This window comes from Microcystis aeruginosa NIES-4325 (genome assembly GCF_008974145.1).
In the GTDB taxonomy this organism is placed as follows: domain Bacteria; phylum Cyanobacteriota; class Cyanobacteriia; order Cyanobacteriales; family Microcystaceae; genus Microcystis; species Microcystis aeruginosa_G.
Genome location: NZ_BJKP01000012.1, coordinates 57,672 through 115,342, shown reverse-complemented (window position 1 = coordinate 115,342; position 57,671 = coordinate 57,672). Strand labels below are relative to the sequence as shown.

Genomic DNA, 57,671 nt, shown 5'->3' with positions numbered 1-57,671 from the left:
AAGAATTAAGGGAGGTAATCCCTTTTTTCGTCCCCAAATTGGTCAACAAAAAGCTATAATAACTATTGGTAACCCTATTTCCGTATCTGATCGCTATGCTGATTATAAAAGCGATCGACGCTCGGCCGTAGCCCAATTAACCCAAGATTTACAAACCAGTTTAGAAAGTTTAATTATTCATCAGTAGATAATTAGAGTTTGCTGAATAAGTTTGTAGGTGGAGTCAGTTATCAGTTATAATTCCCCATCTCCCTGCTCCCTCCTCCCCACTTCCCACTTCCCCGCTAAAAACCTTTTCACCTAGCTCTAGTATAGGAGATAGTACGGAAATCTGGAAAAACTCAATACCGAAAACCCTACCCCAGTCAGAGAGTCTTTTGTCTATCCTAAAGGTGTAGAGATAAACCAACATCTCTAGCGTTAAGAAAACTTCGGAGGTGACTTATATGGCACTTATACGTTGGGAACCTTTCAGAGAAGTAGAAAGCCTACAGAAAGAAATGAATCGCTTGTTTGACCGTCTTGTGCCGACTGATGTGGGCGATGGCGAAAAAATGGGGTTATCCTTCATCCCAGCGGCGGAAATGACCGAAACGCCAGAGGCAGTTCAGCTTAAACTGGAAATACCTGGTATGGAAGCCAAAGACCTCAACGTGGAAGTAACAGCCGATAGTCTGACCATTAATGGTGAAAGAAAATCGGAAATTAAAACCGAAGAAGAAGGATTTACCCGCACTGAATTCCGTTATGGTAAATTCCATCGGGTTATTCCTCTACCGGTTCAGGTTGATAACACTAACGTGACTGCTGAATACAAAGATGGTATTCTCAATCTCACCCTCCCGAAAGCGGAAGAAGAAAAAAATAAAGTGGTGAAAGTGTCCATCAATCCAGCCATTGCTCAATAGTGTAGCAATCACTGTCTGGTCTTGAGCGAAATGGTTAACCTAGTGTGATTAAACCGAAGCGGGAGTATGAAACTATACTCCCGCTTTTAGCTTCTTAACCCTTTAAAACTTCTAACACTGCTTGGGGTGATAATTTATCTTTAAACCAGATAACCTGAGCGGGTAGGTTTTGAAATTTAACTCCAGCTTTTTCTAGATTTAACCGTTCCGATACGGCTAAAATTAGATTGTTTGCTTGGGCTGATTTGACCTGTAAGAATTTCTTTTGTAGGTATTCTGGTCGCCAATAACCAACAATTTCGAGGAGAAAAACGCGACCATCGGGATGCACTAAACGGAAATCGGGAATCATCACTCCTCCAGGTAAAGGCACTAAATCCACTTCCCTTTCTAACTGCCATTCAGTTTTTAACTGTAACCAACGTTTAGCGAAAGATTCCTCTAACATACTATCGTAGGGTTTACCTGGAGAATAGTGGGACACCAGACCACAGTTATCCTCTAAATTAAACTGTTGTTTTTTAATAGTTCCCGTATAGGAATCTTTGTACTGTAATTGTGCCTTCAGATTCCAGTGAGTAACATGGAGTAAGGCAGGAATTAATTTAGCGATTTCAATGCCATAACGACTGTTAGCTTTAAATAAACTGGTGGGACCATCGATAGTAATAGTAAATCCCGTGTCAGCATCCCCTTCGATATAAGTCATTAAACGAAATAGTTTTAGATAGCGAAAGAGATATTTATATTCACCGGGATCGTTGCGGTGGACGTTGATAATTAAATAACTGGCTCGATAAAAAATACCTTGAATTTGTGAGAGGTTAAAACGATGAATTAATTTTTCGGGGGTGGGAGCATCAAATTGAGTGAGAATTTTATTTTCTGCTAAATCAGCATAGAGTCCTTTTTCTAGAGCTACTGGAAAAATTTCTTGATTTAATTCTTGGCTGAGTTGCTGGGCAATTTTCTCTAGAATTAGCGATCGATTTTGGGGAATAGGAACAAAGTTAGCCGCTTGTTCAAAAACTCTTTTTCTTAATTCCTGCGGCTCTAAGGGACTAATAATCTCAAAGGTGGCAAAATGATTGGTTAATAGGTGAGCAAATCCCCGTTTAATTTTATAATCGGGACTGTCTCCCTCCAAGATTAGGAGTTTTTGGCTTAATTCTCCCTTAGTTTCACCGATACTTTCCTGAAAACAGGTGATTTGTTCTTTAGCGATCGCCAGATAATCAGGAGCGATCGGTAAGCGTTTGGGAATAATTGTCTCGCCATTTTGACGGGAAATCAATAAATCGGTCGGCAACATGGCAAGCTAGAGAAGAATAATCAGACGGGGAAAGGTGGGACGACAAGGAAAGGTCGAAACCGAAAAAATCCCCCGATTCTAACTATTTTGGTCGAGATAACGCTCTAAATCTTCGATCACACGGGTTAATTCTGCTTCTGTGGTTAAGCGCAGGCGATCATCGCGAACCGTTAACAAAACTTTAGCAGAAAAAGGACTCGGATAAATATTGGGATTACAAAACACTTCCAGAAACACATCACCAGTGTGCTGATATTCCAGCGGTTTTTGGGGTTGGGGTTTACCCCCACTAGAGGCATTACTGGCGATCGCTTTCAGGCGATCAAGTAAAATATTAATTTCCCTTTGCAAATCTAGGGCAGCACTGGGACTGAAACGAAAAGTAACGGAACCTTGCAAGAGATTAAGAGTTAAAGGAATCATGGAAAAATTTGGTCTGAAACCCCGCCGTTTTAGGTTGGCTTTACTGTTAAATAGTAGCACATTGACACGATATCTGCTAGAATGAGAGCAGAGCTTACGCAAATATCACTCTAACACAGAACAAAATCAGCCTCATTTAAGTGGAAGCAAGTGTAGAGTTTTAACTCAGATTTAAAGGTTAACATCCTTGATTAAACCTCTTGCATAATTAATTTTCGAGGGTTCAAAAACGGCAAAAATAAGGATTAAATTGCCGAAAATATGTTCAAGATACCATTTAATTAATTATTATTCATTCTTAATTATCCTGACTACTGACTACTGGCTACTGACTCCTAACCCTAACAACAATTTTTGATTTTTACCAGAGGTCTATACTTTTAACTCTTTTTCTAACTATCTCTGGTAATTCGATAATCATTATTATCTCCTATTAACCCGAATAGCAATTATCTAAAATCCTTATTCATCCCCTAAATAAGCTTCAATCACCGCAGGATTCTCCCTGACTGTAGCTGGCTCTCCCAAGGCGATTAATTTACCGAAATCTAATACTGCTATACGATCGCATAATCCCATCACTAAAGGCACATGATGTTCGATTAACAGGACGGTTAAAGCTAAATTATCGCGTATTTGTCGAATTAGCTGACTTAATGACCCCTTTTCGCTAGGATTCATCCCGGCTGCCGGTTCATCGAGGAGTAATAACTGAGGTTGCAAAGCTAAAGCGCGGGCAATTTCCAAACGTCTTTGATCACCATAAGCTAAATTACAAGCTTTTCGATTACTTTGGTCGGTTAATCCGACTAAATCTAATAATTCCCCCGCTCTTTTATAGGTTTTTTCCTCCTCCCTTCTCGAAACTGGTAAACCCAAAATTCCTGTCCAAAGATTGGATCTATTGTGAAAATGACCAGCGATCGCCACATTTTCTAGGGCTGTTAATTCCCCAAATAAGCGCAAATTCTGGAAGGTACGGGCAATTCCTGCCTGAGCGATCTGGTGAGGGGCGAATTTCGCCAGACTGTTGCCTTGATAAATTAAATCACCACTCGATAGGGGGATTAAACCAGTGATCAGATTAAATAAGGTCGTTTTTCCCGCCCCATTGGGTCCAATTAAGCCAAATATCTCGCTTTTTTGTACCTGAAAGGAGACTCCATCGACAGCGACTAATCCCCCAAATCGACGGGTTGCCTCCCGCACTTCTAATAAATTTGCTTGCATCCTTGTTAATAGTTTAAATTACTCGATTCTACTCGATCAAGACTACTGGAAGTGAGCATTGCACTGGCCAAAAAAAGATATTTGTCAGCAGAGAAGATCAGTTAAAGGTTGATAAGCTGTTAAGCATTTAAATTGCTTGTTGAGACGAGGCAATAGGCAATAGGCTTCGGCCGTGAGCTTTTGCCGAACGGCAATAGGCAAAAGGGAAGAAAAATAGGTGTACCTCACTAGCTTAGGAAACGCTATAATTAACAATCGTCCTCGAAAAGCCTTGACTATCGTACCCCGAATGAGGTATCAATCAGCCCCAGCAGTGATGCAATATTGCCATTTGGCATTGTCCCACCTATCTTAGAACAGAGTTTCGTTAAAAATAACCTAATTTGGTATCGACTTTTGACTACAGCCTTAGCCACTCTGGAGAACTGGCAGCAATGTCTAACTTTTCTACCAGAAAAACAGTTATCACCAATCCCCCCCCCGTAAAATTACCCGATGGTAGTCCCCCCAAATCCTCCGTCCACAAAACCTGATGAATTATCTTAGTATTATCATTCCGACCCTGAACGAAGAGTCAAGGATTGCAGCAACATTAAAACAAATAGGCGCAGGAGTAGAAATTATTGTTGTCGATGGAGGAAGTACCGATAAAACCAGAGAAATAGCCGAACAATTGGGAGCGAAAGTAATTATTTCTTCTAGTAAAGGTCGTGCATTTCAGATGAATTTAGGAGCCAAAATAGCGAAAGGAGATATTTTGTTATTTCTGCACGGAGATACTTTACTTCCCCATGAATTTCAAGAACAAATTATCAATACTTTATCCCAATCTGGGATAGTAGCGGGGGCCTTTGAATTAAAAATTGATGGAGAGGAAAAACCCCTGCGTTTAGTGGAAAAATTAGTTAATTGGCGTTCTCGCTGGCTTTCCTTTCCCTACGGAGATCAAGGAATATTTTTAAAAGCCTCAATATTAGCCGATTTAGGCGGTTTTCCTGAGTTGCCAATTATGGAAGATTTTGAATTAATACAAAGATTGAAAAAAAGGGGTAAAATAGCCATAGTTGCTGCTGCGGTGATTACCTCGGCAAGACGTTGGCAAAAATTAGGAGTTGGCAAAACCACCTTAGTTAATCAATTAGTTATTATTGGTTATTATCTAAAAATTTCGCCGCATTTGTTGAAAAGTTTTTATCGTTTATGGTAATAAAATAAAGGCTGGTTTAAAAAGTATTTTAGGTCATTGTGCAATGTGGGGGCGCAACGCTTGCGCCCATAATGTGACATTGTGAACATTTTTCAGCCAATATCCAAGAGAGGCAAACACAATTATACAATTGAAGAAACCCTACCAAAGAAGAGGTTTCCATGGCCAAAACATTAACAAAAATTATCAAAAATGCGGGGGGGGGGTAACCATTGCTTATTGGTAGCAGGCAATACCAGTCTTTTGAAAAATACAATTATATAATCGAAGGAAACTTACCAAGGAAGAGTTTTCCATGACCAAAACATTAACAAAAATTATCAAAAATGCGGGGGGGGTAAGCATTGCTTATTGGTAGCGGGGGCAACTCTAGCCATCCTAACCCCTTTCCAAGCCGCCCAAGCTAGTGTTATCTTTAGCCAAGCTGCTAACTTCCCCGCTGGCGCCCCGTTCGCATCCCAAAATGATACTAATTTTTTCGGTTTAGGTAATTTTGCCACTGTTTACGACAACTTTAGTTTCTCCAGTGACAATTTAGTTGATGGTGTTGACTGGGTGGGGGGTTATTTTAGTGGTAGTCCTGCAGCCATCTCCTCCTTTGCCCTCTCTATTTTCGGTAATAACGCTGGTCAGCCGGGTTCTTTGCTTTTCTCGGAAACGATAACGGGGAATGCGGGGGAAACTTTTATCGGCACAGACAACAATGGCACTCCCACCTATAGCTATAGTGCGAACTTGACCAATACTTTCCTCGCCCAAGCGGGTGCAACCTATTGGCTGGCCATTGTTCCTAGTCTTGGTTTTCCGCCCCAGTGGGGATGGTACACCAGCAGTCAGGGCGATGGTGTTTCTTATGTAGACTTTTTCGGGAGCCGCATTCAACTTGGAACGGATTTTGCCTTTAGTCTGACCGGCCAACAGGTTCCCGAACCTTCGGCAATTTTAGGATTATTAGGTTTAGGACTTTTGGGCATCGGTTCTCAATTCAAACAAAAACGATAAATTGACAAGTGTGGGGATGGGATTTTTTCCATCTCCACTTGAGAAAAAACGCGCTCTAGAAACCTTCCAAATTTAACTCTTAATTTTAGGTAAACAAATTTTTTTAAATTCCCCGGCAATTACTCAAAAAATTTGACATCTTATAGCGGACAGGTAAAAATTAAAACTTTTCTCTGCCAAGGCACCGATCGATAGGATAATTAATAATCGGAACATCTGCTCTGAGAATATGTCTCTCGATCGCCGTCAATTTATCTATCTTTTAGGTGCTACCCTTGGCACAGCCACTCTTGCTGGTTTGAAGCCTGTCGCTTTTGCTGCTACTGGTCCATATAGTCTCATTGCCCTACCCTATAGCTATGATGCCCTAGAACCTTATATTGATAAGGAAACGATGCAATTTCATCATGATAAACACCATGCTGCCTACGTTAATAATCTCAACACGGCAGTGGCAAAATATCCAGAATTGCAGAAAAAAACAGTAGTAGAATTAATTAAAAATCTTGATTCTTTACCCGCCGATATTCGCACCACTATCCGCAATAATGGCGGCGGCGATCTTAATCATACGATGTTTTGGCAGATTATGTCCCCCGATGGCGGTGGCGAACCAAAAGGAGAAATAGGGGCGGCAATAATCGCTAAATTTGGCAGTTTCGAGGAATTTAAAAACGCTTTCAACCAAGCTGGTACTAAACTTTTTGGTAGTGGTTGGACATGGTTGGTTTTAAATAAGTCAGGAGAACTGGAAATTATCAGCACTCCTAACCAAGATAGCCCCCTAATGATGGGATTACAGCCAATTATGGGCAATGATGTCTGGGAACACGCCTATTACTTAAAATATCGTAATCAACGGGCTGAGTATTTAAAACAGTGGTGGAATGTGGTTAACTGGGAGGAGGTAAATCGCCGCTATCTTCAGGCAAAAGCTTAACCATGTCAACTTTTACGGTAACAGTTCCCGCTACCACTGCTAATATTGGGCCCGGCTTCGATTGTCTCGGAGCGGCCTTAACCCTATATAATCAGTTTACTTTTACCCTGCTGCCGGCAACGACAGCTAACCCTGTCAGCATTAGTGTCAAGGGAACTGAATCAGCTAAAGTTAGCCAAGGTGCTGATAATTTAATCTACACTTCTTTTTTGCAAGTTTATCAAAAAATAGGACAGAATCCGCCCCCGATCGCCATCGAGATCGGTTTAGGGGTTCCTCTGGCTAGAGGTTTAGGTAGTTCTGCCACTGCTATTATCGGTGGGTTAGTGGCTGCCAATCAATGCGCCGGAAATCCCTTATCTATGGGGGAAATCGAAGCATTAGCGATCGCCTTGGAGGGCCATCCAGATAATGTGGTGCCAGCTTTGCGGGGCAACTGTCAGCTATCGGCAGGAGATAGCACAAATTGGGCTATTTGTCAAGTATTTTGGCAAAAAAATCTCATTCCCGTCCTAGCGATTCCCGATTTTGAACTGGCTACGGAAAAAGCTAGGGCGGTTTTACCGGAAAAAATTAGCCGTCAGGAGGCTATTTTCAATATTTCCCGCTTGGGTTTATTATTGCGGGGATTAGAGACGGGTAACGGCGATTGGCTGAGAATTGCCCTAGAGGATAAACTGCATCAACCCTATCGGCAATCTTTGATCCCGGGTTACGAAAAGGTGAAAAAAGCCGCCATTAACGCGGGTGCTTACGGGATGGTAATTAGTGGCGCAGGTCCGAGCCTATTGGCTTTAACTAACCCCGACAATGCCCAAAAAACAGCCACAGAGATGACAAATGCTTGGGAGGAAGTGGGGATTAACTCCAGTGCCAAAATTTTGGCTTTAGATACCCTAGGGGCCCAGGTAAACTGTTAAGCCTCAAATTTACCAGTTAAGAGTCCCTGGCAGAAGGGAGAGGGGAGCATAAATAAAAATAATCTCCTAACTCCTGCCGACAGCCTCCTGACTGCTAAAACCGTTAGGATAAAAATGAATATAAATAATTATTAAGAAAATGACGCGAATTACCGTTATTGGTGCAGGGATTGGCGGACTAACGGCGGCGGCATTATTGGCGCGTCGAGGTTATCAAGTCACAGTATATGATCAGGCGCTCGTCCCCGGAGGTTGTGCCTCGACTTTTTCCCGTCGGGGTTTTACTTTTGACGTGGGGGCAACTCAAGTGGCAGGATTAGAAGTAGGTGGCATTCATCAGCGCATTTTTGCCGAATTAGGGATAGATTTACCCGATTCTGTCCCCTGCGATCCCGCTTGTGCCGTTTTTCTGCCGGGGGAAACCACTGCGATTAATGTCTGGCGCGATCGGCAAAAGTGGCAAGAGGAAAGACAAAAACAATTTCCGGGCAGCGAACCTTTTTGGCAATTATTACAAAAACTCTTTCAAGCAAGTTGGCGTTTTCAAAGTCGCGATCCAGTTTTACCCCCACGCAACTGGTGGGATTTAGGGCAATTAATCGCCGCTTTGCGTTTAGATACTGCCATTACCTTCCCCTTTACTTTGATGACTGTGGGCGATGCTCTGCGATTATACGGCTTAGAGACAGATAAACGCCTAAAAACCTTCCTTGATCTCCAGTTAAAGCTTTATTCCCAAGTTACTGCCGATGAAACCGCTTTACTTTATGCCGCCACCGCTTTAGCAGTTTCTCAGTCTCCCCAAGGTTTATCCCACCTTCAGGGTAGTATGCAGGTATTAAGCGATCGCCTAGTAGCAGCTTTGGAAAAATACGGCGGTAAATTGCAAATGCGCCACACAGTAGAAAAAATACTGACAGAAAAGGGAAAAGCCACGGGAATTATCGTCAGAAATCAAAAAAATGGTCAAATATATCCAGAAATGGCCGATGAGATTGTGGCTAATATCCCGATCCAAAATTTACCACAATTAATCGATCGCGAAGCCATTCCCAGTCTTTATCACCGGAGAATTGAAAAACTTCCCCCCGCATCCGGCGCTTTTGTGGTTTACTTAGGAGTCGATCGCGCTGCTATTCCCCCCGATTGTCCCCCCCATTTACAATTTCTCTACGATTACGATGGCATAATCGGCGAAAATAACTCTTTATTTGTTTCCGTGAGTAAAGAAGGGGATGGCCGCGCTCCAGTGGGAAAAGCGACGATTATTGCTTCTTCCTTCACCGATACCAGTCTTTGGTGGCGAAAAGGAGAAGATAATTATCAGCAATTAAAAGCAGCATACACCCAAGAGGCGATTGATCGTCTCGGTAATTATTTCCATCTTAGTCCTGATCACATCGTTCACATCGAATCAGCTACACCTCGTACTTTTGAGCGGTTTACGGGGCGAAATCAGGGCATTGTCGGCGGTATTGGTCAAAGATTGTCCACTTTTGGCCCTTTTGGAGTAGCGACGCGCACTCCGATCCCCCATCTTTGGTTAGTGGGAGATTCTACCCATCCGGGTGAAGGCACTGCCGGAGTCAGCTATTCGGCACTAACGGTAGTTAGACAGATTGAAAATAAATTAAGTAGTCGTGCAAAATAAATTTCCTAGTGAAGATAGGCAATAGGCAATAGGCAATAGGCAAAAGCTTTATCGAAATATGTAATTAATTTTGCTTAGGTACTTAGCTTCTAGTTAGCCGTAATTATGAATTATGAATTATGAATTGGGAAGAATAAATAAAAGCAATCTTCTGAATACTGATAACTGATAACTGATCACTGATAACTGTTAACTTACCCACTGATAACTGATAACTGATCACTGATAACTGTTATAAAGCGCCAGCTGCCGTGCGATCGAGTATTCCCGATCCCAGATGAGAGGTAATATTAACTGCTTGCAGGACCGGTTGAGAGTCAACTCCTTTGGGATAATCGATAACACTAACCGCGCCATTTCCCTGTTTAATATTCCAGAAATTGGCGGGTTTTAAACCAAATAAATAACAAAGAATCACCTTATTAATAGCATCGTGAGCTACTACCATAATTGTCTTAGGACTATCGCTATTACTATAGGTTTTAACGATTTGCCGCCAACAAGCGATCGCTCGATCCCAAACTTCCTGTAAATTCTCCCCTTCCGGCATTTGCACGGTTTCTGGGGCATTTTTCCAGTCTTCTAACATCCCGGGGAAACTTGCTTCAATTTCCTCCTCTAATTTACCTTCCCAAAGTCCGTGACAGATTTCCGTCAGATCCGCTTGGGTGTCTAAGGTGACATCGGGGTGATATTGCAGGATAATTTGGGCAGTTTCCTTGGGACGGGATAAAGGACTGGTGACAGCGTGATCGATCGCCGTTTCTCGCAGAAATTCGGCGGCTTTCTCTGCTTGGGCCTTGCCATTATCATTGAGAGGAATATCGCGCACACCTTGAAAACGTTTATCCCGATTCCATTGGGTTTCTCCGTGACGCACAAGCAGCAGCCTAGAACCTTGGAAAGGAGGACGCGGTGGGGGTAAAGCTATCCCTAGGTGTGCTGTTTGATTGAGGGATTCCACCTGGACAGGATCACCAAAATCACCCGTAAAATTGAGAACATTAACGCAACAGTTAGATTGTTGCAGGGAATGGTATAAGGAAACCGGAATACCGATGGCACTGAGGATTAAACAGCGATTAATGCCGTTATGGGCAACAATGAGGATAGTTTGGCCCTCGTGTTGGGGAATAATTTCTCGCCAAAAATCCTGCGCTTGTTGGTAGAGGGAGAGAACGGGATAATGTTCTTGACCATCGGGCAGTATCATCTTAAATTCATGCGGTTTTTGGTGCCAATCCCGATATTCTTGGGGGTATTGAGCTTTTACCTCCTCTTTGACCATATTTTCCCAGATAGGCAGATCGATTTCTAGTAACTGCGGAGTGGGTTGAATGAGGGGAGAGTTATTTAAACGAGACTGAATCACCTCAGCAGTAGATTTGGCTCTTTGAAGAGGACTACAGTAAAAAGCGGCGATATCGATTTGACTGAGGGCATTTCCTACTTTTTCCGCGTCCAGATGGCCTTTTTCCGTCAAAACCGAGCCATCACTGCGACCTTGTATTTTCTGCTCTGCGTTATAACTGCTTTGTCCATGACGAACAATAATCACACGAGTAGCCAAGCGGTTCAGTCTCCTTAACTAAAAGTCTCAATATCAGATTACAGGCGATCGGGATCGGAGTACAAATCAGTGATCAGTAATCAGTAATCAGTAATCAGTAATCAGTAATCAGTAATCAGTGTAGTGCATTTGTACTAAAATATCGCCTACAATTTCAAGGCAGCACAGCATATCAAAACTTCCTGATATAACAATCTCTTTGGGATCAAGGGTTTGGCGGTTTTATCAAGAAATCATGACAATGTACTTGGTCAAAATCGGAATCTTACTGTTTAATAGGTATTTATAACAAGCGATTCCCTTGATCCCCATCGAGTGGATTTCTCGTTCACAAAGCAATCGATGAGTAGTTAGAAGGATTACCCAGATCACTGCTTTTGCAAATGCCCAAAAACATTTGCCGTCGTAACTAATCGGAGAGTGTCAACTCATGGTCCCAGAATACCCCCCCTTAGATGAGATGACCTTGCGGCAACTACGACGAGTTGCCAGTCAATACAGCATCTCTCGTTACAGTCGGATGCGGAAGACGCAATTAATCGAGGCAATTACCCAAGCTATGGGAGTAAGCGGCAATTTTAAATCTACTATTAAAGAGGAAAAACCAGTGGAAGCAGCAAAATTTGAATTAGGTCAAGCTAACCCGATCGAAGATATCCTAGGTTCAGTGGATGATGGTTTAGGAGATCTGCCCGGGGGCTACGGTGAAAATCGCATTACCCTCCTACCTCGCGATCCTCAGTGGGCCTATGCTTACTGGGATATCCCCAACGAATCGAAAGAAGATCTACGTCGTCAAGGGGGACAACAGTTAGCCCTACGTCTTTATGATGTCACCGATATAGATCTCAATAGCCAAGGCGCGCATAGCGTCCAAGAATATCTCTGTGATGAATTAGCCCGGGAATGGTATTTACCGATTCCGGTCAGCGATCGAGATTATGTTATCGATATCGGTTATCGTTGTGCTGATGGTCGTTGGTTAGTTTTGGCCCGTTCTCCCTTAGTACGGATTCCTCCCGTCTATCCTTCCGACTGGATTGAAGATGTTTTTGTCACCGTTAACTGGGAAGAAGAACTGGTGGGCAAAACTGTTTACGAACTCGTTCCCCCCAGCAAACGCTACGGCAGCAGTGCCGGAAGCACGGGAACTAGCCCCATCTACGACCAAATTTTCGAGAGTGTCGGCGATATGGAGGCCCTACGGGTGGCCGGTTCCTTGTTTGGTTCCATGCAGCACGTCGCCGGTTCCGTACCGATGTCGGAAGTGATCAGTTCTTATGTATTCCCCTCTGGGGTTGGTATGTGGGCGGTTCCCACGGTATCGGGACTAACTGCGTCCGGTATCGGCATGACTGCGTCCGGTATCGGTATGGGTGCGTCGGAAACCCTACAACGTCCGCGCAAATTCTGGTTAGTAGCCGATGCCGAATTAATCGTCTATGGTGCCACCGAACCCGATGCCACGGTAACTATCGGTGGTCGTCCGATTAAACTCAATCCCGATGGAACTTTCCGCTATCAGATGTCCTTCCAAGATGGTTTAATCGATTATCCAATTATGGCCGTAGCCGCCGATGGGGAACAAAATCGTTCTATCCACATGAAATTTACCCGGGAAACCCCCTCTCGCAATACCAACACTAAAGATGAGGCGGTTCTAGAATGGTTGTTCTAGATCGGGTTTTCTAACGTTACCAAAGCCAAACCAATTACTTCCCCCTAACTAAATCTCAGTTAGGGGATTTTTTTTGAGAAGATAACGGCTTCTATTCCCAAATCTGACAGCTTAAATCGCCCGATTTTTGGGAAAGACGCAGATTTTCACCGTAATCGACGGGAACATCGATCACCGTAGGCACCTCTTGCTGGAAAGCCTCCTCTAGGATCGGGATCAAATCCTGGGCAGATTCCACCCGATAGCCTTTTAATCCCATACTTTCAGCAAATTTAACAAAATCGGGATTACCAAACTTAATAAAAGAAGATGTCCCAAAATAGTTAAACTGCTTCCATTCGATTAAACCGTAACCGCCATCATTAAAGATGAGAGTGACGAAGGGAGTCCCCACCCGCAAAGCTGTCTCCAATTCCTGACAATTCATCATAAAACCGCCGTCCCCCGTCACCGCCACAACGCGCTTATCGGGATGAACTAACTTAGCGGCGATCGCACCAGGGATAGCAATACCCATAGCGGCGAAACCGTTAGAAATAATGCAAGTATTGGGACAATCGGAGTGATACTGACGCGCCATCCACATTTTATGAGCGCCCACGTCAGAAATGACAATATCTTCTGGCCCCATCACCTGACGCAGATCGTAGATCAATTTTTGTGGCTTGATCGGAAAACCCGTATCATTGGCATAGGTTTCGTAATCGGCCCGAATTTCCGTCTTTAATCCTGCGGTGACAGGAGTTGGTTTATTCTGGCGATCGGCCCGTTTGAGGATATCGATGAGAGAATCGGTGATATCACCCACCACTTCCACCACCGGGGCATAACTGCTGTCAATTTCCGCCGGAGTCATGCCGATGTGAATAATCGGTAATTTCCCCTCTGGATTCCATTTTTTCGGGGAATACTCGATTAAATCGTAACCGACAGCGATAATTAAATCACTGCGATCGAAGGCACAACTAATCAAATCCCGTTGCTGTAATCCTACCGCCCAAAGAGCCAGAGGATGGGTATAGGGAATCACCCCCTTACCCATAAAAGTGTTAGCCACAGGGATATTCAAGGCCGTGGCGAATTCCGTTAAAGCCTCACTAGCATTAGCGCGAATTGCCCCATTTCCCGCCAAAATCAAGGGATTTTTCGCTTTAGAAATCACCGCCGCCGCCATATTCAAAGTCCGATAGGAAGCGTAAACTTTTTCCTGACTATCGAGGGGCAAAGGATGACCATCGGCAGGCATAGCGGCGATATTTTCGGGAAGATCGATATGAACTGCCCCCGGTTTCTCACTTTGGGCGGTTTTAAAGGCTCTCCGTACCACTTCCGGGGTGATACCTGGCCGGACGATCTGTTTATTCCATTTCGTCACTGGGGCGAACATGGCCACCAGATCCAGATATTGATGGGATTCAATGTGCATCCGGTCGGTTCCCACCTGGCCGGTGATGGCCACCAAGGGCGCCCCATCCAGGTTAGCATCGGCTACCCCTGTCATTAGGTTAGTCGCCCCCGGTCCTAAGGTGGAGAGACAAACCCCCGCTTTTCCCGTCAAGCGTCCATAGACATCGGCCATAAAAGCGGCGCCCTGTTCGTGACGGGTGGTGATAAATTTGATCGAGGAGTTTTTTAGGGCTTCCAAAACATCGAGGTTTTCTTCCCCGGGTAGCCCAAAAATATACTCGACCCCTTCATTCTCTAGACATTTAACTAGAAGTTCGGCTGTGTTTAATTCCCCCATAATTCCCTCCTGTAGAGCTTACTTCATCAGTAAAGTCTCTAGAGATAGTTCATCCCGGCGGATTGAGGTTGTTGCGCTCAACTCGTCGGGATGATATCAGTAGATTATATATACCAATGCAGCTGACTAAAATTTTGTTTAAGTCTATCCATATATCATTGTGACTTAGATCTTGACCCTTGGCAGATTATTTATTCGCACAATGGGGGAGAATTTTTTTTAGGCCGTTAATTCTTCGGCGGCGTGGGCCAGTTGGGCGGCGACTTTGGCTAAATAGGGACGACTTAACCACCAGATGAAGGGGGACAGCCAACCGCGCAGGGTGACAGAATAGGAAATATAACTACCACAGAGGGTTGATTCCACTTGGTAGGTCATTTTCTGTTCCATGCCGGGGATAGCGAGAACTCTGAGGCTGAGGAGTTCCCCGGGGCGGACATTTTCCACGAAAACCCGGATAGGAATGGGAGTCAGACGGGTGACAGCTTGATAGATTAACCCTGGTTTAGCGATTAAACCCAAGGGAACATCAGCCTTGGCAATCAAAGGATGCCAAGAGACATCGGCCACATTGATTAATTTTTGCCAGAGGACATCGACGGGGGCGCTACTGACCACCCGATAGGTTTTGTAGAGTGAAAACTTACAGAATAGTCTGCCTTTGGCCGCTACAATCCTTAAGGAAAAATTGAGAATCACCGATTGCCTCCCGCAAAAATAATCTAGGGAATCTTCTATTGTAAGGGCTGCATCCCCCATTTGCGGAAATACTGACAATCAGCAATTATCAGCGACTCTTAAATTGGTACAAAAAATCTGAACAATCGCGTGTAAGCATCTGAGAGTTAATCTAATGCGCGCTGGCGTTTGGGGGAGGAGAACCCTCAAAAAGTATGGATTGAGTGATAAAATCGCAAGTAACGCCCAATTTTAGCCGAGATTTTCCTCTTAAAAATCCCAACTTAGTAGATTGACAAAAATTAGATGCAGCCTTCGGTAAGTAAAACGACGAATGACTTGACGGGTTATAAAAATCTTCAGAGTTCATACTTTGATGGGCTAGTTCCTAATTGATGTTGGCTATGGTTTTGTTACTCATCTAACAGCGAAAGACATCCGATAAGGGTTTACTCTCGGCAGTCACGGTTAATTTGATTGAACTGAATAATCCCTATCCTCATCTGCGGTGAGGATGTCAATGTAGCTCATGATTGCAACCAACGCTATATACTAGACTGAAGGTAATCTTCAATTGAGCCACCTGGCACTATTTTTTATTTGCAAAAGATAATAATGATTAATACTTACCCCATAAAAAAAGAAACAGCTAGTTTGATTACCAGAGATGGAATTAGTTTAGCTGCTGATATTTATCGTCCCGATAGTAGAGAATCTTTTCCGATTTTACTCATGCGACAACCCTACGGAAAAGAGATCGCTTCTACGGTGGTTTATGCCCATCCCAGTTGGTATGCACGTCAGGGTTATATTGTGGTAATTCAGGATGTGCGGGGACGGGGAAACTCGACGGGAAATTTTAATTTATTTGCCCATGAAATTAGCGACGGATTAGAAACCATTGAATGGGTTTTAACTATTCCTAATAATACGGGTGTGGTGGGAATGTATGGTTTTTCTTATCAGGGAATGACTCAATTATACGCAGCTGCTAATGGTCATGCTGCTTTAAAAACTATTTGCCCAGCGATGATTGCTCACGATTTATATCGAGACTGGGGCTATGAAAATGAAGCATTTAATTTACAATATAATCTCGCTTGGGCAATACAATTATCGGCGGAAACAGCAAGATTAAAAGGGGACGAAACTGCCTATCAAAAACTCTGGTTAGCTTCTCGAAATTTACCCCTTTTTGATCCTATTGCAGCCTCTCCCCAAATTTTACAGGATTTAGCCGCCGATTCTTTTTATCACGATTGGATTACTCGTTATCTTCCCGATGACTACTGGCAAAATTTATCACCGCAACACCTTTTAAAAAATATCGATTTACCGATGTTACATATCGGAGGTTGGTTCGATCCTCATCTCCGGGGAACTTTGAGTTTATACCAAGAAATGCAAGCGCGTTCTATCTATCCCCAACAGCTAATTATTGGTGCTTGGACTCATCTACCCTGGGGGAGAAAAGTAGGAGAGATAGATTATGGTCAACAGGCAATTAGTCCTGTGGATAAAATGCAGCTGCAATGGTTTGATTATTTCTTAAAAGGTCAGGAAACGGAGTTATTTGAAAATCCTCCCCTGTATCTATTTCAAATGGGGTCTAACCAATGGCAATATCTGGATAAATTTCCAACAGAAAATCAGCAAATTTATTATCTTGCTAGTCAAGGTTTAGCCAATCTGCGCGAGGATGAGGGGAAATTAAGCGCGATTTTGTTAGAACCTGCGATCGAGGATACCATCGTTCACGATCCTTGGCGACCGGTCCCATCTTTAGGAGGTCATAGCGCCCTACCGGGCGGAATATTCGATCGCACCATGGTAGACTGTCGTAGTGATGTGATTACCTACACTTCTCCCCCCCTAGAGAAAGATTTAACGATTTTGGGTAGTCCCCGTCTGGATTGTTATTGTCAAGCAGACGCGGTTAGTTTCGATATCTGCGCGGTGGTTTCTCAAGTTACCCCCGCTGGTCGAGTTTTTAATATCACTCAGGGTTATAAACGGGTAAATAATCCCGAATTGCCCCTAAATATTGCCATGCAGGCCACTTTTATCACTATTCCTCAAGGTCATAGTTTGCGTTTAAGTCTTAGTGCCTCTTGCTTTCCCGCACATCCCGTCAACCCAGGGACTGGCAGCTATCCTCACCAGAGTCGAGCGATCGATTTTTCTACTATCACAATTAAGGTTTTTTGTCAAGGAAATTTTCCTGCAAAATTGCTATTACCTTTAGTCGGGGAAAGCTAAACCGCTGCGGGGATCGCGAATGTATAAACCTAGGACCAGCGAGGAGATAACCGTATCCCAGACAGGGGTGAATTTGTCCGCATCATCGACCCAATAATCCATAGTAATTAAACATTGAACCCCGGAACCGATGCCCACGGCAATGCGCGAATAAGCTGGCCGATTTTCTTGGGGGTCGATGAATTGAATTTGCACCCAAACAATGCGTGCGGTTTGGCGTTTTTCTTGGATAACTTCGCCGATTTCGTGAGGGATGCGGCTATCTTCACGAGCTAATTTTTTGACCATTCCTTTCAGGGGTAATTCTTTCCAATCTCCGGGAGGAAGTAAATTATAGGAAACCTCTAAACGACAATCATCATCGGGGGGTTTTCTATCCAAAAAACGAAAGGAATTATCATCGGGTTCAAAATGCCAATCTTGAGGAACTTCAAAGCGAACTGCACCGCGACCAGCTACAAAAATACTGTTACCCGGACTAGATTTCCAGTTATGATCTGGATTTAAATCGAGGGTTTCTTTGATCCATTGCAGATTGTGTTTTTTGGACTTAGCCATAGGTATAATCCTGCGGTAAGAATCGAACTATAGCTATCATTATACAGGCTTTTTCCTGAGAATTAAATAGGGTGCATCTAACTTTTGTCAATCTACTAAGTTGGGATTTTTAAGGAAAAATCTCGGCTAAAATCGGGCGTTACTCCCGATTTTATCACCCAATCTCAGCTTTCGGGGAGTAGAACCCGCCAACGCCACTTATAGATAGAAAAAAAGCCAAGTTTTATCGGGGATTTGCCAGAAATTGACCGGTAGATAATTCGGCATTAACTAAAGACTTCAACGGGATTAATTTGACAGCACAAGCTTTTAATTCTGGTTGCAGGGAAATCGGACAAGCGGCTGGATGGGTGAGACTATTAGCCTCAGCATTTTCTGCCCATAAAGCTCCCCAGTGCATCGGCACAAAGACACAATTAGGAGCAATTGCTTTGGTAATTAAAGCGGGAAAACGGGCAAAACCGCGACGAGAACGCACCTCCACCCATTCCCCAGCTTCTATGCCCAATTTTGCCGCGTCTTTGGGATGAATTTCCAGAAAAGGTGCGGGGTGCATTTTGACAATTTTCTCGATGCGGCCGGTGCGAGTTTGGGTGTGCCAGTGACCGTACAAACGCCCTACGGTCAACACTAGGGGATAATCATCGTCCGGGGGTTCCGCTAGACCTTTACTGTGGTAGGCGGCGAAAACAGCACGACCATCGGCAGTATTAAATTTACCATCGGTATAAAGGCGTTTTGCGGCTGTTTTTTGGCTTTTATGGTCATCTTTAACTAAATTCCCTAGTAATTCCCCGGAATTAGCGGTTTTAGGGGCGGGAATTTCATCCATGGAATCGGGCCACTGGAGGGGAGTTTCGGCCAGGCGATCATAATTAATCCCTGTCATATCACAAGGACGTTTATATGTCAAGCCGATAAACTCGGAATGTACCTCGGCCGAATCCTGAAAATTAAATTGTGCCTGAAAACCCAAACGGCGACCAACTTCGGCAAAAATTTGCCAGTCGGCCCTAGCTTGACCAACGGGAGGACGAAAAGCCTTATTTAAAGTCACCACGCGCTCAGAATTGGTCATTGTTCCCGTTTTTTCGCCCCATTGGGCTGCTGGCAGTAATAAATGGGCGTAGGCGCTGGTTTCCGTGGGATAGTAGGCATCCTGATGGACAGTAAAAGGTGATTTTAACAGGGCCGCCTTGGTACGTTCTAGATCAGGCATACTAACAGCCGGATTAGTGGCGGCAATCCAGAGAAGTTTGACATCTCCCGTCTCCAAACCGGTAATCATACTCCAAGCATCGCGACCGGGGATCGGAGAAATCCGACCAGCAGGTAAACCCCAAGCTTGTTCCACTTCGGCCCGGTGTTGGGGATTTTTGACGGAACGATAACCGGGGAGAAGATGGCAGAGGCCGCCGGCTTCCCGTCCCCCCATAGCGTTGGGTTGTCCGGTTAGGGAAAAAGGACCGGCCCCCGGCTTACCGATATTAGCCGTCATTAGGTGTAAATTGATTAAAGTGCGGGCTTTGGCCGTGCCTTCCCTAGATTGATTGATACCCATCGACCAGAGGGAAAGCACTCTTTTCGATTCGGCCCAGTAGCGGGCAGCCTGTTCTAAATCCTCGATGGGGATACCGCATTTAGGGGCGACTATTTCCGGGGGATAATGGCGGATAATTTCGGCGTATTTGGGGAAATCCCTGGTGCATTTATCGATAAAATAGGTATCGATCGCACCCCACCCCAGTAACAGGTAGGCAATACCGTTAAATAAGTCAATATCGGTCCCCGGGTTAATGGCTAGGTGGAGAGTAGCGGCCTCGGCGGTTTTGGTGCTGCGGGGATCAACGACGATTAATTTCGCTTCTTGGTTACGTTTGAGATACTTGTGCAGACGGTTAAAGATGATGGGGTGACATTCGGCCGTATTTGTCCCCACCAGAAAGGCACAATCGGTTAATTCTAGGTCATCGTAACAGCAGGGGGGACCATCGGATCCGAAACTGTCCCGATAAGCGGCCACGGCCGAAGACATACAGAGACGGGAATTAGCATCAAAGTTATTGACTCCCAGACAGCCCTTGACCAGTTTTTGGGCGATGTAGTAATCTTCGGTGTGAAATTGTCCCGAACCGTATAGACAGATACTTTCCTTTTCCCCCTGAGCGATTAGAGTCTGGATGCGGTTAACGATGCGATCAAGGGCCTCTTCCCAAGTACAAGGACGAAATTGCTCTTGGAGAGAATCGCGGATCATCGGGGTTTTGAGGCGATTTTTATCGATTGATTCCGCTACGGTGGCCCCTTTAACACAGACCATACCTTGACTGGAGGGGTGGGACTTGTCCCCGAAGACTTTCCATGCTTGTCCGGCCGACGCGGGGGGGGTGACTGTCAAACCACAACCTACTCCACAGTAAGGACATTGGGTTTTTGTCGATTCAGTCATAAGCAGTTGGTCTGATTAGTGGCGCTGTCTTTAGGCATACTTAAGATAGTCGGCAGATTTTCTCGGCAAAATTGTAGTTATTAATACAATTTATTAGATGTCTTGGCCAAATTGCCATTTTCGTGATGCAAATCGCGCATTAAACCTGTCTAGATAAAAAGCATACACTTGTTCTCGTGTTGAAAAAGAATCGGGATAGGATAATAGTAGTCTCTAGGGTGGGGAAAAAGTTTTCAGCCAGTCATGACCTACGAACCTCTACATCACAAGTATCGTCCCCAAACCTTTGCCGATTTGGTGGGACAATCAGCGATCGCCACGACCTTGAGTAACGCCTTAATCAGTGAGCGAATCGCTCCTGCATACCTATTTACTGGACCCAGAGGCACGGGGAAAACCTCCTCGGCGCGAATTTTAGCCAAATCCCTCAACTGTCTGTCTAGTGACCATCCGACGCCGATTCCCTGCGGTAAGTGTTCCGTCTGTCAAGCGATCGCCAATGGCTCCGCTTTAGACGTGATCGAAATTGATGCCGCTAGTAATACCGGTGTGGATAACATTCGGGAAATTATCGAGCGATCGCAATTTGCCCCCGTCCAATGTCGTTATAAAGTCTATGTCATCGATGAATGCCATATGCTCAGTACGGCGGCCTTTAATGCTTTGCTGAAAACTCTGGAAGAACCGCCGGATCGAGTGATTTTCGTGCTTGCTACCACTGATCCTCAGCGTGTCTTGCCTACCATCATCTCCCGTTGTCAACGCTTTGATTATCGCCGTATTGCTCTCGATGCGATGGTGGCACACCTGCAAAAAATCGCCCAAATAGAAGCAATCGATATTAACCTAGAAGCATTAACCCTGGTGGCTCAGATCGCTAACGGTGGTTTAAGGGATGCGGAAAGTCTTCTTGATCAATTAAGTTTACTCGCAGGAACGATTACGGCCGAGCGAGTCTGGGATTTAGTCGGTGCAGTCCCCGAAAGAGACCTCTTAACCCTACTTAAAGTCATTCATAGCAATATTCCCGATCAAGTTATCGAACAATGTCGCCATCTGATGAATCGCGGCAAGGAACCTTTAATCGTCCTGCAAAATCTAGCGGGATTCTATTTAAACCTACTTTTAGCCAAAACCGCCCCTAATCGTCCAGAAATGGTGGCTGTCACCGCTCCCACTTGGCAGGAATTATGTACGGAAGCGCGTACTTGGTCTTTAGAGGAAATTCTCCGCGGTCAACAACTGCTTAAAGACAGCGAAACGCAACTAAAAAACACCACTCAACCCCGTCTCTGGTTAGAAGTCACTCTATTAGGACTGTTACCGCAAGCACAGGTAATTCCTCTAGTTGCCACGGTAGTGCCTTCCCGTCCCCAAACCAGCGCCGAGAGGCCCCCTGAAGTGATCACAGCGCCGGTGCCGGTTAATCAACCGATCAAACCGGCAGTTATCACCCCGACAACTAGCGTCGCAGTGCCGAAAACTGAGGTTAAAACTGTTGCTAGTGATGATAATCATGAACAAATTTGGCAGCAGGTTTTAGAAGTAATGGAACCCCCCACTACTCGCACTCTCTTGCGTCAACATGGCAGTCTTTTTAGTATGGAAGAATCGAGTGCTTATTTAAGCATATCTTCGGAACAATTATTAAAAATGGCCCGGCTACGCTTGACTAATATTGAGTCAGCTTTTGAGGCAGTTTTTCAGCGCCGGATTAAAGTTCATTTACAGGTAGGTTCCGCCACTGCTGCCATGGCTGCGGAAGTTTCCCAATCCCCGGCGGCCAAGATGCAACCACCACCGGAAACCGCAGCAACTCCACCAATAACCCCCGAAAATAAAGTTATGACCGTGGTGGATATTTCCCCGATCAAAGAAGCAATTATCGAGAAAAAAGAAGCAAAGATCACTGCATCGGGAACCCCAAAAACTCCTAGCACAGAACTGTCCCCAAAAATCTTAAATTTTGATTCATCTTTAGAGACATTAGATCAGGATGTAGATGTTAGCGAAATTTTGGCAGCCGCTCAAAAGTTAGCGAAATCTTTTGATGGTGAACTGGTCAATATGGGTTATTCAGTGCCAGCAAATTCGGCCGTAGAAACTAAAGTTAATAAGTCTCTGGAAAATATGACTATCGTGCGCGGGAGACCTGATGTTAACGAAATTTTAGAGAGTTTGGAGGAGGACGAAGACCTGCCTTTTTAAAGCTATCCCAACGCCTTATGATAAACTGATAGGATATGCCACGTCTCAGGATTGGCTATTCTTGCTCAAATTCTAGCTACTAGACCTATGACACCCGAAACTAAGGACAGAATCGATCAATTAGTCCAGAATAACAAAGTTATTGTGTTCATGAAGGGCAATAAATTAATGCCTCAGTGTGGTTTCTCCAATAACGTCATACAAATTCTCAATATTCTGGGGGTTTCCTACGAAACTGTCGATATTCTGCAAGATCAGGAGTTAAGACAAGGAGTTAAGGAGTATTCCAATTGGCCGACCATTCCCCAAGTCTATATCAACGGTGAATTTATTGGCGGTTCCGACATTATGATCGAACTCTATCAAAATGGTGAACTACAACAAATAGTCGAGGTAGCCTTAGCTTCCTAAAAATTTTCTAGGTTAGGTTAGCTATCCTAACCTAGTTCCAACCTACCTAGCTTAGTCCTCGCAATTTTGGTCAAACTGGGCAGCCGCGATCTCTGGGTTATAATAATCTTGCGTTGGTCGAACCAGAGATTTTGGTAGAGGTGATGATTGTGACAATTCGAGAAACTGCAATTTCTAAGCTACATCAACTCCCTGAAGTCCTTGTTCAGGAAGTAAGCGACTTTATTGATCTTCTCGATCATAAATATCGAGTCAAAACCGTTGAAACTCAGCCTGATGGAAAACTGATAGAAAGATGGTTACAATGGTTTGAAGCCGTAGATGGCTTAACTGTCAATTCACCTGAACCAATAAACGACTACCAGCAACTGCTGCTCGAAAAATATCGGCAACAAGGACTAGAGCTATGATCCTGTGTGATGCAGGAGTGCTGCTTTGTTTGGTTGATCGCACCCAACCCCAACATAAAGCCTACAGAAATACAGTAATTCGTTTAGCAAAGCCTCTCGTCACAACTTGGTCATGCCTGACCGAAGCCATGTACCTTGCGCTGCATCGGGGTGGTTGGCAAATGCAAAAACAACTGGGACAACTTCTTTTAGACAAACTTTTGGTGGTTTACAATATTCAGGAAAGTGATTTTAGTCGCTTGTTGGCTTTAATGGAGCAATACTGTGATCGACCGATGGACTTGGCAGATGCAACCCTAGTTTTAGTAGCTGAAAAGACTGGGTATCGGCAAATTCTCACCCTCGATGCAGATTTCCTGTTTTATCGGATTCAAAACCAAGGCAGCTTTGATATTATTCAAGGGTAGTGATGGAAAATCTGCTTCCAACGGCCTATAATTCCACCGATAGAAAATGCTCCCCTTTAAAACTGTTCCTTGAATTGTTCTCTATCTTGTGCTATCAGGAAACTTTGTTGGGGGATACCGATGTGAATTCCCTTCTCCTCAAAAGCAATTTTTAGACGACGACGATACTCTCTTTCTATGTCCCATTGTCGTAATCTTTTGACGACAATTCTGAGCATAATTTCCATTCCTGTGTGAGAAACCCGACTGACACCAGCAACCTGCACGGGATTGATGATATCTTCTTGCCATTGTGGATCTACAGCCATATTTTCAGCGATGGCTGCCATTAAAGCGATCGCCACATCGGACTCAGTCTGATAGGCGACTTCGATGGTAAAATTGACTCGCGCCCAATCTTTACTGAGGTTGTGTGCGCTAATAATTTGGTTATGGGCAATAGTGATTAAACGTCCATCAGCAGCCCGCAATTGAGTCGCTCGCAAACTCATATTTTCCACCAAACCGATAAACTCCTGAAACTGGATCATATCACCAACAGTGTACTGATCTTCAAAGACAATCAGAAAACCGTTAATCCAATCTTTTAAAAGATCCTGAAAGGCAAAGGTAAGCAATGCTCCCACTAAACCGGCTCCCGTGAGTAAAAAGGCGAAAGAAAGACCCATCCAACTCAAAAAAATCAAAATTCCTAGAAAAATGGCGATAAATGTGATCATTTCTCGCCCAACTTCTAATAAAGTGGGAGCGCGCAGAATCCTCCTTTCCAAATTTTCCGAAAACACCGCTCCTTCCTCTACCCACTCCCGTAGCCGAAAATTAACGTAGAGATTAACCATATTGCTCACTGATGTCATCAGCAACCAGATAATAAAAATCTGTAAAGGAATACGAATTATCCCCCGTCCTTCTAGCCTAGTTTCGGGAAATACATACAAAATCGCCGCTATTCCGCCAAACCAGAGCAGTATCAGTCCAATAAGAGCCAGTCTTTTCCAGAGAATATTTAATGTCAGTTGTCGCTGAATATCAGCCTGTTGACGGAAATTAGAGGAATCTTCTAGAGCGGCTAAAATCGGCTCTTGGGAGCGATCTTTTCTGGGGGGGGAATTTATGGCTAAATTCCGATCAGATTGACTTTTAGCCTGTTTTTTGAGGAGATTAAAGCGATTTCTTAAACGTTTTTGCCACCAAATTGATACCCAGCTTAAGAAAATTAGCCCCAAAATAATTTTAGCGGCAGTCATTACCTGTTGCCGGCGAGCGGCGGGCTGACGTTCTTGCCAAGCTTGGAGCAAAGCTGTTTGGATGATTTGAACCCATTGGTCTGCTAAATCGTCAACCGAAGAAGAATCGATCAGGGCATCAACTTCTGTTACTGTCAAAATTACCTGTTGCGGTAACTTCTGGTTATCCTTGGCCACAATCACGGTTAAATTATTGAGCGTCGCCGTACTTACTTGCAGGGTTGTCGGATCGAAACCCCGATTGATAATATTATTTAAACCTCTTTCAATGCGCCTAGCCCGTCTTTCTACCGGGGAGAGTTCCCGGGCTTCAGAAGCGGTAAAATCTTGGGAGGCAATCTGAAATAAGGCAAATCCATCTAGATGGACGGAGGCATATTCTATATCCCCGGCTACAAAAATCCTTGTCCCCGTGGGAGATGCAAATGGAACCAGAAAATTTTGGGCCAGGGATGGCAGGGAATTAAGAACAAATATACTAATTAACAGGCAACTCGCCAATCTTTGAATGACCAGATTGAAAATTTTTCCCCGTTGCCGTCGTACCATTGCCCAAGTTTCCTTTTTGATTAACAATGATCTTGAGTCGCTTTCTCAGCTTATGACAGTTATCTTAAGGGTGAGATCAAAAGTTTTCGTTTTGGGGAGTCGGTCGTCTCTCTCCCTTCTCCCCTCTACCCACTGATAACTAATAACTGCAATCCCCAACCCCCAACATTAGTTAACTTCTCATGTCCAATATACCCCCACAGTGGCGCGAGGAAATTACGTCTTTACCCGCTTGGTTACGGCGTTCGCTCGGCAAATCTAGCGAAATTTCCACGGTTCAGCGCATTATCAAACAAAGGAACATTCATACTATCTGCGAGGAGGGTCGCTGTCCCAATCGCGGCGAATGTTATGCCCAAGGTACGGCGACTTTTTTGTTGATGGGTCCCACCTGTACCCGGTCCTGTGGTTTTTGTCAAGTGGATAAGGGTCATGCACCCATGCCTCTCGATGTGGAGGAACCGCAAAAAGTGGCGGAAGCGGTGCAATTGTTAAATTTAAGTTACGTTGTCTTGACGTCTGTGGCTAGAGATGATATAGAAGACGGCGGAGCCAGTTGGTTTGTGCGGACGATGACAGCCATTCGCGAACGCAATCCCCACACTTTAATTGAGGTGTTAACCCCAGATTTTGCTGGGGGTAAGGGAAGTCAACAGGAACGGGTGGCGACGGTGGTAGGGGCAAAACCTGCCTGTTACAATCACAATATCGAGACGGTGCGCCGTTTGCAAGGGCCGATTAGACGCGGGGCTAAATACGATCGCTCTTTGGCGGTTTTGCGTTATGTTAAGGAAATCGATCGCTCAATTCCGACGAAATCTGGCTTAATGGTCGGTCACGGTGAGACAAAAGAGGAAATTATCGAGACTTTGGCAGATTTACGGGCGATAGACTGCGATCGAGTTACTATTGGTCAATATATGCGTCCTTCTCTGGAACATTTGCTCGTACGGAAATATTGGACTCCCGCAGAATTTAGCGAGTTGGGAGAAATTGCCCAAAAAATGGGTTTTTCCCAAGTTAGATCTGGACCTCTAGTCCGCAGTTCCTATCATGCGGGAGAGTAAATCAGTGATCAGTGATCAGATGTAAGTTTTAAGTTAATTAGTTGGTTAGTTATCTTTATCTTTATCCCTATCTCTATCTCTATCTCTATCTTTATACCTGTTTACTGATTACTGTTTACTGATTACTGAAAAATCTTCCCCACTTCCCTGAGCAAAATGAATTTAGAGGCAATCATCCTAGAGGAAATTAAACAATCAGATGCGTGTCGAATTAGCTTCGATCGCTGGATGGATTTAGCTCTCTATCACCCCGATTATGGCTATTACACCTCTGGAAAAGTAGAAATTGGCTCAAAAGGCGATTTTTTTACTTCCTCGTCCCTAGGGGCAGATTTTGGCCAATTGTTGGCAGAGCAATTTGTCGAGATGGCGGAATTTTTGAGCAATTCGCGAGGATTTACTTTAGTGGAAGTGGGAGCAGGTTCGGGAATTTTAGCGAAAGATATCCTTGATTATTTGAGTGATAGCTATGCTGATTTTTATCAAAATCTCAGTTATATAATTATCGAACAATCTCAGAAACTCAGGGAAAGACAACGGGCAACTTTAGCGGGATATTCCCCAGTATCTTGGCGAAGTTGGTCAAATTTAGCCGATAATTCCCTTGTGGGTTGTGTGTTTAGTAATGAGTTAATCGATGCTTTTCCTGTCCATCGAGTTGTGATCGAGTCGGGGGAATTACGAGAAATTTATCTAGGATTGGGGGAACCTTTTCAGGAGATTATCGCAGATTTATCCACCAACAGCATCAAAGACTATTTTGATTTAGTCGGGATAAATATTCCTTCCCCACTTTATCCGGAGGGTTATCAAACCGAGGTAAACTTATTAGCTTTAGACTGGTTAGAAACGGTTAATCGCAAACTCGATCGAGGTTATATCTTAACCATAGATTACGGTTACACTGCCGAAAAATATTATCATCCCCAAAGAAGTCAAGGAACCCTACAATGTTATCGACAACATCAGCGTCATGATCATCCTTATTTGTGGGTGGGAGAACAAGATATTACCACTCATGTGGATTTTACAGCTTTACAACGTCAAGGGGAGAAATTAGGCTTAAAAAATCTCGGTTTTACTCAGCAAGGATTATTTTTAATGGCTTTGGGATTAGGGGATAGATTAAAGGAACTTTCTCAAGGAAAAATCGATATATTAACTATATTTCAGCGTCGAGATGCCTTACATCAATTAATCAATCCCACCGGTTTAGGAGGATTTGGAGTGTTAATACAGGGGAAAGGAGTAGAGGAAAGAATACTTCAGGGATTAAGTAAATAACTAAAAAAAAGGGCTGAATGCTGTTAACTTTCAGCCCCAAGAAATAATTAAGCTCCTACGGATTCTTTAGCGGCATACATTACCTCTAAAGTTATTTCACCAATACCTCGATCGCGGGCAAATTTTTCGGTATTTCGTTTGACTTTCCCTCGCACAAAACCGGGGATTTTCTGCAATTCTACCGTAGCTTCCTTATTCCAATTTAGGTCAGAATCTGCCGAAATACCTTTAGTAATTACCTCTTTAGTATCATGACCACCAAATATCTCTAATAGGTGATCTTCCATACCCAAAGTAAAGGAATTATAGACCAAATCGGCGATCTGATTAGTGCCTTCGTAACCTAAGAAAGGTTTATAACCGAGGGGGAAATTTTGGATATGAATAGGTGCGGCAATTACTCCACAGGGAATATCTAAACGTTTGCCCACATGACGTTCCATTTGAGTACCAAATATCGCCGCCGGTTCCAAGCGAGCAATAGCATCTCCGATCGCCCCATTATCATCGCTAATTAACACTTCATCGCAATATTCACTCACTTGTTCCCGGAACCAATCGGCATCATACTTACAATAAGTCCCCGCTAAAACCACATTAATTCCCATCTCCCGGGCGAGAATTTTTGTCATAGCGGCTGCGTGGGTATTATCACCAAAAACCACCGCTTTTTTCCCGGTTAAATTCTGACAGTCAATGGAACGAGAAAACCAAGCAGCTTGGGAGATATGCAGAGTTTGTTCATTGATAAAATCTTCGTAATCTACTGCCGCACCTTGGGTATTAATTACCTCTTGAATTTGGCGAATACAGCGGGCTGTTTCCACCACTCCCATGGGGGTAATATCAACGTAGGGCATAGCGAATTCACTTTCGAGATATTTGGCTGTCATTAATCCCACTTCTCGATAGGGAACCAGATTAAACCAAGCGCGGGGCAGATTTTTTAAGTTGTCCACCGAGGCAGCTTCGGGGATAATTTCGTTAACTTCAATGTCCAAATCTGCCATTAACCGCTTTAATTCCGTGCGATCATGTTGGTTATGGAAACCGAGGGTGGTAATACCGATAATATTAACCGAAGGTTTGGGGGTTTTCTCCGAGACAATTTCCCCTCTTCTCTGGGCCTTATCGAGATAATATTTGATAATTTGATAGAGGGTTTTATCGGCCGCTTGTAGTTCATTATAGCGATAGTGGTTGACATCGGCCAGCAGCACATCTCCTTCGGCATCCTGTCGCGCTCTTTCGACAAAGTTTTGTAAATCCTCTTGGAGAATACTGGAGGTACAGGTGGGGGTTAAAACGATTAAATCGGGACTTTCTTCGCGATCTTTGCGAACAATATTATCGACGACTTTTTCTTGGGAACCCCGGGCTAAAACATTACGATCGACAATACTAGCAGTGACGGGGGTAAAATTACGCTCCCTTTCCAACATCGAGCGCATGACGTTAAAATAATCGTCTCCCAGAGGAGCGTGCATGATAGCATGAACATTTTTAAAGGAACTGGCGATCCTTAAAGTGCCAATATGAGCGGGACCCGCATACATCCAATAGGCCAATTTCATAGAGGTTTCTCCTACAGTCAGACTTTTTTGATTGTCTCAGACTTTACGGATTTAGGAGTGAACGCTTAACGGAAGATTACAAAAAGTCCCCATGCAGATTAAGTATCTTTTTAGGGAAAAATGACACAAATATTAATATTAACTTTTTTAACAATTTATGTCATGAGGGCAAAAATTTCTTTACCGACCGCTTGGTAACAAAGCCAACCGAAATTGGCCCGGGGGTCGGGATAATCTTTGACGATGACTCCCTTTTCGGCTGCTCGTTCAAAAGCAACTAAACGGGGAATTTCTCGCTTAAATAGCGGTAATTTTGCTTCTTCTAGAGCTTTCCGAGCTTCTCGTCCTGTTTTTGTCCGTGAATCCACTTGGGTTAAAAGAACTCGATAATTATCGGTCATCTTGGACAGCAATTCTGCCGCTTTAATGGTGACATCGATATCGAGATGATTGGGAGTGGTGGGTAAGATTAATAAATCGCTGCCCTGGGCCAAATCTTTTAACTCGTCTGGCTCCGGCCGGGCTTGGGTATCGACGATAATATGAGTGTATTGTTTCACCAGTCCAGTTGCTCCAGCTTGGGACGCTACCATAAAAGGAAGGGTATCTTCCCGGGACCAATGGAGAGCCGAACGATTTTTATCCGCATCAATCAATAGGGTGGGCGCTTTTTCTTGAAAATAGGCGGCCAGATGAATCGATGTGGTGGTTTTCCCGACCCCTCCCTTCAGTGCTACGACGGAAATAATCATGAACGGCTCGAATAAATGGGTATTTTCTAGTGTACTCCCAGACGGACTGAAAACCGTCTAAGTTTCCCGCAGAAAGGCTATCAGTCAGGATTCTTGATTTTTGAGCGTGGCTCTCTCGACCTTATGGTGTAAAGTGTTCCTTAATGTTAGATTTTGGGCTTATGCCCTCCTGATCGATCACTTTTTCTGCTCACCACAACTACGGGAGTGTCTTCAATGTTGAAGCAATTCTTAGCAATAGCGATCGCTTTCATGATTGGGTTAACTGGGGAATTAGCCTTATCTTTGCCCGCTACTCGTTTATCCGATCGAGAAATCTCTCAACAATTACAGACTATCCCCGGCTGGCAGTTACGAGATCAACGGATTGAAAAAACTTTTAAATTTAACAATTTTATCGAGGCGATCGCTTTTGTTAATCGTTTAGTTACTCCAGCCGAATCCCTAGGCCATCATCCTGATATTACCATCAATTACAATCGCGTCACTCTTTCCCTCACTACCCATGACGTGGGAGGTTTAAGTAACTTAGATTTTGATTTAGCTCAACAAATCGATCGCCTGATTCCCTAGTTTTAAATTAGCTTTAACGCACACATTTATTATCTTGGCGAATATCCCAACTACCATCAACGCGGAATAAAAATAAACAGCGTTTGTCGGGTGTACCTGGAGCAACTAAAGTAATTCTGCCTAACTGTCCCCAAGAACCGCCTAAACCCCCCTTTGTATCGGCCCAACTAGCGCGATAAATTGTACCTTGATTACCCGCAAGTCCACTAACTCGGCGTAGGGTAGAATTATCGGTATCGATGCTAACGCCGCGAGTGATGGGAGTCCAATCGGTGACATTTTCACAGCGGTCTCCTTGCACTTTTGCAATTTTTATCTGTTCGGGTTCACTTTCTGTCATGCACAAAGATAGGGGATAAGAACCTCCTCCCATGGCTTGATAACGGGTATTTTTCCACTGTTGTGATATTTCAAAGGTGGCGATATTTAAGCGAATCCAAGCTATTAAACGCTGATAAACAGAAAGGGCAATGGTTAAGAGAATTCCTAATAAAATTATGGTAACTAACATCTCGACTTGAGTTAAGCCAGAGGTGGGTTTTTGCCGATTAAAAAGCTGTAAATTGCGAAAAGTATTGGGAGAAAGGTCGAAGACATTCATGAGCCTAATCTTGCCTTTTTATTTTCAACAAATTATGGGATTAGAAAGCAGCAACAATTAATTTGCGCTAAGATAATCCACATAATTTCTTGCTGTTATTACGGACAAGATTGATGGCAATCACAATTTTTCGTGATATAAGCAAAAATAAGCTAAATAAAAGCAATTTTCTATTTTTTTTGCTCAATTTAGTTTATTTGCTCTGTTTATAGCGTTTCCTGTTTGCAAGAGGTACATTACTGGTGATTAAAAGCTTAATCAACGAAGGTTTAACTGTGCCACATAGGTGTGAGAAACGCTATATATAGCCAAATGTCCCACTAACGAATAAATCCCAATTGTCGTCTGGCCTCGAATAATCCGATCGCCACACTAACGGAAAGATTTAAACTTCTCACCCCCGGTTCTGCCATGGGAATATAAACCGTGTCATCGCACTTATTTAATAAATCTGCTGGAATACCGTCGGTTTCACTGCCAAAAAGTAGCCAATCTCCGCTTTGATAGCTGTATTCCACATAACTACTGCTGCCGCGCACTGTAAACCCGATCGCCCTTCCGCCGCTCTTTTGCTGATATGCACAGAAGTCATCGATTGTCAAGTGGTACATAAGTTTTACATGAGGCCAATAATCTAAGCCGGCCCGCTTCAGATAGCGATCGCTAATTTCAAAACCCAAGGGACCAACTAAATGCAATTCCGTCTTGGTTGCGGCGCAAGTACGGGCAATATTCCCTGTATTTGGCGGAATTTGCGGATTGATTAAAACCACTCGTAAAATCGCTTCAGTCATCAGTAATCAGTTATCGGTTATCGGTTATCAGTTCACTGTTCACGGCAAAAAAACTCCCCACCTCTCAATTCCCACTTCCCATCTCCGTTGGGTGAGGACTAACTATACTGGATTCTGCCTCACCCTAGTCAAACTTATTTTAATTTAATTGGCATAACTATCCATACTCAACGGGACTAAATCGCCATGGATGGTCAAACCTAACAACATTGTTTCATTAGCTGGGATTAACTTGCCTGTAAGAGCGCAAATCTCATTTTTTATAGCTGTAGCGTTAAATACTGCCCTTATATCGCCAGCACAAAACTGAGGTCGATAATCCCCTGATTTTTGCTGAACGAAATTCCATAAGACATCGCGAATGAGTGCTTGATAACCTTGATTGCCGGAAATCTCTTTCAGCTTGTCCTTAAGTACTCTTTCCAGACGAATGCTGGTGACTTCCATATCGGTAGTGGTGGTGCGTGTGATTGTCCGCATAATTTTTCTCTCCCGAATACTAAACCTATTGGTGTTACAAGTGTAGTATAGGGAAGATACCTTTAACAAGCACAACCGGCGAGACCATCACCTCTGCTGCTCTTTTATTGTTACCTCATGGCTATTTTTCCCATTTTTGAACTCTCGAAAATTAATTATGCAACAAATCCAGTTAATCCAGTTAGAGTCGAGCCTAAACAGCGCTCGCATCGATTGAATAATAACTATTCTTGATATACCAAAACCCCTAGAAAAAAATTGCTATTTTTCCTCAGATTGACAATAACTCTAATTGTTTTCCCTGTAGGTCTTTAACCCTGATATTTTCTTGAGAATCTCTGGATAAATCTAAAGCTTTAATCACCTCTTTTGCCACCGCTTTTACCACGGGAATAGCCACAGAATTACCGAACTGTTTATAAGCTTGGACATCGCTGACAACAATCTGAAAACTATCGGGAAATCCCTGTAATCTTGCCCATTCTCTGGGGGTCATTCTGCGGACGAATAATTTATTTACCTCTCCCTTAATGCGAGTAACGGGGGTAAAATTAGTCAGTCTTTGATCGATAACTAAATTTCTTTCTTTTCCCATACCTCCCACCACAATAGCATTAGCGATACCATCGGGAGAAATAATCTCATAACCGAAACCATTACCTTTATGTTGGTGTCTAGCTTTGTGTTTAAACAAAGTTTCTAAATACTGATTAGAGAGATAATATTTAACGCTGACTTCCTTTTCTTCTAGAATATCTTTGAGACAAGTTTCTTGATGAGTTGGTTGAGGATAGGAAAAATGGTAAATATTCAAATCCTCTCGAAAACCGACGATAAAAATTCGGGGACGGTTTTGAGGAACCCCAAAATATCTGGCATTTAAAATCTGGGGACTAGGGACAAAATAATGCAAATCCTTTTCTAGTATATCTAAAATAGTTTTTAAAGTTTTACCTCGATCATGGTGGACTAAACCCTGGACATTTTCTAAGATAAAAGCTTTCGGTTTCTTTTCGTGTAGGATCCGGGCAACTTCAAAAAATAAGGTTCCGCGTGCATCTTCAAAACCGTGTTTTCTGCCAGCGATACTAAACGCTTGACAGGGAAACCCGCCACAGAGTATATCATGATCGGGGACAGTTTTTGCCTCTAGTTTTCTGATGTCTTGATTATCGGGTAAATGACCATAGTTAGCCAAGTAAACCTTTTGGGAGTGAGGATCGATTTCCGAGGAAAAAACGCATTGACAACCGAGATTTTCTAGGGCGATTCTAAATCCTCCTATACCGGCAAATAAATCAATAAAAGTCCACATATTTTATCTATTCTAAGCTTCCGTTTTGATCCCTGAGACGATATTATACTAAATCTTGTTATTAAAGACTGATTATTTATTCCTCTTTTTGCATGAGTGCATGAGTAGAAAACGGGTTTCTCCGAGAAACCCGTTTTCTGTGCGTATTAAACCAGCTATCTTAGATTGTAGTATAAATGCTCGAATCTTTTTCCTCGCCAAAAAAAATCAGGAGTAGAATTCCTACTCCCGATAAGCTATTAACTTTAGACTTGCCAATTTATTGGAAGATGCTGGCAACCTTGGCGCTCACGTCCGGTTGAGTTTCAGCGTAGATATTTTGACGAGTGGCGGCGATTTCTGTGTAAGCTTGACGCACTTCCGAGTTAACTGCCACCGTTTTCACATCGTAGATACGGGTAGCCAATTGGGGATAGAAACCGATAGCGACAATCAAAGCGAGGAAAGAGACAGCGATAAAGATTTCTCTGGGTTTAGCGTCACTATATTCTGATTCGTGAGGAAGGACACAGCTAGTACCGAAACAAACTGCTTGTTCGTTGTTTTTGTTGGGCAGAATGTTAGTAATATCGCAGGAAGAACCATCTCCGTAGAAAACTTGACGGAGCATGGAGAGTAGATAAATCGGGGTGAGGATTAAACCAACGGAAGCGAGGAAGACAGTCACAACCCGGAAGGTTTGGCTATAAACGTCACTGCTAGTGACACCGATGAATACAGTAATTTCGCTGGCAAAACCGCTCATTCCGGGTAACGCTAGGGAAGCCATGGCACCGGCAGTAAAGAGAGCGAAGACTTTCGGCATCGCTTGGGCAATCCCACCCATCTCGTTTAAAGCTAAGGTATGGGTGCGGTCGTAGGTGACACCAGCAAGGAAGAATAAGACGGCGGCGATTAAACCGTGGGAGAGCATTTGTAACATAGCGCCGCTAATACCCACATCGGTAAAGGAAGCAATCCCTAAAAGGACGAATCCCATGTGTGAAACCGAGGAATAAGCGAGACGGCGTTTCATGTTTTGTTGACCGAAGGAAGCGAAAGCACCGTAGATAATATTGACGACACCGAGAATCGCTAGAATCGGAGCAAAGTAGATGTGTGCATCGGGGAGAAGCTCCATGTTAAGGCGGATTAAACCATAACCACCCATTTTAAGGAGAACACCAGCAAGAATCATCGATACAGGTGCAGAAGCTTCACCGTGAGCATCGGGGAGCCAAGTATGGAGGGGGAAGATGGCGAGTTTGACTCCGAAAGCGATTAATAAACCGGCGTAAAGGACTAATTCTAAAGCGAGGGGATAATCTTTAAATCCTAATTCCGCCATATCAAAGGTCATCGCACCACCACCGTAAAGGGCCATGGCTAGACCGGCAACGAGGATGAAGATAGAAGCGGCGGCGGTGTAGAGTAGGAATTTAGTGGCGGCATAACGACGTTTTTGACCACCCCAGATGGAAACGAGCAGATAAACGGGAATTAACTCGATTTCCCACATTAAGAAGAATAATAATAAGTCTTGGGCAACGAAAACACCAATCTGAGCGGCGTAGAGCAACAGCATCAGGAAGTAGAATAAACGGGGTTTGCGGTCTACTTGCCACGCGGCCAGGATAGAAAGGGTTGTCACTAATCCTGCTAATAAAACTAATGGTGCCGAGATACCATCCACCGACACCGCCCAACTTAGACCGATTTGGGGAACCCAATCGATTTTTTCTACTAATTGTAGGTTGGGGTTGCTTAAATCATATTTTTGTAAAAAGACGTAACACATTAATATAAAGTCTGCTAGTCCAACTCCAAGAGCGAACCAACGAACGGTTTTTCCTTCTTTGTCGGGGATTACAGGGACTAGGAAGGAGGAAAGCAAGGGGAGCAAAATGATGGCAGTGAGCCAGGGGAAGTTAGCCGTTAGCATGGCAGTAAGAAAAAATACCTATTTCGTTATGTGTTCATTTTATGCGACTTTGTAAAATTTTGTGAATATTTTTTCTCCTACCTTTACTATAGGGTTTTATCTATAGTTGCCGCATCATCATCGATTAACCCAAATAAGCTTGTTTGACCCGCTCATCCCTGAGTAAATCCTTGGCTTCTCCTGCGATGGTCAAGCGCCCCGCTGCCAAAACATAGCCGCGATTGGCAGTTTCTAGGGCTAAATTGGCGTTTTGTTCCACTAACAGGATAGTTACTCCCGATTCATTTAATTTACGGATAATACTGAAGATTTCTCGCACTATCTGCGGCGCTAGTCCTAAACTGGGTTCGTCTAGTAACAATAACTTGGGACGACTCATTAAAGCTCTTGCGATCGCCAGCATCTGCTGTTCCCCACCGCTTAGGGTTCCCGCTAACTGCTCTCGGCGCTCCGATAGTCGGGGAAAAAGTTGCAACTGCTCTTCGATATCGCTTTTTACTCCTAGGCGATCGCTTCTCGTGTAAGCACCTAACTGCAAATTTGTCAAGACTGTTTGACGCGCTAAGATTCTTCTCCCTTCTGGACTATGGGCAATTCCCCGTTTAACGATTTCATGGGGCGGTAAATGAGTAATATCTTGACCCTGATAGATTATTCGCCCCGTCTTTGCCGTTAAAATCCGAGAGATCGTCTTTAGAGTCGTCGTTTTTCCTGCTCCGTTCGCTCCAATCAGGGTGACAATTTCCCCCGTTTCTACCCTGAAACTAACCTGCTGTAATGCCTTTATTCCGCCATAATTAACCGATAAATCGCTAATTTCTAACATAAACCCCGTCAAATCCCCATAGGATCACTATAGCAGTGATCAGTTACCAGTTATCAGTGATCAGTTATCAGTGATCACTGATCAGTTATCAGTGATCACTGATCAGTTACCAGTTACCAGTTACCACTGATCAGATGTGAGTTTTTAGTCAGTCCCGATGAAAAAATTTTCACCACCAGAGATGAAAGAGGTTTCCTTCCCTACACCCCACACCCTACACCCTACACCCTCTTTCAAGTCAGAGATAAGGAAGAAGTTTGAGCATTTGTACTAAATTTTCCCAGACACAAATTAACAGTGCTGTCTTTTCACTGCTTACTGTTTACTGATAACTGTTTACTGATAACTGATAACTGATTATCTGCCTAAAACTTCCAAGACCACTGGGGCAACTCCCGATTGGAAGACACCGATAATCGCTGCCGCCCCTCTGGAGAGGTCGATAACGCGACCACCGCTAAACGGACCGCGATCGTTAATTCGCACCACCACCGAGCGCCCGTTACGCAGATTAGTTACCCTAACCCTAGTGCCGAAAGGTAGATAGCGATGAGCGGCAGTTAAACCACTAGAGTTAAAAGTCTCACCACTAGCGGTGCGACGACCGTGGAAACCGGGACCATACCAGGAGGCCATTCCCCGTTTACGGGGGCGACTGCTGGTTTTTGTCTCTTGGGTTGTTTTCGGCTTCTCTGTCGGTGTGACTGAGGCAGGATTGCTGGCCGGGGACGGCTTGACTTGATTGGGTGGTGATTGGGGTTGTACCTTCGGCGGAATGGCCTCTTGGGTCTTGGGTGTAACGCTTGCTGGGACGGTATTTTCTTTGTCCACTAGGGACTCCAAAGTTTTTAGAATTTCGTTAGCATTATCTTGAACCGAACGTGATACTTTAATGTCCTGATCAGTTGTTCGACTATTAGAAAAAGCCGGCAGAACGGTTTGAGAAGTGGACTCGATAACAGTTTGACGATCTAGGGTAATGTCCGTCAGGCTGTTGCTTTGTCCTGCTGTCTGGGAACAAATTATCGAGGCTGTAGTCCCCAATACGGTGAGGGCAGTTATGGCTTGTAGTTTGTTCAGCAGTTGTTTATTCATAGACTTTCTTATTGTGCGTTAGCAAGTTCCCAATGCAAAGCTGAAGGAATTTGCTAACATTCCTTTGTGCTTGCAGAGCTAACTTGGTTTCGTTCTGTTCAACCGTATCACGGAAAATCGGTTGGTCATTACGAGAATTTATATCGTTATCGGGAAAGAGAATAAAAAATTTAAATAAATGGTTGACGTGCGCTAAAAATCAAGTTATCATGAAGGGTTGGAAATTTTTTGTGTCCTATAGGGGATCAAGGTTGGGAAAACTGAGGGAATTAGTGAAATTTTGAGAGGGAATAAGGCTAGTATTGACAAGGCTTTCAATGATTATCAGCCCTCCTCGATTTCTCTCTATGGATGCAGATAATAGTTAATAAAACTGTTATCTTCGCTACAAAAAAACAGATTTTTAATATCAACGTTAAATCGGACTAAGGGTCAAAGATTAAAAATTATAATAGGGGCTTGACAAAGAACTAAAAATAAGCTGTTATTAGGCAAACTTAACTATAGAATCAGAAATATTAATACAGGCTAATACTAAATCCTGTTTAAAAGGGATAGGGAAGTGGGGGATTGGGGAGAAGCAAAGTTTTTCAGCAGCCCCTATATATATAGATGACTGAGAAACCGGTGTCTTTTCAGCGATCGCCGAACAATTAACGGGTTTTGCGTCTTCGGATGACATTATTAGAATAACGAGAAGGTTTTGGCCGGGGTTCTTTTCCCCCTCCTAATTCGCGACTAACTTGCTGAAAAATATCCCGTCGCAGCATAGGATATTCTCCTATCCACTGGTTGAGTTGGGGAAGGTGAACATCAGAAAGCTGATTGATATCGCCTAAATCGGGATCTCGAGACATTAACAAAGCCTCGGCCACCATCCCGGGACGGATTGATTTATGAATGCGTTTGAGGGGAGCGCTAACGATCGCCGAAAAGCCCGTTTGATCACCGATTTCTAGATTAATACAGCGTTGGCGATTTTCGATAATCTCTAATTCCCCGCGTTTATTGACCCTTTCTTCTTCCCCGATTAATTCCTCGGTAACAAAAGCATCGAAAACGCGACCGCGCCAAAACCCCCCGTAGGGAAGACGACGATAGGTATTATTGCGAACACTGGCCCAATAAACTGGACCCCAGAGCCAATATAAACCAGCGATAATGTCGAAAATCAGTTTAATCGTTAAACCACCGGGGCCGAATAAATTACCGATTAACCAAGCTGCGGTGAGAGCGATGACAGAAATGAATAAACGTCGCAGAAAATCAGACCATTTACCCCAATAGTGAGCGTACTGGGGACCTGTGGCGATAATCGGGACAATTTGCTCGATCGATTGACGGGTAAGGGGAACCAACATTATCAGTTATCAGTTATTATTGACTCTTGTATTCCATCTGTCGCCGAAACTCATAAAACCCGATATCTGCTATGGCTTTGGCTAATTGTTGCTCTACAGGGGGAGACCCTAAGACCGCACTGCCTCAAGTATTGCACATCAGCTTTTAGCTGACAAGACAAACCTGAACCTCTAGGCCTGTTTACCTAAAATGTCGGATGAATGCCCCGCCGCTCTTCTCGACTTTGTGTGATAATTTTTGCCTAGGGAATTGTGAAGTCCTTATTTGGCAAAACTTTTAGGACTATTTCGCCGAAGAAACTATGAGTATAGACCTCGTTTTCACAGAGAAACCAGAAGAGCCAAGTCATCATCAAGCTAAAGGTTTAAAGACTGATTTTTTACCCACTTCTACTATCAAATTATTACCAAAATTACCGATCAAATTATCGAATTTAAGTCCCCTTTGTCAGGGGGATGTAGGGATAGTAAACATTTGTAGTCAGATTTGGGAGAATTGCTATAATTTGTCGAAGTTCACAGAAATTATTATGGAAACCCTGAAGATTTTTTAGCGACTTCTAGTATAGTTATGTTTGTACGGGAGCAAGCACTCGATTTATGAAGAAAATTTTACAGTTAGTGGGACTAGGTTGCCTATTACCTATGTTCCTCGCTAGTGCAAGTTTAGCGGAAACAGTGGTGGAAAAAGTGGCTCGCACGGGATTTTTGACCGTAGGAACCCGTTTTGATGCGATTCCCTACTCTTACATCAATGATAAGGGGGAATTAGTCGGCTATTCTATGGATGTGTTGGAACGAATTAGAAAACGATTGGAAACTCGTCTCGGTCGTCCCGTCACCCTGCAAATGATTGAAGCTAACCAACCCGGAGAGACAATTAACCTCATTCGTAGCGGGGACATCGATATCGCTTGTAGTACGGCTTTTACTTGGGAAAGGGCGAAAGTTGTCGATTTTTCCACCAGTTACAGCATTTCTGGGATTAGGATTTTAGCCAAAAAAGGTAGCAATCTCTCCACCCCTCAATCCCTAATTGGTAAACGCATCGCCTTGGTTCCCACTTCTGCGGCCGTGGATGTGATTAAATTAGTACAACCGCAAGCGAAGATTGTTACCACCTACAGCACCGTAGAAGAAGCCCTCGAAGCTTTAAAAACTGGTAAAATTGACGCGATAGCGGGGGATGGCATCTCTTTAGCGGGAACAATCCTCAGAGATAACCCTCAAGCTTACGAAATAGTCCCCGAAGAAGCTCTAGCTAATTTTGGCATTGCTTGCATGGTTCCCGAAAATAACTCTACTTTTTTGGATGATGTCAACTATGCCATTCTTAAAATGATGCAGGATTACATCACCAATGATACGGCCACCGTTAGTCAAATTGATCGCTGGTTCGGTAGTCAAGGCATAGTTCCCATGCCCCCAGAATTATTAAAGGGGTTTTTTGCCTTCAAAGTTATCGAACACGCCCAAATTAATCCCCAAGAAGCCAAATAGGAGCATCAATTCAGGTGAATATCAGCAATAAAACCGGTTTAGTCGGCTTTCTTCTCGCTTTATCTGCTTTCGGTCTGACTAGCACTGCCCAGGCCGCCTCAGAGGAGGCTAACCCCATTGAAGTGCGTTTAAGTCGTCTATCTAGCGCTGTACGCGAACGAGTTAACCAACTGCCGGAAGGTAGTGCCGATCCTAGGTTACAAGCTTTAGGCTGGGGAGATGGTCGCGGTCGCGGTTGGGTGAATAGTCGTGTCGGTGGTTGGGGAGATGGTCGCGGTGGTAGTTTCGTTAATGCGCGGCCTTGGCGCAATGGTTGGTCTGACGGTGGTGGTTTCTTTAATTCCCGACCAAGTTGGGGTAATGGTGGCAGTTTCTTAAATCGTTGGTAAGTTAAGGTTGGGTGAGGCAATAACTTTATCCTCGTCCCAACCCTGGTTTGACGATGAAATCTAGGGTTTATAGCCGGGAGAATCGATGTAAATTGCAATTATTTAATTTTCCTAACCTGAAAAAATACCAGGCCTTTTCACATTTCATTTAGGGGCGGTATAGTTAAAAGCCTATTATTTTACCATTGTTTCTATTGCGCAATCACTATCACCGAAGTGCCGATTTGTACCTTTTCAAATAAAGCTTTTATATCTCGATCGCGCATCCTGACGCAACCGTGGGAGACGGCCTGGCCGATAAGATTTTCTTGGGGTGTACCGTGAAAACCGATAAAATTTGCGCCATCAGTCCAAAATCCAATCCAACGCGCCCCTAAAGGGTTGTTTTTTCCCGATAGCACCAGTTGACCGGTGAAAGGATGTTCCCAGACTGGTTCCCGCACCATCTGAATCACCCTAAATTGTCCCGTCGGGGTTTCCCAACCCGGACGACCGATCGCCACAGGGTAAGAAGCAATTATTTTCTGTCCATGGTAAACAAAAACCCGTCTTTTTTTTAAATTTAGCAGCAAACGGGTTTCCGTTTGGGTTGCCGTGGTTGCGGGAAGGGAATTGCCTAGACTAATGGGGGGATTGAGGAAAAATTCCCCTATTCCTAGACATAAACAGAGAATCGGCAGCAAAACTCCCATCTGATACCAGCAAAGTCAAGATTTTTTATCTGTATTCTAATCTGATTGTGACGATGTCAAACCGCAGTCGATCGGATGATCCCGAGGGAGAGCGGATAAAATCGCAGTCGAGTTGGGCTAATTCGGTTACACTAATCCATAGCTGGAATATTAACTTTTGTAACTATGACCGCCGCTATTGCTCTCGATCGCGTTTCTAAAATCTATAACAATCTGCCAGTAGTTAACGAGCTTTCCTTTGCCATCGAAAAAGGGGAAATCTTTGGTTTACTCGGTCCCAATGGTGCGGGAAAATCGACGACAATCCGCATGATTATCACCCTAACCGAAGCAAGTCAAGGAGAAATCGAAGTGGCGGGGTATGATGTGAAAAAATGCCGCGATCAGGTCAAAAAAAATATTGGGGTAGTCTTACAACAGATTAGCGTTGATGGGGAATTAACCGTCTGGGAAAATATGGAATTTCACGGCCGGATGCACCATATCCCCAATCCCCAGAGACAGGAATTAATCGATCGCTATTTAGATTATGTCAGTTTAAGCGATCGAAAATCTGCCCTGGCCAAAACTCTTTCCGGAGGGATGAAAAGACGTTTACAGATTGCTCGCGCGCTTCTTCACGAACCAAAAATTCTCTTTCTCGATGAACCGACAGTGGGTTTAGACCCCCAAAATCGTCGTCGTTTGTGGGAAGTAATTCGCGATTTAAACCGGCAAGGAATGACAATTTTGTTAACCACTCACTACATGGAAGAAGTGGAATTTCTCTGTCAGGATAATGCCACAGGAAAAACGGGCAGAATTGGCATTATGGATGCGGGCAAATTAATCGAATTAGGAACTCTCACTGATTTTCGCACTAAGTATGGCGAGGGATTAGTTATCAAACAAGTTGGCGATAAAATCGATTATAAATTCTTCCCCACCGTCGCTGATGCTAATGCCTATCTTGACAGTTTGAGCGATAAAACTGGGGTAATGTGTCGCCCTTCCAACCTCGAAGATATCTTTGTGGAACTGACGGGACATCAATTAGATTAAATTCTTGGTTTGTCCGTTAGGAAGTTGTTCAGTTATCGGTTTTTGACTCCAGTTTTTCTGAGATTAGCTGTGTTTAAATCGGCATTTCTTGGCTTTGATCTGGTGTCAATTTTATGGGGCAACCTGATAAGCTAAGACACATTTTAACTGCCTATCCTTAGATTAGCTGAATTTCCCCCAATCCCTTTACTGTTGCCTCTTGCCGTTCGGACCTCGGCGTGAGACTTCGGCGTGAGCTTTTGTCGAACGCTCGGTCGAACGCTGATCTCACAGCCGAAGCCTGTTGCCTCTTGCCTCATCTCAACAAGCAATTTAAATACTTAACAGCTTAGAGTCTAGGTCAATTAGCTGAGGCTGTGCCTAAAAAGCGAATTCAAACCTAAAAAAAGAGGCTTTTAGCGGTTTTTAAGCTTTTTGGGTCAGATAAATGGCCCAAGAAGGGAACTTTTTCCCTAGAGGGAGAGTCGTCGGGGACTGGATAAAAACTAGAGTCCTCCCTCGATCAATAGACAAAATTGACGGTAATCGTTTAGAATGAACCACTGAATACTGACGAGATGACAATTATACCCATGACCGATCTCCAGGCAAAAACTAGATGGTCAACAGCGCGGCGATATTACGAATTGCTTAGTGTTTTAGTGGAACGTAATCTCAAGGGACGCTATCGGGGTTCTTTTCTGGGGGTTTACTGGTCTTTGTTAAATCCCCTGATTATGACTGCACTATACACGGCAATTTTCGGCACGGTCTTCGCCTCTTATTTTGATAATTCTATAGTTAACTATGTCCTAGCTGCTTTCACCGGTTTAGTAGTAATAAATTTCTTTAATGCTTCTACTAACCAAGCTTTACCTAGCATCGTTGGTAATGGCAGTATTTTAAATAAAATTCGTCTGCCAGTGAGCATTTTTCCCGTTTCCATGGTAGTAGCAAATATTTTTCAATTTGCTATTAGTATCTTTCCCCTTTTGGCTATAGTAACTCTCTGGAAATCTCAAAGTTTACTTAATGTAATTGCTCTGATTTTTCCCGTTATCGGTCTTTCTTTGGTTTGCACGGGAGTGGGTTTCTTTGTTAGTACCCTCTACGTTTTCTTCAGAGACTTACCCTATTTTTACGAAATTGTTTGTTTTGTCGCTTGGATTAGCAGCCCGATTTTCTATCCCCCAGAAATTATTCCTCCTTCCGTACAACCATTCCTCCTACTAAACCCATTATTACCGGTAATTGAAAGTATTCGCCAATTGTCCCTTTCCCCCGGATTACCGGATTTTAGTTTGATTTTTCAATCTCTCCTCGGTGGGATCATCATCCTAGGAATTGGTTGGACTTGCTTCCGACTATGGCGACATTTATTTATGGATTTATTATAAATGACAGAAGTAATTCGACTCGATCAAGTGTCTCTCGAAAGACGCACTCAGGAAGAATTTTCCTACGATCTAAAAAGGACAATCTTCTCTATTCTTGAAGGTAAATATCGTCAACCAGCAAAAAAATTAGTTCTAGATGATATAGATCTAGTCATTAATTCTGGATCGAAATTAGGTATCATTGGAGCTAATGGCGCAGGAAAATCTACTCTCTTAAAAGTTATTTGTGGTATTCTAGAACCGACGAGGGGACAGGTGAGAGTCAGGGGACAAATTGCCTCTCTAATTGAATTAGGAGCAGGTTTTGATCCAGATTTACCAGTAAAAGATAATATTATTCTCTATGGGGTAATGCTGGGATTTTCCCGTCAGGAAATGAAGGAAAAAACCAAAGATATCCTCGAATTTGCTGAGTTAGAAGAATATATGGGGGCGCCAGTGAAATCTCTTTCTTCCGGGATGGTGGCTCGTTTAGGATTTGCGATCGCAACAGAGGTTCACCCCGATATTCTTATTCTTGATGAAGTCCTTTCCGTCGGGGATGAAAGTTTTAAAAATAAGTGTAAACGACGGTTAAAAAAATTCTGGAATTCTAACGCTACCATTTTAGTAGTTTCCCACGATTTGACTTTAATTCAAGAGTCCTGTGACCAAGCAATTTGGCTAAATAAAGGCCAGTTGCAATGTCAGGGTACATCAGAAGATGTAATCAGGTTTTATTTGGATTCCGTGCATCAAAACGAAGTTAATGTTTAATTAAGTAGGTAATCTCAATTAATTTATCTCGTTTGGCTCTCTTGGGTTTGGCGGGTAAAATATATTCTAAGATACAGTCTTGCGGCAGTGAGTGGAAAAAACCACAGAGACACAGAGGACACAAAGACCGATCGCTCTTACATAATTTAAACTTATCACACAAAGTCGAGAAGAGTCGAAAACGCTGTAACCAAATAAAAAACCTCGGTGTCCAGCCGAGGTAGCGCTAAGTTATGTAGGAGAACTCAAGCAAATCTGTCAAGGGGGCAAACCCAAACCCCGAAAACTTTTTTAAGCTAGTAAGCCTAGTTTTTTGCCGTTGTCTGGAGCTAAACGAATCATATTATGTCTGATACTGCTCAAAACAATGCTGAACTGGCTTGGTGTCTTGGCTGTTTTGCCTTAACTTTTGCCTTATGTAAATAAATGTAACAAAATTTTTACGAATTGTAAAGAAGAATTGACATAATAAAACTTATGTGTTCCATAAGCTAAGTTAATATTTTTCGCCGATTGAAACGAGGGAGGTAATAATAGAGAGATTGGTTCACTAGCGTGACAAGGTGTACCCAGAATGTCCTATTTGTTTTTGTTACCACTGTTCACAGCTGCCTTGGCTGCCTATTTCTGGCAGAAGTCCAGCGATGAGATCGCTTATCTCGCCAGTGCCGCCACGGTAATTAGTTTAGTGTTGAGTCTGGTTTTAGCTCCTTGGCAGATTCAGCTATTAATTCTCTTGACAGTTGTGATTGTCGTCACCTTTTTATGGCAAGGACGAGAAGAACAAAAGAGTGTCCCCGTCCCCACTCCAGAAACTGCCAGCGAGAAAAAGTATCGTGGCGCTACCTATATCGAGCCAACAGTCGCCGAGTCTCCTGTCAAGAAGCTAGGGGGCAAATATCGCGGTGCGGAGGTTAAAATCACCAATAATCCCACGGTGGCTAACCCAATTCGCTCCTCATCTCTCAAATATCGCGGAGCTAGTTCAGCAAACAAAGACCAGTAATCAGTAATCAGTTATCAGTTACTGAAGACAAGGAGCTTGGTCCGTGAGACTTCGGCGTGAGATCAGTCGCACGGCCCATGCCCAAAACCTAACCCCAATCTCCCTTTTAAGCCGGTTGTCACCCCTTGAGAAGTAGGAATCAGATTAAATTAGTTTATCTTTTCTTGATGAAAAATTAAGAAAAGATAAACTATTGTAAATACTTGTTTTCTTTGAAAAACTTAGCTAGACTTTTATTAGGTCAAACGAATAGTTATTAGAAATCTTAAGGTTTTTTTAAGCTTTCTTTTGACCTCAACATAGTACACAAAACTAACGCTGGACAATTTATGATGACGAAAAACAAATTAACTAAAACCTTTGCTTCTGGTGCTCTTACCATCGGCGTTCTCGCTGGCTCAGTGCTTACCGCTACCAGTGCCAGTGCAGCATCTTTATCGTGGGCTGCCTTCAAGGCTGGTGGGGTTCTTGTGGAAGGTGATAAAAAAGTCACCTACGTCAGTGATACATTTACTAATCTAGGGGCCGATACCTTCGTTTCCTTTAACCAGGCCGGACCGGAGTACACAGTTGCATTCACTGCACTGTCAATGACTAATGAGGCTGCGTCTTTCACGTACGAAATTGAGATCGTAGATCCCCAATTTCATTTTACAGGGGTTCAAGTGGATTCAGACGTAACTGTTAACAACCCCATCGGCTACGGGGACGTGGACACATTCCTTGCGGAACCCAATCTCACCTTAACATCAGAAAATGGCTGGCCTGACCCTCAAGCTACTGCTACTTTCCTTCCTATTCCTGGTTCTCTCACCAAGCTCACGGTCACGAATACACTTAAACCTAATGCTGGTGGAGCTCTGATGTCTTCGTCGAATAAATTCACACAAGGTACTAAAGTACCCGAACCGGGTACTATTCTCGGACTGCTCACCGTTGGCGGTTTAGGATTAGTTTCCCGCTTCAAGAGATAAAAATAACGGCTGCCAGTATGGGCAAGACATTAACAGCTAAAGGTTAGATGCCCTCGCAGGGTTTCTGACTTTTAGCTTTTTCTTCGGTATTGATGCTAACGCAAGCCAAGACCTAATTTTTGTTTTTAAGGGTCGTTAGCGGGTTTTGGGTTTTAGACAGGGATAATGAAGCCCTGGCGATATCATGGCTATATAATTAGGCTTTGGGTAATTTGTCCCACCATAATTTCTTGACCGCAAAAAACTGATGTCCTCTTTACTCTCCGCTATTCCCCTCGACGCGATCGCTTATAATGCCCAGGGTTTAGTACCAGCGATCGCTCAAGACTATCTTGATGCTACAGTGTTAATGATGGCTTGGATGAATCGGGAATCCCTCGAAAAAACCCTCACCACTGGGGAAGCGTGGTATTGGAGTCGTTCCCGTCAAGAATTATGGCACAAAGGAGCCACCTCCGGCCATATCCAAAAAGTGCGTCAAATTCGCTACGATTGCGATAGTGATGCTATCTTACTGACTATTGAGCAAATCGGTGATATTGCCTGTCATACTGGCGAAAGAAGCTGTTTTCACCAAGCAGACCAGCAAAAATCAGACCCAGCGGCCGATACTCTCTCGGAATTGTTTAAGGTAATTTGCGATCGCAGAGACAATCCTCATCCGGAATCCTACACCTGTAAACTTTTGGCCGGGGGAGATAACAAAATTCTCAAGAAAATCGGCGAAGAATCGGCAGAAGTGGTCATGGCCTGCAAAGATAAGGATCCCGATGCTATTACCGCAGAAGTGGCCGATCTTTTTTATCATACCCTCGTCGCGCTCGCCTATCACCAAGTCCCTCTGCGAGATGTCTATAAAAAACTGCAAGACCGGCGCCGGTAGTCAGTTATAAGTGATCAGTTATCAGTTATCAGTGATCAGATTTGAGTTTTTAGTGTTAAGTTTCCGACTCCTGAATACCGTCTCCTGATTCCTGACTCCTGACTTGAAAGAGGGTGTGGGGTGTGGGGTGTGGGGTGTGGGGGGATGGGGAGAATAAATAAAACCTGTCTCCTGATTCCTGACTCCTGAATACCGACTCCTGAATACCGACTCCTGAATTCTGTCTCCTGACTTCTACTTTATATTTGTGGTTTACGACTTAGTAATTATTGGTGCCACTCCTGCGGGGATAAAAGCGGCTTTGTTGGCTGTTCACCTCAAAAAAAGGGTGGCTTTAGTGCAACAGCCTTCTAGTGGCAATTTAGTGGCATCTGAGGACATTTTTAGCAAGGGTTACAGCGAAATTATCCATCTCTATAAACTGCTGAATCATTGGCAAGAAACGGCCATTTATCCCCCATGGCAACGGTTGCGGCAATGGCTAGAGGAAGTGGATAAAACTATTAATAAACATCATTCTTTAGCGAGATTAGCCGCGGAAGGAATAGACGTGATCCCGGGTGGGGGGGAATTTGTCCGGCTGCCCCGTTTAGGATTCGTAGTTAACGGTCGGCAATTGTTGGCTAAACACTATCTTATCGCCCCAGGTTTTTATCCGCAAGTCCCGAAAATTTTCGGCTTAGATGATGTTAATTATTTTACCACTCAAACCCTTTGGCAAGAGCCAAATTTAGACAAGTTGGGACAACATTTAGCCATTATTGGCAACAGCAGCATGGCTGTGAGTTTAGCGCAAATTCTCCGACGTTTGGGGAAAGAAATTAGCTTAATTATCGAGGATAATTATCTACTGCCGGATGTTGATCGGGAAATCTGCCATTTAGTTACTGCCATTTTAGAAGCGGAAGGAATTAAGATTTTACCCGGCCATTGTCCTAGTCAAGTGAAAGCGATCGAGGGTCAAAAATGGCTACAATTAGGTAATCGTGTTATCGAAGTTGATGATCTCATTTTTGCTGGTAATTATCAAGTCGATGAACGGGGATTAAATTTGGCTGGGGTGGGAGTTAAACTAGAGCAAGGATTAATCAGGGTTAATCAGCAATTACAAACCGATAATTCCCGCATTTATGCCCTAAATTTGCTCAGCAATAATTATCCCGATCCTACTTTAAATTACCGGGCCGCTTTTGGGTTAGTCAAGCATCTGCTCACGGGAGAAAAATTTAACTTTAATCCCCAGCAAATTCCCTCATTTATTGCTTTCGATCCTGCCATTGCTTGGGTGGGTTTAACTGGAAAAGCAGCCCAAGACAACTATGGTGAGGAGGTAAAGATGATCAACTATCCCATCAAAAATATAGTGGCACAGCAAATCTGGGGAGAAACCACGGGATTTTGTCAATTAATCTACCAACAAGATGGTAAAATACTAGGAGCGCAAATAGTGGGTAATCAAGCAGCAGAAATGATTAACATCATCAGTTTAGCTTTACAAGAAAATTTAACCATACAATCCCTGAATAAAAATATTTATACTTGGGGAAGTATGGGAGAGATTATCGGAGAAATGACGCAATTAATCCCCCAGAAAAAATCTTGGTTAACTTGGTTAAAACAATTATTCAGATAATTATATCTAGAAAAAAGATTAAATTATGAAACCGAAATTTATTGTCTTTGAAGGTATTGATGGATCGGGAACAAGTACCCAAGCAAAACTCCTACAAGAATATTTTTTAAAGGGAGGAGAAAAAGCAGTTTTAAGTCCGGAACCTTCCGAGGGAGTCATCGGTCGTTTGATTCGAGAAATAATGCAAACTAATCTTATTTCTATCAAAGATCAAAATAAATTTGACCAACAAATGGCCTATTTATTTGCAGCTGATCGCCATTATCACTTATATAATGATCACGATGGCGTTTTTAAACTTATTCACCAAGAACAAACCCACGTTATCACTACTCGTTATTATTTTTCTTCCCTGGCCTACAATTGCAATAATCCCGAAGAATTGGCTTTTGTTCGGCAGTTAAATCAACATTTTCCCAATCCCGATTTAGTTATTTATATCGATGTTCTTCCCGATATTTCTCTAGCAAGAATTAAAAACCGAGCCATCACAGAAGTGTACGAAAAACAAGAAAAATTAATGAAAGTTCGTCAGATGTTTCTCCAGATATTTAAAGAATATAAAGATAATTGTTTACAATTAGATGGCAATGATACAATAGAACAGCTTCACCAAAATATTATTAATTATCTTGAACAATTAATTTAAATCCATGCTTAGTATAGAAACCACCACTAAATTCACCTACCAACCCCACTATAAACCCAATCAATTAATCTGCGGTCACGGCCAAACGGCAATTATCACGGGATGGACAGTAAAACAGTCCATTGCTAAACATTTAAATCCCGACCAATACGCAGTGATTGGTAATCTTTATAGTCCCACCAGAGGGATTAGTCCCCTGCTAAGAAACTTAATTGCCAATCCCCACGTTAGATATTTAGTTATTCTCAACGCTACAAAAGAAGATAAAAACTCTGGTAGTTGTCAATGTTTGCTAGATTTTTTTAGTCAAGGATTCCAGTTAGGAAAAAGTGACACAGGTAGAGAATGTTGGCTAATTAATTCTCCTATCACGGGATATATTGATAAAGAAATTGACCGAGAAACCCTCGAAAAATTGCGTCAATCAATTCAATATCAACTGGTTCAATCCCTTCCAGAAGCGATTGAAAAAGTCAAAAATTATGCAGAACAATCTCCCTTACCAACTTGGGGAGAACCCTTAATCTTTCCCCTCTTAGAAAATCTTCCTTCTCTGCTACCCGGGACAAGATACGGTCATCGCATTGAAGGCAAAACTATTGGCGAAACTTGGGTAAAAATCCTCCAAAAGATTAAAACCACCGGCACAATTAGACCGACAGGATATGATGGTAAATGGCAAGAATTAATTGACTTAATGGCCGTTGTCACCGATGAACCCCCAGACTTTTACTTTCCCGAACCTAATTATTTGCCTATAGATAGACCTTTTCTCACCGAATATATCGGACAAATTCTCGATGATTCCCCTATACAGCAAGGAGTTAAATACACCTACGGTCAAAGATTACGCTCTTGGTTTGGCCGAGACCAAATTGCCCAGGTTATCAATAAATTAATCTCAGAAATTGACGCTGCCAGTGCAGTTATGTCCCTTTGGGATGTGAAAGACCACGAAAAGGGAGGCAGTCCCTGTTTAAATCATATTTGGGTGCGAGTGGTGGAAAATGAATTATCTCTCACTGCTATATTTAGAAGTAATGATATGTTTGCCGCTTGGCCGGCAAATGCCATGGGATTGCGCGCTTTACAGCAACATATTAGAGATGAGATTAGCAAGCACTCTGACTACAATTTATCAATGGGTCCATTAATTACTATTAGTCAATCTGCTCACATATACGATGATACTTGGGAGAATGTCGAACGATTAATCGCCACCCAGTACGATAAAATTATCAATCAGCGCAATTTTTTTGACCCTAGCGGTAACTTTCTGATTTCCGTAGAGGAAGAACAAATTCTTATCCAACAAACTACCCCCGGCAGTGGGGAAATTGTCGCCTGTTATCGAGGCAAAAATCCCCTCAAATTAATCCGCGAGCTTGCCGCTACCAATCCGGCAATTATTCCCGAACATATAGGTTATCTGGGAATCGAGTTACAAAAGGCATATAATTGTCTCAAGAATAATCAACCGTATATGCAAGACCAGTAGATAAGTGGGAATTGGGAGGGAAAGTCAAAGGTGAGTCAGTGAAAACGCACTCTCAGCCAAATAAGCTGTTCGTAATTTAAATTGCTTGTTGAGACGAGGCAAGAGGCAAGAGGCTTCGGCCGTGAGCTCAGCCGAACGGCAAGAGGCAACAGTAAAGGGATTGGGGGAGATTCGGCTAATCTTAAGAATAAGCACTTTAAATGCGTCTTAGCTTATCTCGGCTCTCTTGGGTTTGGGGGGTAATACTAAATCTGGTTATTAAAAACTGATTATTGATTCTCCCCTTTGCATAAGTGCCTCTCCTCATAACTAGCCTATACTAAACGGATTTGGTATAAAACCTGAAAACTTTCTAAGGATTTATTGATTAAAAACAAAAATTAGCCCTTGACTTGTGTTATAGTCAACACCTAAAGGAAAGCTAAAAGCTAGAAAACCAAACAGGGCATCTAACCTTTAGCTATTCTTGTTCAACGTCACAGTTATCAATGTGTGCAAGACATTGGTAACTGTTATTTTTGTTTTTTGAAGCGGGACACCAATCCTAAACCACCCACAGTCAGAAGTCCGAGAATAGTACCCGGTTCGGGAACTTTGTGGGTGCTTTGGGTGAAGTCGTTATCAAGACCCCGCAGGAAACCGCCACTAGAGGTTAAAATATCGACCACCTTGATGGTTTTGAGGTTCTCTCCTAGAATAGACCCGCTATCCTGACTGCCATTTATGGATTTTAAAGTAAGAACTGGATTCAGCAAATCATCAAGAGCATATACATTTTTTGTCCCCAGATAACCGATGGGACCAGCTGTTTCCGTATCAAAATCGATTTGATCGAAATAGAGGTTAGCCGTAGCTTCATTAATGGGTGTTGAGGGATCGTCAATTATATGGACGTCGTACTCAATAGTACCATTCAAAAGACCATCCAACCCTTGATGATCGTATTCAAAAACCCAAGAACCACCTACTTCGAATATATCGATTCCATCTCCAGGTAGAACATCGCCTGTTCCTGTTCCAGTATTAAAATTGAAGTTATAGAATGCCTTGTCACCTACCTCAATGCGATCATATATAGTGCCATTAGCATCTCTTACGGTAGAATTGTCATTGATAACACCTTCGAAGTTACCGACAAAGGTTAATGCTCTTGCTGAAGGTGCTAGTAACATCGAGCCAGCAACAGAGGAGACGGCAGCGATGCTGAGGGTGGCTAAGCCAGAAGCAAAGGTTTTGGTTAATTTGTTGGTTGTCATCATAACTGAATTATCCAGCTTTAATTGTGTGTAGTAATAGCCATCAGAAGAAGTTAAGCGAGCTTAAGGCTCGCTAATGACTTTTGGCTTGACAGAAGCATAACAAACTTTTCCAAAAAAAAACAAGTGTTTGAGAAAATTATTTTCGGCAACATTTCTTTATTTTTTTTTCCAATTTACAGCAGTTTTTCTTGAAGATAACTACCTAAAAATATACAAATATACCCAAGCTTTTCCAGTCAAAGTTGGACAAACAAACAAGCTCTACTTTTTAAAAATTTCTCTGATAGTTACAAAACTTAATCAAGAGAGAGAAAATATATAAAACTTAATAGTTTTGACCGTTAAAACTGGAGTTCCATAATAATCAATTCCCTCAAGGGGTAAATGGGCGAAGGCAATTCATCCCTACAGTAAGGTCTTTTTGCTTTGCTACTATAAAAGTGTCACCGGTGCGACCCTGAAACAAACTCAGGTTTGAAAAAGAGACAAAATCCTGTTTCATATATTTGTCTCAAGGGTTATTATTAATGTTTATTAATGACCGACAATCACCAGTAGGAGCTAATCACAGGATGAAAATGGACAACTATTTGTATAAAATTGGACAATTCTACCCTATAAATTTTTTAAATTGAAAACCGATTCTTGTATATAGCGGTAAGCGCTTGAGTGAGATACAAACCAAGCTTTGCCTAGCATGGTTTATAGCTCGTGACACTGTACCTCATACGACTGCACACCGCTATATGTATAATTAATTACTCCTGGAAAAGCTTCGGATTGGTTTGGGGTTAGCATTAGAACTCTCCAGCCTTTGCAAAAACAGGGTAAAATTACCTCAATTCGTACCCCCGGTGGTCATGGGTTGAAAGTGAACAAATACCTATCCAAAGTTGGACAATTCTAACCAAATAAATTTTCTTAATTTAAAACCGAGTTATATCTATGGATAACCTAATCACTATTCGAGAAGCCTCGGATTTGCTGGGAGTTAGCATTAAAACTCTCCGACGCTGGGAACAACAGGGTAAAATTACCTCAATTCGTACCCCCGGCGGTCATCGCCGCTATCGACGGCAAGACATCTTACAATCTGTCCAAGCAACCCGCTCCATTATTGGCTATGCTCGTGTTAATCGACCTGAACAAAAACCACAATTAGAAACCCAGATAAAAGCGTTAGAAGAATTTTGTAGTCAGCAGGGTCAACCCTTTGAAATTCTCACCGATATCGGCAACGGAGTCAGCCACAATCATCCTAATCTTATGCGTGTAGTGGAGATGATTTGTAACGGTGGGTTGGAATGTCTAGTTTTAACCCATCAGGAAAGTGTTGGCCGCTTTTGTCATGATTTTATTTGGGGTTTGTGCGGTTTCTTTAAAATCCAAGTCATTCTCCTCAATCAATCCCATGAATCCATTGCAGCTGAGGATTTAATGGAGGATCTGCAAGCCCTCGTCACCATCTGTTACAATCGTCTCTACCCGCTACATCACCCAGATCATCGGCAATTACTGGAATACCTAGCGGCGCTTAAGAATGTCCCTGTGGGTTAAAATTACCGAAAACTTGGGTTTCTCATCCCTCTTTTTGGTTGTCTGGTGCTGCCCCTACTATTCCCCGAACACAGGCCAAGAATAGTAATATTTTAGCTGACAGCTAATGGCTATAATAACTCCACATTGACGGCAAATGAAACTAGAAACTACGGCGATTAAACGGATTCTTGATGCTAACCTTGACCGGGCCAGAGAAGGACTGCGAATTATCGAAGAATGGTGTCGTTTTGGCTTAGATAATCCGGATTTAGCCCAAGAATGTAAAGAAATGCGCCATCAGTTGGCTAGTTGGCACTCGATCGATCTGAAACGACATCGAGACACGGCCGGGGATATCGGCAGGGATTTAAGCCATCCCAGGGAGGAAATCCGGGAGACTATCGAGGGACTGCTGCAGGCCAATCTCGCCCGCGTACAGGAGGCTTTTCGGGTTTTAGAAGAATACGGTAAACTTTATGATCTAGAGCTAGGCATAGCCTGTAAACAGCTGCGCTATCGGGTTTATCAGCTAGAGAGTAAACTATTAATCTCTCCACCCCTAGAAAAACTGCAAGCATCTCCCCTCTATCTAGTCACTTCTCCCGCCGAAAATCTGTTAGAAATCGTTGAATTAGCTCTAAAAGGGGGGTTAAAATTGGTGCAGTACCGCCATAAAACCGCCGCTGATACGATTCGTTTAGAAGAGGCGGCTAAACTGTGTGAGTTATGCCACCGTTACGATGCTTTATTTATTATGAACGATCGCGTCGATATTGCTAAGGCCATTCATGCCGATGGTGTTCATCTCGGTCAACAGGATGTACCGATTTCCCTAGCGCGGCAATTTCTCGGCCCTGGGGCAATTATCGGTCGGTCCACCACTAATCCCCAAGAGATGGCCAAAGCAATCCAAGAAAAGGCCGATTATGTGGGAGTCGGTCCGGTTTATGCCACCCCCACCAAAGCAGGGAAAACCCCGGCAGGATTGGAATACGTCCGTTATGCGCGGGAAAATTGCCCTTTACCCTGGTTTGCGATCGGTGGTATTGATAGTAATAACATTAAAGAGGTTTTAACGGCAGGAGCGCAACGGGTAGCTGTAGTCCGGGCGATCATGGAAGCGCAGCATCCCGATGTGGTAACACAAGAATTATTAAACCAATTAGGGCTGGCTGAATAAATCTTATCCACGAGAATAATCCTTTCTTGGCAAGAAGTTAAAAAACGGTTTTTTTGACGCTCCCATCGCTAAAAGCGAGGGATTCCCTGTTCAACCAGTTACCTTATCTAACAAGCTTTCACCTGTTAGACAGTGGGTAGTCTGTCCGAGGGCTTGAATTTCTGTCCGCCCGACAGTATTTGCTTTATGAAGTATGTTTATAGCGGCGTTTTCATCCCGGTCTAAAACGCAACCACAAGAACAAATATGTGTCCTTATCGATAATGTTTTCTTGACGATATTGCCACAATCAGAGCATTGTTGGCTAGTGTATTGGGGGTTTACCGCTATGACAAACTTCCCGTGAATTTTTCCAAAATAGTCTAACCAATTGGTGAACATTGACCAACTCGCATCTTGAATTGATTTAGCAAGTTTTCGGTTTTTCACCATATTAGAAACCTTCAAGTCCTCGTAGACTACCAAATCGTTAGATTGGATCAACGCTTTTGCTGTCTTAACGGCAAAATCTTTACGTTGTCTAGAAACTTTTAAATGAAGGCGGGCTACTCTAGATTTCTGCTTTAACCTTTTTTGGCTTCCCTTTTTCTTTTTTGAGAGTTTACGTTGAGCCTTTTTTAGTCTTTTTTCAGACTTACGAAGAAACCGTGGGTTATCAATTTTATCCCCATTAGAGTCAGTCAAGAAATGGTTTAAACCTAAATCAATCCCTACTTCTTTTCCTGTAGAGTCAAGCGGTTCCACTCTCTCAATGTCTAAAACAAATTGACAATAAAAGCCGTCTGCCTTTTTAATAAGCCTGACTCTTTTGATTGTGGTTTTGTCTAAGAGTTGACGGTTAAAAGTCCCGATGAGTTTTAGCTTCCCAATCCCTGTTTTATCCGTGATGTGAATAAACTTTTTATCTTCCGTTAATTTCCAACCAGAAGATTTGTACTCTACAGACCTTGAGAACTTTTTGAATTTAGGATAGCCTTTTTTCGCCAAACCCTTCTTGCTCCGTCCGCTCGCCGAATTCGATTCGGCGCGGGCGGTGCGCTTTTTACAATTGTTGTAGAAACGGGATATAGAAAACCAAGCTCTTTCAACACTCGCCTGACGAGCCATAGAGTTAAGTTTACCCACAAAAGGGAACTCAGGATTTTGTGTTAAATCTGTGACTAATCGGCACAAAGTAGCATAGTTTACTTTGTCTTCTTTGGTAGAGTCCATCCAAAATCTTAAACACTTATTCCTGATGAACTGTCCCACCCTGATAGCTTCTTGAATGGCTATTTCTTGGTGAGAATTGGTCTTTAACTTAAACTCTATGACTCGCATTGACTCGACCTCTCAATGTGCTACGCTATGATTATAGCAATCCACCGTACAAAGTGTCAAGGGCATGAAAGTTAATTATTTTAAGACTCGTAGGGCTACCTTTAATCTCACTGTACATATAGTCCTCGTGACAAAATATCGTAGGAAGGTGTTTCAAAAGGAGCATTTGGAGTTTTTGAAGGTAGCTTTTAACTCTATTGCCGCTAAATGGGATGCGGAAGTAGTCGAGATTAACGGAGAATCAGACCATGTACACATTCTTCTTACTTACCCACCCCACAAGCTGTTAAGCGGGTTAATAGCCAACCTGAAGTCAATCTCTTGTAAGCTATTGTGGGACAACTACCCTGACCACTTAAAAAAGATATATGGTCAAGACAAGCGAGTTTTGTGGACGGGGGCTTATTTTGTGGCTAGTTGTGGCGGTGTCACAATAGACCAACTCAAAAAATATGTCGAAAATCAAGACAGTCCTGATTTTTAATCGTGCTTCGCTGTTCTATATTGGTCGGCTTTTCATCTCATCGGTAAAACCGAGAGCCTTCAAGCCGACATTTTAGGTAAGTGAGCTA

General features: G+C 43.3%; 52 protein-coding genes (1 of these 52 only partly in view). 30 read left to right on the top strand and 22 right to left on the bottom strand.

Annotation, left to right across the window (positions count from 1 at the left end):
* Positions 1-187, top strand: the final stretch of a protein-coding gene (locus tag MiAbW_RS09110) for a 1-acyl-sn-glycerol-3-phosphate acyltransferase (RefSeq protein WP_151695859.1). It extends 1,187 nt beyond the left edge of the window; the window shows 187 of its 1,374 coding nt (coding positions 1,188-1,374); the start codon falls outside the window, past its left edge; its stop codon occupies positions 185-187.
* A 259-nt stretch (positions 188-446) separates the two neighbouring features.
* Positions 447-908, top strand: coding sequence for an Hsp20/alpha crystallin family protein (locus MiAbW_RS09105; RefSeq protein WP_151695858.1), 462 nt, complete (start codon positions 447-449; stop codon positions 906-908).
* 94 nt (positions 909-1,002) lie between these two features.
* On the opposite strand, the gene MiAbW_RS09100 is transcribed toward MiAbW_RS09105, so the two are convergent.
* The 3 genes from MiAbW_RS09100 to MiAbW_RS09090 all read right to left on the bottom strand — a co-directional run bounded on the left by MiAbW_RS09100 (position 1,003) and on the right by MiAbW_RS09090 (position 3,873).
* Positions 1,003-2,220 carry a DUF790 family protein gene (locus tag MiAbW_RS09100; RefSeq protein ID WP_151695857.1) on the bottom strand — a complete coding sequence of 406 codons (1,218 nt, stop codon included), beginning with the start codon at positions 2,218-2,220 and terminating at the stop codon, positions 1,003-1,005.
* Between the two features lie 78 nt (positions 2,221-2,298).
* Entirely contained in the window at positions 2,299-2,643 is a 345-nt protein-coding gene (locus MiAbW_RS09095; RefSeq protein ID WP_061430783.1) for a hypothetical protein, read from the bottom strand.
* 462 nt (positions 2,644-3,105) lie between these two features.
* A complete protein-coding gene (locus tag MiAbW_RS09090) occupies positions 3,106-3,873 on the bottom strand; it encodes an ABC transporter ATP-binding protein (RefSeq protein ID WP_151695856.1) in 768 nt (255 codons plus the stop codon).
* Positions 3,874-4,405: 532 nt separating this feature from the next.
* Here MiAbW_RS09090 and MiAbW_RS09085 point away from each other — a divergent pair.
* From MiAbW_RS09085 to crtD, 5 genes are all read left to right on the top strand, one after another.
* Positions 4,406-5,080 carry a TIGR04283 family arsenosugar biosynthesis glycosyltransferase gene (locus MiAbW_RS09085; protein WP_151695855.1) on the top strand — a complete coding sequence of 225 codons (675 nt, stop codon included), beginning with the start codon at positions 4,406-4,408 and terminating at the stop codon, positions 5,078-5,080.
* A gap of 351 nt (positions 5,081-5,431) precedes the next feature.
* Positions 5,432-6,082 (top strand): PEP-CTERM sorting domain-containing protein, encoded by a 651-nt coding sequence (locus tag MiAbW_RS09080; RefSeq protein WP_151695854.1) that lies wholly within the window; start codon positions 5,432-5,434, stop codon positions 6,080-6,082.
* A 229-nt stretch (positions 6,083-6,311) separates the two neighbouring features.
* Positions 6,312-7,022: a superoxide dismutase gene (locus MiAbW_RS09075; RefSeq protein ID WP_151695853.1), complete on the top strand. Its 711-nt coding sequence runs from the start codon at positions 6,312-6,314 to the stop codon at positions 7,020-7,022.
* Between the two features lie 2 nt (positions 7,023-7,024).
* Complete coding sequence (thrB, locus tag MiAbW_RS09070; RefSeq protein WP_151695852.1) at positions 7,025-7,942, top strand: homoserine kinase; 918 nt, start codon at positions 7,025-7,027, stop codon at positions 7,940-7,942.
* Between the two features lie 139 nt (positions 7,943-8,081).
* The gene (gene crtD, locus MiAbW_RS09065; protein ID WP_151695851.1) at positions 8,082-9,593 is read left to right on the top strand and encodes a C-3',4' desaturase CrtD; all 1,512 of its coding nucleotides are present in this window, start codon (positions 8,082-8,084) and stop codon (positions 9,591-9,593) included.
* A 232-nt stretch (positions 9,594-9,825) separates the two neighbouring features.
* Here crtD and MiAbW_RS09060 read toward each other — a convergent pair whose 3' ends face one another.
* Positions 9,826-11,163: a histidine phosphatase family protein gene (locus MiAbW_RS09060; RefSeq protein ID WP_151695850.1), complete on the bottom strand. Its 1,338-nt coding sequence runs from the start codon at positions 11,161-11,163 to the stop codon at positions 9,826-9,828.
* A gap of 430 nt (positions 11,164-11,593) precedes the next feature.
* Here MiAbW_RS09060 and MiAbW_RS09055 point away from each other — a divergent pair, with 430 nt between their 5' ends.
* Positions 11,594-12,841, top strand: coding sequence for a DUF4912 domain-containing protein (locus tag MiAbW_RS09055; RefSeq protein WP_151695849.1), 1,248 nt, complete (start codon positions 11,594-11,596; stop codon positions 12,839-12,841).
* Positions 12,842-12,932: 91 nt separating this feature from the next.
* On the opposite strand, the gene MiAbW_RS09050 is transcribed toward MiAbW_RS09055, so the two are convergent.
* Both MiAbW_RS09050 and MiAbW_RS09045 read right to left on the bottom strand, forming a co-directional pair.
* Entirely contained in the window at positions 12,933-14,585 is a 1,653-nt protein-coding gene (locus MiAbW_RS09050; RefSeq protein ID WP_151695848.1) for an acetolactate synthase large subunit, read from the bottom strand.
* Positions 14,586-14,804: 219 nt separating this feature from the next.
* Complete coding sequence (locus MiAbW_RS09045) at positions 14,805-15,284, bottom strand: hypothetical protein (protein ID WP_002782775.1); 480 nt, start codon at positions 15,282-15,284, stop codon at positions 14,805-14,807.
* 594 nt (positions 15,285-15,878) lie between these two features.
* On the opposite strand from MiAbW_RS09045, the gene MiAbW_RS09035 reads away from it, so the two are divergent.
* The gene (locus MiAbW_RS09035) at positions 15,879-17,522 is read left to right on the top strand and encodes a CocE/NonD family hydrolase (protein ID WP_151695846.1); all 1,644 of its coding nucleotides are present in this window, start codon (positions 15,879-15,881) and stop codon (positions 17,520-17,522) included.
* Here the strand turns inward: MiAbW_RS09035 and MiAbW_RS09030 are convergent.
* Positions 17,505-18,080 carry a hypothetical protein gene (locus tag MiAbW_RS09030; RefSeq protein WP_151695845.1) on the bottom strand — a complete coding sequence of 192 codons (576 nt, stop codon included), beginning with the start codon at positions 18,078-18,080 and terminating at the stop codon, positions 17,505-17,507. The genes MiAbW_RS09035 and MiAbW_RS09030 overlap by 18 nt on opposite strands.
* A 223-nt stretch (positions 18,081-18,303) precedes the next feature.
* On the bottom strand, positions 18,304-20,529 hold the full coding sequence (locus MiAbW_RS09025) for a molybdopterin oxidoreductase family protein (protein WP_151695844.1): 2,226 nt from the start codon (positions 20,527-20,529) through the stop codon (positions 18,304-18,306).
* 243 nt (positions 20,530-20,772) lie between these two features.
* On the opposite strand from MiAbW_RS09025, the gene MiAbW_RS09020 reads away from it, so the two are divergent.
* The 4 genes from MiAbW_RS09020 (at position 20,773) to MiAbW_RS09005 (ending at position 23,965) form a co-directional block, all read left to right on the top strand.
* Positions 20,773-22,737 (top strand): DNA polymerase III subunit gamma/tau, encoded by a 1,965-nt coding sequence (locus MiAbW_RS09020; protein WP_151695843.1) that lies wholly within the window; start codon positions 20,773-20,775, stop codon positions 22,735-22,737.
* An 87-nt stretch (positions 22,738-22,824) separates the two neighbouring features.
* Positions 22,825-23,148, top strand: coding sequence for a Grx4 family monothiol glutaredoxin (gene grxD / locus MiAbW_RS09015; RefSeq protein ID WP_151695842.1), 324 nt, complete (start codon positions 22,825-22,827; stop codon positions 23,146-23,148).
* A 143-nt stretch (positions 23,149-23,291) separates the two neighbouring features.
* The gene (locus MiAbW_RS09010; RefSeq protein WP_151695863.1) at positions 23,292-23,558 is read left to right on the top strand and encodes a DUF2281 domain-containing protein; all 267 of its coding nucleotides are present in this window, start codon (positions 23,292-23,294) and stop codon (positions 23,556-23,558) included.
* Complete coding sequence (locus MiAbW_RS09005) at positions 23,555-23,965, top strand: type II toxin-antitoxin system VapC family toxin (RefSeq protein WP_151695841.1); 411 nt, start codon at positions 23,555-23,557, stop codon at positions 23,963-23,965. Before MiAbW_RS09010 ends, MiAbW_RS09005 begins: the two co-directional genes overlap by 4 nt.
* Positions 23,966-24,021: 56 nt before the next feature.
* Here MiAbW_RS09005 and MiAbW_RS09000 read toward each other — a convergent pair whose 3' ends face one another.
* Positions 24,022-25,761 (bottom strand): mechanosensitive ion channel family protein, encoded by a 1,740-nt coding sequence (locus MiAbW_RS09000; RefSeq protein WP_151695862.1) that lies wholly within the window; start codon positions 25,759-25,761, stop codon positions 24,022-24,024.
* 182 nt (positions 25,762-25,943) lie between these two features.
* On the opposite strand from MiAbW_RS09000, the gene lipA reads away from it, so the two are divergent.
* Positions 25,944-26,828 carry a lipoyl synthase gene (gene lipA / locus MiAbW_RS08995; protein WP_151695840.1) on the top strand — a complete coding sequence of 295 codons (885 nt, stop codon included), beginning with the start codon at positions 25,944-25,946 and terminating at the stop codon, positions 26,826-26,828.
* Positions 26,829-26,984: 156 nt separating this feature from the next.
* A complete protein-coding gene (locus tag MiAbW_RS08990) occupies positions 26,985-28,112 on the top strand; it encodes a class I SAM-dependent methyltransferase (RefSeq protein WP_151695839.1) in 1,128 nt (375 codons plus the stop codon).
* 47 nt (positions 28,113-28,159) lie between these two features.
* On the opposite strand, the gene bchB is transcribed toward MiAbW_RS08990, so the two are convergent.
* Complete coding sequence (bchB, locus tag MiAbW_RS08985; RefSeq protein WP_151695838.1) at positions 28,160-29,686, bottom strand: ferredoxin:protochlorophyllide reductase (ATP-dependent) subunit B; 1,527 nt, start codon at positions 29,684-29,686, stop codon at positions 28,160-28,162.
* Between the two features lie 155 nt (positions 29,687-29,841).
* On the bottom strand, positions 29,842-30,438 hold the full coding sequence (locus tag MiAbW_RS08980) for a ParA family protein (RefSeq protein ID WP_151695837.1): 597 nt from the start codon (positions 30,436-30,438) through the stop codon (positions 29,842-29,844).
* Between the two features lie 216 nt (positions 30,439-30,654).
* On the opposite strand from MiAbW_RS08980, the gene MiAbW_RS08975 reads away from it, so the two are divergent.
* Complete coding sequence (locus tag MiAbW_RS08975; RefSeq protein ID WP_110579756.1) at positions 30,655-31,011, top strand: 4a-hydroxytetrahydrobiopterin dehydratase; 357 nt, start codon at positions 30,655-30,657, stop codon at positions 31,009-31,011.
* 13 nt (positions 31,012-31,024) lie between these two features.
* On the opposite strand, the gene MiAbW_RS08970 is transcribed toward MiAbW_RS08975, so the two are convergent.
* The 8 genes from MiAbW_RS08970 to MiAbW_RS08925 all read right to left on the bottom strand — a co-directional run bounded on the left by MiAbW_RS08970 (position 31,025) and on the right by MiAbW_RS08925 (position 39,404).
* On the bottom strand, positions 31,025-31,612 hold the full coding sequence (locus tag MiAbW_RS08970) for a prepilin-type cleavage/methylation domain-containing protein (protein WP_151695836.1): 588 nt from the start codon (positions 31,610-31,612) through the stop codon (positions 31,025-31,027).
* Positions 31,613-31,932: 320 nt separating this feature from the next.
* Positions 31,933-32,406, bottom strand: a complete 474-nt coding sequence (locus MiAbW_RS08965) for a tRNA (cytidine(34)-2'-O)-methyltransferase (RefSeq protein ID WP_151695835.1) — start codon at positions 32,404-32,406, stop codon at positions 31,933-31,935.
* Between the two features lie 144 nt (positions 32,407-32,550).
* Positions 32,551-32,886 (bottom strand): hypothetical protein, encoded by a 336-nt coding sequence (locus MiAbW_RS08955; RefSeq protein ID WP_151695833.1) that lies wholly within the window; start codon positions 32,884-32,886, stop codon positions 32,551-32,553.
* A gap of 271 nt (positions 32,887-33,157) precedes the next feature.
* Positions 33,158-34,201, bottom strand: a complete 1,044-nt coding sequence (locus MiAbW_RS08950; RefSeq protein ID WP_151695832.1) for a DNA cytosine methyltransferase — start codon at positions 34,199-34,201, stop codon at positions 33,158-33,160.
* Between the two features lie 259 nt (positions 34,202-34,460).
* Positions 34,461-36,122: an NAD(P)H-quinone oxidoreductase subunit 4 gene (locus MiAbW_RS08945; protein WP_151695831.1), complete on the bottom strand. Its 1,662-nt coding sequence runs from the start codon at positions 36,120-36,122 to the stop codon at positions 34,461-34,463.
* A 124-nt stretch (positions 36,123-36,246) separates the two neighbouring features.
* Positions 36,247-36,948, bottom strand: a complete 702-nt coding sequence (locus tag MiAbW_RS08940) for an ABC transporter ATP-binding protein (RefSeq protein ID WP_151695830.1) — start codon at positions 36,946-36,948, stop codon at positions 36,247-36,249.
* Positions 36,949-37,305: 357 nt separating this feature from the next.
* Positions 37,306-38,043 carry a septal ring lytic transglycosylase RlpA family protein gene (locus tag MiAbW_RS08935; RefSeq protein WP_151695829.1) on the bottom strand — a complete coding sequence of 246 codons (738 nt, stop codon included), beginning with the start codon at positions 38,041-38,043 and terminating at the stop codon, positions 37,306-37,308.
* A gap of 653 nt (positions 38,044-38,696) precedes the next feature.
* Positions 38,697-39,404 (bottom strand): phosphate ABC transporter permease, encoded by a 708-nt coding sequence (locus tag MiAbW_RS08925; RefSeq protein WP_151695827.1) that lies wholly within the window; start codon positions 39,402-39,404, stop codon positions 38,697-38,699.
* 600 nt (positions 39,405-40,004) lie between these two features.
* Between MiAbW_RS08925 and grrP the strand changes: the two genes are divergently transcribed.
* Both grrP and grrA read left to right on the top strand, forming a co-directional pair.
* Positions 40,005-40,904: an extracellular substrate binding-like orphan protein GrrP gene (gene grrP, locus MiAbW_RS08920; RefSeq protein ID WP_151695826.1), complete on the top strand. Its 900-nt coding sequence runs from the start codon at positions 40,005-40,007 to the stop codon at positions 40,902-40,904.
* 14 nt (positions 40,905-40,918) lie between these two features.
* Positions 40,919-41,293, top strand: coding sequence for a GrrA/OscA1 family cyclophane-containing rSAM-modified RiPP (gene grrA, locus MiAbW_RS08915; RefSeq protein ID WP_151695825.1), 375 nt, complete (start codon positions 40,919-40,921; stop codon positions 41,291-41,293).
* Positions 41,294-41,484: 191 nt separating this feature from the next.
* Here the strand turns inward: grrA and MiAbW_RS08910 are convergent, their stop codons facing one another.
* Positions 41,485-41,985 carry a L,D-transpeptidase gene (locus MiAbW_RS08910; RefSeq protein ID WP_151695824.1) on the bottom strand — a complete coding sequence of 167 codons (501 nt, stop codon included), beginning with the start codon at positions 41,983-41,985 and terminating at the stop codon, positions 41,485-41,487.
* A gap of 165 nt (positions 41,986-42,150) precedes the next feature.
* On the opposite strand from MiAbW_RS08910, the gene MiAbW_RS08905 reads away from it, so the two are divergent.
* From MiAbW_RS08905 to MiAbW_RS08865, 9 genes are all read left to right on the top strand, one after another.
* On the top strand, positions 42,151-43,026 hold the full coding sequence (locus tag MiAbW_RS08905) for an ABC transporter ATP-binding protein (protein ID WP_151695823.1): 876 nt from the start codon (positions 42,151-42,153) through the stop codon (positions 43,024-43,026).
* A 572-nt stretch (positions 43,027-43,598) separates the two neighbouring features.
* A complete protein-coding gene (locus MiAbW_RS08900; protein ID WP_172967356.1) occupies positions 43,599-44,402 on the top strand; it encodes an ABC transporter permease in 804 nt (267 codons plus the stop codon).
* Positions 44,403-45,158, top strand: coding sequence for an ABC transporter ATP-binding protein (locus tag MiAbW_RS08895; RefSeq protein WP_151695821.1), 756 nt, complete (start codon positions 44,403-44,405; stop codon positions 45,156-45,158). It abuts the gene before it with no gap.
* Positions 45,159-45,732: 574 nt separating this feature from the next.
* Positions 45,733-46,164: a DUF4278 domain-containing protein gene (locus MiAbW_RS08890; RefSeq protein ID WP_151695820.1), complete on the top strand. Its 432-nt coding sequence runs from the start codon at positions 45,733-45,735 to the stop codon at positions 46,162-46,164.
* Positions 46,165-46,493: 329 nt separating this feature from the next.
* The gene (locus MiAbW_RS08885) at positions 46,494-47,138 is read left to right on the top strand and encodes a PEP-CTERM sorting domain-containing protein (protein WP_151695819.1); all 645 of its coding nucleotides are present in this window, start codon (positions 46,494-46,496) and stop codon (positions 47,136-47,138) included.
* Between the two features lie 247 nt (positions 47,139-47,385).
* Positions 47,386-48,021: a bifunctional phosphoribosyl-AMP cyclohydrolase/phosphoribosyl-ATP diphosphatase HisIE gene (gene hisIE, locus MiAbW_RS08880; protein ID WP_151695818.1), complete on the top strand. Its 636-nt coding sequence runs from the start codon at positions 47,386-47,388 to the stop codon at positions 48,019-48,021.
* Between the two features lie 247 nt (positions 48,022-48,268).
* The gene (locus MiAbW_RS08875) at positions 48,269-49,654 is read left to right on the top strand and encodes a dihydrolipoyl dehydrogenase family protein (protein ID WP_151695817.1); all 1,386 of its coding nucleotides are present in this window, start codon (positions 48,269-48,271) and stop codon (positions 49,652-49,654) included.
* Positions 49,655-49,679: 25 nt separating this feature from the next.
* Positions 49,680-50,303 carry a dTMP kinase gene (gene tmk, locus MiAbW_RS08870; RefSeq protein ID WP_151695816.1) on the top strand — a complete coding sequence of 208 codons (624 nt, stop codon included), beginning with the start codon at positions 49,680-49,682 and terminating at the stop codon, positions 50,301-50,303.
* A gap of 4 nt (positions 50,304-50,307) precedes the next feature.
* Positions 50,308-51,801: a thymidylate synthase gene (locus MiAbW_RS08865; RefSeq protein ID WP_151695815.1), complete on the top strand. Its 1,494-nt coding sequence runs from the start codon at positions 50,308-50,310 to the stop codon at positions 51,799-51,801.
* A gap of 512 nt (positions 51,802-52,313) precedes the next feature.
* Here the strand turns inward: MiAbW_RS08865 and MiAbW_RS08860 are convergent.
* Positions 52,314-53,060 (bottom strand): PEP-CTERM sorting domain-containing protein, encoded by a 747-nt coding sequence (locus MiAbW_RS08860; RefSeq protein WP_238707227.1) that lies wholly within the window; start codon positions 53,058-53,060, stop codon positions 52,314-52,316.
* A gap of 945 nt (positions 53,061-54,005) precedes the next feature.
* Here MiAbW_RS08860 and MiAbW_RS08855 point away from each other — a divergent pair.
* Positions 54,006-54,617 carry an IS607 family transposase gene (locus tag MiAbW_RS08855; protein WP_151695814.1) on the top strand — a complete coding sequence of 204 codons (612 nt, stop codon included), beginning with the start codon at positions 54,006-54,008 and terminating at the stop codon, positions 54,615-54,617.
* A gap of 136 nt (positions 54,618-54,753) precedes the next feature.
* Positions 54,754-55,779, top strand: coding sequence for a thiamine phosphate synthase (locus MiAbW_RS08850; RefSeq protein WP_151695813.1), 1,026 nt, complete (start codon positions 54,754-54,756; stop codon positions 55,777-55,779).
* Between the two features lie 90 nt (positions 55,780-55,869).
* Here the strand turns inward: MiAbW_RS08850 and MiAbW_RS08845 are convergent, their stop codons facing one another.
* Complete coding sequence (locus MiAbW_RS08845) at positions 55,870-57,099, bottom strand: RNA-guided endonuclease InsQ/TnpB family protein (RefSeq protein ID WP_151695812.1); 1,230 nt, start codon at positions 57,097-57,099, stop codon at positions 55,870-55,872.
* Between the two features lie 64 nt (positions 57,100-57,163).
* Between MiAbW_RS08845 and tnpA the strand changes: the two genes are divergently transcribed.
* On the top strand, positions 57,164-57,583 hold the full coding sequence (gene tnpA / locus MiAbW_RS20675) for an IS200/IS605 family transposase (protein ID WP_015983817.1): 420 nt from the start codon (positions 57,164-57,166) through the stop codon (positions 57,581-57,583).
* The last annotated feature ends 88 nt before the right edge of the window (positions 57,584-57,671 follow it).

Bases quoted from the DNA above. Each gene is read 5' to 3' on its own strand.
- MiAbW_RS08945 (WP_151695831.1), bottom strand. From the start codon at position 36,122: ATGCTAACGGCTAACTTCCCCTGGCTCACTGCCATCATTTTGCTCCCC.
- MiAbW_RS08850 (WP_151695813.1), top strand. From the start codon at position 54,754: ATGAAACTAGAAACTACGGCGATTAAACGGATTCTTGATGCTAACCTT.
- MiAbW_RS09030 (WP_151695845.1), bottom strand. From the start codon at position 18,080: ATGGCTAAGTCCAAAAAACACAATCTGCAATGGATCAAAGAAACCCTC.
- MiAbW_RS08885 (WP_151695819.1), top strand. From the start codon at position 46,494: ATGATGACGAAAAACAAATTAACTAAAACCTTTGCTTCTGGTGCTCTT.
- MiAbW_RS08905 (WP_151695823.1), top strand. From the start codon at position 42,151: ATGACCGCCGCTATTGCTCTCGATCGCGTTTCTAAAATCTATAACAAT.
- MiAbW_RS09085 (WP_151695855.1), top strand. From the start codon at position 4,406: ATGAATTATCTTAGTATTATCATTCCGACCCTGAACGAAGAGTCAAGG.
- thrB (WP_151695852.1), top strand. From the start codon at position 7,025: ATGTCAACTTTTACGGTAACAGTTCCCGCTACCACTGCTAATATTGGG.
- MiAbW_RS09050 (WP_151695848.1), bottom strand. From the start codon at position 14,585: ATGGGGGAATTAAACACAGCCGAACTTCTAGTTAAATGTCTAGAGAAT.
- MiAbW_RS09090 (WP_151695856.1), bottom strand. From the start codon at position 3,873: ATGCAAGCAAATTTATTAGAAGTGCGGGAGGCAACCCGTCGATTTGGG.
- MiAbW_RS08975 (WP_110579756.1), top strand. From the start codon at position 30,655: ATGTTGAAGCAATTCTTAGCAATAGCGATCGCTTTCATGATTGGGTTA.
- MiAbW_RS09010 (WP_151695863.1), top strand. From the start codon at position 23,292: ATGATTGTGACAATTCGAGAAACTGCAATTTCTAAGCTACATCAACTC.
- MiAbW_RS08890 (WP_151695820.1), top strand. From the start codon at position 45,733: ATGTCCTATTTGTTTTTGTTACCACTGTTCACAGCTGCCTTGGCTGCC.
- MiAbW_RS09020 (WP_151695843.1), top strand. From the start codon at position 20,773: ATGACCTACGAACCTCTACATCACAAGTATCGTCCCCAAACCTTTGCC.
- MiAbW_RS08860 (WP_238707227.1), bottom strand. From the start codon at position 53,060: ATGATGACAACCAACAAATTAACCAAAACCTTTGCTTCTGGCTTAGCC.
- bchB (WP_151695838.1), bottom strand. From the start codon at position 29,686: ATGAAATTGGCCTATTGGATGTATGCGGGTCCCGCTCATATTGGCACT.
- MiAbW_RS08925 (WP_151695827.1), bottom strand. From the start codon at position 39,404: ATGTTGGTTCCCCTTACCCGTCAATCGATCGAGCAAATTGTCCCGATT.
- tnpA (WP_015983817.1), top strand. From the start codon at position 57,164: ATGAAAGTTAATTATTTTAAGACTCGTAGGGCTACCTTTAATCTCACT.
- MiAbW_RS09095 (WP_061430783.1), bottom strand. From the start codon at position 2,643: ATGATTCCTTTAACTCTTAATCTCTTGCAAGGTTCCGTTACTTTTCGT.
- MiAbW_RS09105 (WP_151695858.1), top strand. From the start codon at position 447: ATGGCACTTATACGTTGGGAACCTTTCAGAGAAGTAGAAAGCCTACAG.
- crtD (WP_151695851.1), top strand. From the start codon at position 8,082: ATGACGCGAATTACCGTTATTGGTGCAGGGATTGGCGGACTAACGGCG.
- MiAbW_RS08910 (WP_151695824.1), bottom strand. From the start codon at position 41,985: ATGGGAGTTTTGCTGCCGATTCTCTGTTTATGTCTAGGAATAGGGGAA.
- grxD (WP_151695842.1), top strand. From the start codon at position 22,825: ATGACACCCGAAACTAAGGACAGAATCGATCAATTAGTCCAGAATAAC.
- MiAbW_RS09025 (WP_151695844.1), bottom strand. From the start codon at position 20,529: ATGACTGAATCGACAAAAACCCAATGTCCTTACTGTGGAGTAGGTTGT.
- MiAbW_RS08935 (WP_151695829.1), bottom strand. From the start codon at position 38,043: ATGAATAAACAACTGCTGAACAAACTACAAGCCATAACTGCCCTCACC.
- grrP (WP_151695826.1), top strand. From the start codon at position 40,005: ATGAAGAAAATTTTACAGTTAGTGGGACTAGGTTGCCTATTACCTATG.
- MiAbW_RS08955 (WP_151695833.1), bottom strand. From the start codon at position 32,886: ATGCGGACAATCACACGCACCACCACTACCGATATGGAAGTCACCAGC.
- MiAbW_RS08845 (WP_151695812.1), bottom strand. From the start codon at position 57,099: ATGCGAGTCATAGAGTTTAAGTTAAAGACCAATTCTCACCAAGAAATA.
- MiAbW_RS08950 (WP_151695832.1), bottom strand. From the start codon at position 34,201: ATGTGGACTTTTATTGATTTATTTGCCGGTATAGGAGGATTTAGAATC.
- MiAbW_RS09000 (WP_151695862.1), bottom strand. From the start codon at position 25,761: ATGGTACGACGGCAACGGGGAAAAATTTTCAATCTGGTCATTCAAAGA.
- MiAbW_RS08895 (WP_151695821.1), top strand. From the start codon at position 44,403: ATGACAGAAGTAATTCGACTCGATCAAGTGTCTCTCGAAAGACGCACT.
- MiAbW_RS09055 (WP_151695849.1), top strand. From the start codon at position 11,594: ATGGTCCCAGAATACCCCCCCTTAGATGAGATGACCTTGCGGCAACTA.
- MiAbW_RS08940 (WP_151695830.1), bottom strand. From the start codon at position 36,948: ATGTTAGAAATTAGCGATTTATCGGTTAATTATGGCGGAATAAAGGCA.
- MiAbW_RS08855 (WP_151695814.1), top strand. From the start codon at position 54,006: ATGGATAACCTAATCACTATTCGAGAAGCCTCGGATTTGCTGGGAGTT.
- MiAbW_RS08970 (WP_151695836.1), bottom strand. From the start codon at position 31,612: ATGAATGTCTTCGACCTTTCTCCCAATACTTTTCGCAATTTACAGCTT.
- MiAbW_RS08980 (WP_151695837.1), bottom strand. From the start codon at position 30,438: ATGATTATTTCCGTCGTAGCACTGAAGGGAGGGGTCGGGAAAACCACC.
- hisIE (WP_151695818.1), top strand. From the start codon at position 47,386: ATGTCCTCTTTACTCTCCGCTATTCCCCTCGACGCGATCGCTTATAAT.
- MiAbW_RS08990 (WP_151695839.1), top strand. From the start codon at position 26,985: ATGAATTTAGAGGCAATCATCCTAGAGGAAATTAAACAATCAGATGCG.
- lipA (WP_151695840.1), top strand. From the start codon at position 25,944: ATGTCCAATATACCCCCACAGTGGCGCGAGGAAATTACGTCTTTACCC.
- MiAbW_RS09075 (WP_151695853.1), top strand. From the start codon at position 6,312: ATGTCTCTCGATCGCCGTCAATTTATCTATCTTTTAGGTGCTACCCTT.
- MiAbW_RS08900 (WP_172967356.1), top strand. From the start codon at position 43,599: ATGACCGATCTCCAGGCAAAAACTAGATGGTCAACAGCGCGGCGATAT.
- MiAbW_RS09100 (WP_151695857.1), bottom strand. From the start codon at position 2,220: ATGTTGCCGACCGATTTATTGATTTCCCGTCAAAATGGCGAGACAATT.
- MiAbW_RS09005 (WP_151695841.1), top strand. From the start codon at position 23,555: ATGATCCTGTGTGATGCAGGAGTGCTGCTTTGTTTGGTTGATCGCACC.
- tmk (WP_151695816.1), top strand. From the start codon at position 49,680: ATGAAACCGAAATTTATTGTCTTTGAAGGTATTGATGGATCGGGAACA.
- MiAbW_RS08865 (WP_151695815.1), top strand. From the start codon at position 50,308: ATGCTTAGTATAGAAACCACCACTAAATTCACCTACCAACCCCACTAT.
- MiAbW_RS09035 (WP_151695846.1), top strand. From the start codon at position 15,879: ATGATTAATACTTACCCCATAAAAAAAGAAACAGCTAGTTTGATTACC.
- MiAbW_RS08965 (WP_151695835.1), bottom strand. From the start codon at position 32,406: ATGACTGAAGCGATTTTACGAGTGGTTTTAATCAATCCGCAAATTCCG.